The organism is Gilvimarinus xylanilyticus, from assembly GCF_024195295.1.
In the GTDB taxonomy this organism is placed as follows: Bacteria; Pseudomonadota; Gammaproteobacteria; order Pseudomonadales; family Cellvibrionaceae; genus Gilvimarinus; species Gilvimarinus xylanilyticus.
The window spans coordinates 1-56,540 of the sequence record NZ_JAMFTH010000007.1; the positions used below are offsets into that span (position 1 = coordinate 1).

At 55.3% G+C, this 56,540-nt stretch carries 58 protein-coding genes (1 of these 58 running past the window's edge); 42 read left to right on the forward strand and 16 right to left on the reverse strand.

Annotated features, from left to right (window positions below; genetic code table 11):
* Positions 1-181 precede the first annotated feature (181 nt).
* Positions 182-1,159: a CobW family GTP-binding protein gene (locus M6D89_RS15755; protein ID WP_253969058.1), complete on the forward strand. Its 978-nt coding sequence runs from the start codon at positions 182-184 to the stop codon at positions 1,157-1,159.
* Positions 1,160-1,243: 84 nt separating this feature from the next.
* Here M6D89_RS15755 and M6D89_RS15760 read toward each other — a convergent pair whose 3' ends face one another.
* Entirely contained in the window at positions 1,244-3,862 is a 2,619-nt protein-coding gene (locus M6D89_RS15760; RefSeq protein WP_253969059.1) for a CHASE domain-containing protein, read from the reverse strand.
* Positions 3,863-4,292: 430 nt separating this feature from the next.
* Here M6D89_RS15760 and M6D89_RS15765 point away from each other — a divergent pair, with 430 nt between their 5' ends.
* From M6D89_RS15765 to M6D89_RS15835, 15 genes are all read left to right on the forward strand, one after another.
* Positions 4,293-4,667, forward strand: coding sequence for a MerC domain-containing protein (locus tag M6D89_RS15765; protein WP_253969060.1), 375 nt, complete (start codon positions 4,293-4,295; stop codon positions 4,665-4,667).
* Positions 4,661-5,065 (forward strand): TraR/DksA C4-type zinc finger protein, encoded by a 405-nt coding sequence (locus M6D89_RS15770; protein WP_253969061.1) that lies wholly within the window; start codon positions 4,661-4,663, stop codon positions 5,063-5,065. Before M6D89_RS15765 ends, M6D89_RS15770 begins: the two co-directional genes overlap by 7 nt.
* A complete protein-coding gene (gene zigA, locus M6D89_RS15775; protein WP_253969062.1) occupies positions 5,055-6,260 on the forward strand; it encodes a zinc metallochaperone GTPase ZigA in 1,206 nt (401 codons plus the stop codon). Before M6D89_RS15770 ends, zigA begins: the two co-directional genes overlap by 11 nt.
* Positions 6,260-6,922, forward strand: coding sequence for a DUF1826 domain-containing protein (locus M6D89_RS15780; RefSeq protein ID WP_253969063.1), 663 nt, complete (start codon positions 6,260-6,262; stop codon positions 6,920-6,922). Before zigA ends, M6D89_RS15780 begins: the two co-directional genes overlap by 1 nt.
* Positions 6,919-7,557, forward strand: coding sequence for a DUF2796 domain-containing protein (locus M6D89_RS15785; RefSeq protein ID WP_253969064.1), 639 nt, complete (start codon positions 6,919-6,921; stop codon positions 7,555-7,557). Before M6D89_RS15780 ends, M6D89_RS15785 begins: the two co-directional genes overlap by 4 nt.
* A gap of 2 nt (positions 7,558-7,559) precedes the next feature.
* Entirely contained in the window at positions 7,560-8,102 is a 543-nt protein-coding gene (locus tag M6D89_RS15790; protein ID WP_253969065.1) for a Fur family transcriptional regulator, read from the forward strand.
* A 30-nt stretch (positions 8,103-8,132) separates the two neighbouring features.
* Entirely contained in the window at positions 8,133-8,561 is a 429-nt protein-coding gene (locus M6D89_RS15795) for a MerC domain-containing protein (RefSeq protein ID WP_253969066.1), read from the forward strand.
* Positions 8,558-8,971: a phosphoribosyl-AMP cyclohydrolase gene (gene hisI / locus M6D89_RS15800; RefSeq protein ID WP_253969067.1), complete on the forward strand. Its 414-nt coding sequence runs from the start codon at positions 8,558-8,560 to the stop codon at positions 8,969-8,971. The genes M6D89_RS15795 and hisI (M6D89_RS15800) overlap by 4 nt, the downstream gene beginning before the upstream one ends.
* A gap of 49 nt (positions 8,972-9,020) precedes the next feature.
* Positions 9,021-9,947, forward strand: a complete 927-nt coding sequence (folE2, locus tag M6D89_RS15805) for a GTP cyclohydrolase FolE2 (RefSeq protein ID WP_253969068.1) — start codon at positions 9,021-9,023, stop codon at positions 9,945-9,947.
* A complete protein-coding gene (locus M6D89_RS17310) occupies positions 9,944-10,126 on the forward strand; it encodes an SEC-C metal-binding domain-containing protein (RefSeq protein WP_272496045.1) in 183 nt (60 codons plus the stop codon). The genes folE2 and M6D89_RS17310 overlap by 4 nt, the downstream gene beginning before the upstream one ends.
* Before the next feature lie 44 nt (positions 10,127-10,170).
* Positions 10,171-10,395, forward strand: a complete 225-nt coding sequence (locus M6D89_RS15815; RefSeq protein ID WP_253969069.1) for a hypothetical protein — start codon at positions 10,171-10,173, stop codon at positions 10,393-10,395.
* 103 nt (positions 10,396-10,498) lie between these two features.
* Entirely contained in the window at positions 10,499-12,502 is a 2,004-nt protein-coding gene (gene thrS, locus M6D89_RS15820; protein WP_253969070.1) for a threonine--tRNA ligase, read from the forward strand.
* Positions 12,499-13,878, forward strand: a complete 1,380-nt coding sequence (locus M6D89_RS15825; protein WP_253969071.1) for a dihydroorotase — start codon at positions 12,499-12,501, stop codon at positions 13,876-13,878. The genes thrS and M6D89_RS15825 overlap by 4 nt, the downstream gene beginning before the upstream one ends.
* Before the next feature lie 34 nt (positions 13,879-13,912).
* The gene (locus M6D89_RS15830; RefSeq protein WP_253969072.1) at positions 13,913-14,302 is read left to right on the forward strand and encodes a nuclear transport factor 2 family protein; all 390 of its coding nucleotides are present in this window, start codon (positions 13,913-13,915) and stop codon (positions 14,300-14,302) included.
* A gap of 24 nt (positions 14,303-14,326) precedes the next feature.
* Positions 14,327-15,241: an aspartoacylase gene (locus M6D89_RS15835; RefSeq protein ID WP_253969073.1), complete on the forward strand. Its 915-nt coding sequence runs from the start codon at positions 14,327-14,329 to the stop codon at positions 15,239-15,241.
* Between the two features lie 80 nt (positions 15,242-15,321).
* On the opposite strand, the gene M6D89_RS15840 is transcribed toward M6D89_RS15835, so the two are convergent.
* Positions 15,322-17,022 (reverse strand): protein adenylyltransferase SelO family protein, encoded by a 1,701-nt coding sequence (locus tag M6D89_RS15840; protein WP_253969074.1) that lies wholly within the window; start codon positions 17,020-17,022, stop codon positions 15,322-15,324.
* Positions 17,023-17,245: 223 nt separating this feature from the next.
* On the opposite strand from M6D89_RS15840, the gene M6D89_RS15845 reads away from it, so the two are divergent.
* Together M6D89_RS15845 and M6D89_RS15850 are read left to right on the forward strand one after the other, a co-directional pair.
* Positions 17,246-17,662, forward strand: a complete 417-nt coding sequence (locus M6D89_RS15845; protein WP_253969075.1) for a DUF4174 domain-containing protein — start codon at positions 17,246-17,248, stop codon at positions 17,660-17,662.
* A gap of 625 nt (positions 17,663-18,287) precedes the next feature.
* Positions 18,288-18,641, forward strand: a complete 354-nt coding sequence (locus tag M6D89_RS15850) for a DUF1428 domain-containing protein (protein ID WP_253969076.1) — start codon at positions 18,288-18,290, stop codon at positions 18,639-18,641.
* A 255-nt stretch (positions 18,642-18,896) separates the two neighbouring features.
* On the opposite strand, the gene M6D89_RS15855 is transcribed toward M6D89_RS15850, so the two are convergent.
* The 5 genes from M6D89_RS15855 to M6D89_RS15875 all read right to left on the reverse strand — a co-directional run bounded on the left by M6D89_RS15855 (position 18,897) and on the right by M6D89_RS15875 (position 23,589).
* Positions 18,897-19,475, reverse strand: coding sequence for a CBS domain-containing protein (locus M6D89_RS15855; protein WP_253969077.1), 579 nt, complete (start codon positions 19,473-19,475; stop codon positions 18,897-18,899).
* A 57-nt stretch (positions 19,476-19,532) separates the two neighbouring features.
* Complete coding sequence (locus M6D89_RS15860; RefSeq protein ID WP_253969078.1) at positions 19,533-19,877, reverse strand: hypothetical protein; 345 nt, start codon at positions 19,875-19,877, stop codon at positions 19,533-19,535.
* A gap of 355 nt (positions 19,878-20,232) precedes the next feature.
* Positions 20,233-21,318 carry a GDSL-type esterase/lipase family protein gene (locus tag M6D89_RS15865; protein ID WP_253969079.1) on the reverse strand — a complete coding sequence of 362 codons (1,086 nt, stop codon included), beginning with the start codon at positions 21,316-21,318 and terminating at the stop codon, positions 20,233-20,235.
* A gap of 32 nt (positions 21,319-21,350) precedes the next feature.
* Positions 21,351-21,530: a hypothetical protein gene (locus M6D89_RS15870; RefSeq protein ID WP_253969080.1), complete on the reverse strand. Its 180-nt coding sequence runs from the start codon at positions 21,528-21,530 to the stop codon at positions 21,351-21,353.
* 319 nt (positions 21,531-21,849) lie between these two features.
* Positions 21,850-23,589, reverse strand: coding sequence for an NHL repeat-containing protein (locus M6D89_RS15875; protein WP_253969081.1), 1,740 nt, complete (start codon positions 23,587-23,589; stop codon positions 21,850-21,852).
* 152 nt (positions 23,590-23,741) lie between these two features.
* Here M6D89_RS15875 and M6D89_RS15880 point away from each other — a divergent pair, with 152 nt between their 5' ends.
* The 7 genes from M6D89_RS15880 to tatC are packed head-to-tail and all read left to right on the forward strand — an operon-like array spanning position 23,742 to position 27,896.
* Positions 23,742-24,935 (forward strand): NAD(P)/FAD-dependent oxidoreductase, encoded by a 1,194-nt coding sequence (locus M6D89_RS15880; RefSeq protein WP_253969082.1) that lies wholly within the window; start codon positions 23,742-23,744, stop codon positions 24,933-24,935.
* Positions 24,932-25,723 carry an aldo/keto reductase gene (locus M6D89_RS15885; protein WP_253969083.1) on the forward strand — a complete coding sequence of 264 codons (792 nt, stop codon included), beginning with the start codon at positions 24,932-24,934 and terminating at the stop codon, positions 25,721-25,723. The genes M6D89_RS15880 and M6D89_RS15885 overlap by 4 nt, the downstream gene beginning before the upstream one ends.
* A complete protein-coding gene (gene hisI / locus M6D89_RS15890; protein ID WP_253969084.1) occupies positions 25,720-26,115 on the forward strand; it encodes a phosphoribosyl-AMP cyclohydrolase in 396 nt (131 codons plus the stop codon). Before M6D89_RS15885 ends, hisI (M6D89_RS15890) begins: the two co-directional genes overlap by 4 nt.
* Positions 26,115-26,456 carry a phosphoribosyl-ATP diphosphatase gene (locus tag M6D89_RS15895; RefSeq protein ID WP_253969085.1) on the forward strand — a complete coding sequence of 114 codons (342 nt, stop codon included), beginning with the start codon at positions 26,115-26,117 and terminating at the stop codon, positions 26,454-26,456. Before hisI (M6D89_RS15890) ends, M6D89_RS15895 begins: the two co-directional genes overlap by 1 nt.
* A 34-nt stretch (positions 26,457-26,490) precedes the next feature.
* Positions 26,491-26,730, forward strand: a complete 240-nt coding sequence (gene tatA, locus M6D89_RS15900) for a twin-arginine translocase TatA/TatE family subunit (protein WP_418930364.1) — start codon at positions 26,491-26,493, stop codon at positions 26,728-26,730.
* A gap of 9 nt (positions 26,731-26,739) precedes the next feature.
* Positions 26,740-27,135, forward strand: coding sequence for a Sec-independent protein translocase protein TatB (gene tatB / locus M6D89_RS15905; protein WP_253969087.1), 396 nt, complete (start codon positions 26,740-26,742; stop codon positions 27,133-27,135).
* Positions 27,132-27,896, forward strand: coding sequence for a twin-arginine translocase subunit TatC (gene tatC / locus M6D89_RS15910; protein ID WP_253969088.1), 765 nt, complete (start codon positions 27,132-27,134; stop codon positions 27,894-27,896). Before tatB ends, tatC begins: the two co-directional genes overlap by 4 nt.
* Before the next feature lie 385 nt (positions 27,897-28,281).
* On the opposite strand, the gene M6D89_RS15915 is transcribed toward tatC, so the two are convergent.
* Positions 28,282-28,494 carry a DUF2061 domain-containing protein gene (locus M6D89_RS15915; RefSeq protein ID WP_253969089.1) on the reverse strand — a complete coding sequence of 71 codons (213 nt, stop codon included), beginning with the start codon at positions 28,492-28,494 and terminating at the stop codon, positions 28,282-28,284.
* A gap of 271 nt (positions 28,495-28,765) precedes the next feature.
* Between M6D89_RS15915 and M6D89_RS15920 the strand changes: the two genes are divergently transcribed.
* From M6D89_RS15920 to M6D89_RS15930, 3 genes are read left to right on the forward strand one after another with little or no spacing between them, the layout of a single operon-like run.
* Positions 28,766-30,370, forward strand: coding sequence for a methyl-accepting chemotaxis protein (locus tag M6D89_RS15920; RefSeq protein ID WP_253969090.1), 1,605 nt, complete (start codon positions 28,766-28,768; stop codon positions 30,368-30,370).
* Positions 30,371-30,395: 25 nt separating this feature from the next.
* Positions 30,396-31,613 carry a porin gene (locus tag M6D89_RS15925; protein ID WP_253969091.1) on the forward strand — a complete coding sequence of 406 codons (1,218 nt, stop codon included), beginning with the start codon at positions 30,396-30,398 and terminating at the stop codon, positions 31,611-31,613.
* Between the two features lie 14 nt (positions 31,614-31,627).
* Positions 31,628-32,032, forward strand: a complete 405-nt coding sequence (locus M6D89_RS15930) for a type 2 periplasmic-binding domain-containing protein (RefSeq protein WP_253969092.1) — start codon at positions 31,628-31,630, stop codon at positions 32,030-32,032.
* Between the two features lie 57 nt (positions 32,033-32,089).
* On the opposite strand, the gene M6D89_RS15935 is transcribed toward M6D89_RS15930, so the two are convergent.
* The 4 genes from M6D89_RS15935 to M6D89_RS15950 form a co-directional block, all read right to left on the reverse strand.
* A complete protein-coding gene (locus tag M6D89_RS15935; protein WP_253969093.1) occupies positions 32,090-33,811 on the reverse strand; it encodes a bifunctional protein-serine/threonine kinase/phosphatase in 1,722 nt (573 codons plus the stop codon).
* Between the two features lie 100 nt (positions 33,812-33,911).
* On the reverse strand, positions 33,912-34,727 hold the full coding sequence (locus M6D89_RS15940) for a formate/nitrite transporter family protein (RefSeq protein ID WP_253969094.1): 816 nt from the start codon (positions 34,725-34,727) through the stop codon (positions 33,912-33,914).
* Between the two features lie 262 nt (positions 34,728-34,989).
* Positions 34,990-38,523 carry a translocation/assembly module TamB domain-containing protein gene (locus M6D89_RS17420; RefSeq protein ID WP_253969095.1) on the reverse strand — a complete coding sequence of 1,178 codons (3,534 nt, stop codon included), beginning with the start codon at positions 38,521-38,523 and terminating at the stop codon, positions 34,990-34,992.
* On the reverse strand, positions 38,520-40,244 hold the full coding sequence (locus M6D89_RS15950; protein ID WP_253969096.1) for an autotransporter assembly complex protein TamA: 1,725 nt from the start codon (positions 40,242-40,244) through the stop codon (positions 38,520-38,522). The genes M6D89_RS17420 and M6D89_RS15950 overlap by 4 nt, the downstream gene beginning before the upstream one ends.
* 121 nt (positions 40,245-40,365) lie before the next feature.
* Between M6D89_RS15950 and M6D89_RS15955 the strand changes: the two genes are divergently transcribed.
* From M6D89_RS15955 to M6D89_RS16020, 14 genes are all read left to right on the forward strand, one after another.
* Entirely contained in the window at positions 40,366-41,199 is an 834-nt protein-coding gene (locus M6D89_RS15955; protein ID WP_253969097.1) for a 23S rRNA (adenine(2030)-N(6))-methyltransferase RlmJ, read from the forward strand.
* A gap of 82 nt (positions 41,200-41,281) precedes the next feature.
* Positions 41,282-41,707: an RDD family protein gene (locus M6D89_RS15960; RefSeq protein ID WP_253969098.1), complete on the forward strand. Its 426-nt coding sequence runs from the start codon at positions 41,282-41,284 to the stop codon at positions 41,705-41,707.
* A gap of 61 nt (positions 41,708-41,768) precedes the next feature.
* Positions 41,769-42,518: a bifunctional demethylmenaquinone methyltransferase/2-methoxy-6-polyprenyl-1,4-benzoquinol methylase UbiE gene (gene ubiE, locus M6D89_RS15965; protein ID WP_253969099.1), complete on the forward strand. Its 750-nt coding sequence runs from the start codon at positions 41,769-41,771 to the stop codon at positions 42,516-42,518.
* Entirely contained in the window at positions 42,518-43,147 is a 630-nt protein-coding gene (locus M6D89_RS15970; RefSeq protein ID WP_253969100.1) for a ubiquinone biosynthesis accessory factor UbiJ, read from the forward strand. The genes ubiE and M6D89_RS15970 overlap by 1 nt, the downstream gene beginning before the upstream one ends.
* On the forward strand, positions 43,144-44,790 hold the full coding sequence (gene ubiB / locus M6D89_RS15975) for a ubiquinone biosynthesis regulatory protein kinase UbiB (RefSeq protein WP_253969101.1): 1,647 nt from the start codon (positions 43,144-43,146) through the stop codon (positions 44,788-44,790). Before M6D89_RS15970 ends, ubiB begins: the two co-directional genes overlap by 4 nt.
* A gap of 71 nt (positions 44,791-44,861) precedes the next feature.
* Positions 44,862-46,577 (forward strand): S41 family peptidase, encoded by a 1,716-nt coding sequence (locus M6D89_RS15980; protein ID WP_253969102.1) that lies wholly within the window; start codon positions 44,862-44,864, stop codon positions 46,575-46,577.
* The gene (locus M6D89_RS15985) at positions 46,574-46,933 is read left to right on the forward strand and encodes a hypothetical protein (protein WP_253969103.1); all 360 of its coding nucleotides are present in this window, start codon (positions 46,574-46,576) and stop codon (positions 46,931-46,933) included. The genes M6D89_RS15980 and M6D89_RS15985 overlap by 4 nt, the downstream gene beginning before the upstream one ends.
* A gap of 37 nt (positions 46,934-46,970) precedes the next feature.
* Positions 46,971-47,282, forward strand: coding sequence for a hypothetical protein (locus tag M6D89_RS15990; protein ID WP_253969104.1), 312 nt, complete (start codon positions 46,971-46,973; stop codon positions 47,280-47,282).
* Between the two features lie 106 nt (positions 47,283-47,388).
* Complete coding sequence (gene mpl, locus M6D89_RS15995; protein WP_253969105.1) at positions 47,389-48,750, forward strand: UDP-N-acetylmuramate:L-alanyl-gamma-D-glutamyl-meso-diaminopimelate ligase; 1,362 nt, start codon at positions 47,389-47,391, stop codon at positions 48,748-48,750.
* A gap of 10 nt (positions 48,751-48,760) precedes the next feature.
* Positions 48,761-49,381: a flavin prenyltransferase UbiX gene (locus M6D89_RS16000; protein ID WP_253969106.1), complete on the forward strand. Its 621-nt coding sequence runs from the start codon at positions 48,761-48,763 to the stop codon at positions 49,379-49,381.
* Positions 49,381-50,286, forward strand: coding sequence for a hydroxymethylglutaryl-CoA lyase (locus tag M6D89_RS16005; RefSeq protein ID WP_253969185.1), 906 nt, complete (start codon positions 49,381-49,383; stop codon positions 50,284-50,286). Before M6D89_RS16000 ends, M6D89_RS16005 begins: the two co-directional genes overlap by 1 nt.
* Positions 50,283-50,597, forward strand: a complete 315-nt coding sequence (locus M6D89_RS16010) for a DUF2288 domain-containing protein (RefSeq protein ID WP_253969107.1) — start codon at positions 50,283-50,285, stop codon at positions 50,595-50,597. Before M6D89_RS16005 ends, M6D89_RS16010 begins: the two co-directional genes overlap by 4 nt.
* 210 nt (positions 50,598-50,807) lie before the next feature.
* On the forward strand, positions 50,808-53,036 hold the full coding sequence (locus M6D89_RS16015; RefSeq protein ID WP_253969108.1) for an NADP-dependent isocitrate dehydrogenase: 2,229 nt from the start codon (positions 50,808-50,810) through the stop codon (positions 53,034-53,036).
* 162 nt (positions 53,037-53,198) lie between these two features.
* Positions 53,199-54,170: a glutathione S-transferase family protein gene (locus M6D89_RS16020; RefSeq protein WP_253969109.1), complete on the forward strand. Its 972-nt coding sequence runs from the start codon at positions 53,199-53,201 to the stop codon at positions 54,168-54,170.
* Positions 54,171-54,230: 60 nt separating this feature from the next.
* On the opposite strand, the gene rplQ is transcribed toward M6D89_RS16020, so the two are convergent.
* The 4 genes from rplQ to rpsK all read right to left on the reverse strand — a co-directional run.
* A complete protein-coding gene (rplQ, locus tag M6D89_RS16025; protein WP_253969110.1) occupies positions 54,231-54,626 on the reverse strand; it encodes a 50S ribosomal protein L17 in 396 nt (131 codons plus the stop codon).
* Positions 54,627-54,699: 73 nt separating this feature from the next.
* Positions 54,700-55,689 carry a DNA-directed RNA polymerase subunit alpha gene (locus tag M6D89_RS16030; protein ID WP_253969111.1) on the reverse strand — a complete coding sequence of 330 codons (990 nt, stop codon included), beginning with the start codon at positions 55,687-55,689 and terminating at the stop codon, positions 54,700-54,702.
* A 26-nt stretch (positions 55,690-55,715) separates the two neighbouring features.
* Complete coding sequence (gene rpsD / locus M6D89_RS16035) at positions 55,716-56,336, reverse strand: 30S ribosomal protein S4 (RefSeq protein WP_253969112.1); 621 nt, start codon at positions 56,334-56,336, stop codon at positions 55,716-55,718.
* Between the two features lie 12 nt (positions 56,337-56,348).
* A protein-coding gene (gene rpsK, locus M6D89_RS16040; protein WP_253969113.1) for a 30S ribosomal protein S11 crosses the window boundary here: on the reverse strand, positions 56,349-56,540 show its end. Its footprint extends 204 nt past the window's final position; only the last 192 of its 396 coding nucleotides appear in the window; its start codon lies beyond the right edge, outside the window; it ends in the stop codon at positions 56,349-56,351.

The following is a 56,540-nucleotide window of genomic DNA, read 5'->3' on the forward strand; positions in this document are numbered from 1 at the left end:
GCTGGACGCTGGACGCTGGACGCTGGACGCTGGACGCTGGACGCTGGACGCTGGACGCTGGACGCTGGACGCTGGACAATTTTGTGTTTTACTGACGTTCTGTCAAAAAGTGGTTTTTAACGTTCCACATGCAGCCACATTTCCCGTAACCCGTAACCCGTAACCCGTAACCAGGACAAACATGAATCCAATTCCCACGAACATCATCACCGGCTTTTTAGGCGTGGGCAAAACCACCCTGATTCGTCACCTGTTAAGCCACAAACCTGATCATGAAAACTGGGCCATATTGGTTAACGAGTTTGGCGAGGTTGGTATAGACGGTGCGCTTTTGCGCGAGGGCGGTGCCGAGGTTAAAGAAATTCCCGGCGGTTGTATGTGCTGCGTGGCGGGGCTGCCCATGCAGATTGGATTGGCGCAACTGCTGCGCCGCCAGCGTTTTGATCGGCTGCTGATTGAGCCCACGGGGCTGGGCCACCCGCTGGAAGTACTAAAAACCCTGAGCGATCACTTTGAGGGAGTCATTGACCTTAAAGCATGCCTAACGCTCATAGACCCGCGCCACTTTGAAAGTGACAGGCATTTGGCCAACGAGATTTTTCGTCAGCAACTGGATGTCGCGGACGTACTGGTAGCGACAAAAACCGATTTGGCCGAACAAAATCATTTACTCGCCATGGAGACGATACTGCGCCAATGGCAATTAGCTGAGCGCCCCCTAACGACCGCCAATAACGGCGAACTGGATCAGCACTGGTTAAACCTGCCTCACAATCACCACATCCCCCTGCCCGATCACGCCCACCATCATCATGACAATTACCCCGCCGCCACCTTACCACCCCCCGATGAAGATCAGCCGATTGTTTGCAAGCACCACCAAGGCCAGGGCTATCACAGCTGCGGCTGGGCCATTCACCCCTCGCGCGTATTTACCCTGGCGGCACTATTTAACTGGATAAACGGCCTGACCTGCGACCGCCTTAAAGCGGTCGTGATTACCGATGAAGGCATAGTGGCACTGAACATGGCAGAAGGCGTGGTAAAAATGCTGGAGTTAGACGAGTGTGATGACAGCCGTCTGGAAATGATTCACAGTGATGCTCTGGATGGCGAAAGGCTGGAACAGGAGCTTGTGGCCTGTCTTATGGCTGAATAACAAGTCGGGTACAGTAGGACTGCCACCGCCTTCACAATCGCCCAACCTGAATTTGCGTGGTCGAAAGCGCCGGAGTCGACCGACTTATTCAGGTTGCTCGATCAACGGAAGGCGCACAAAAAACTCGCTGCCCTTGCCCAGCTCGGATTCAAAGTCGATGCTGCCATGCATTTTTTCGGTTAGAGCTTTAGCGATGTAAAGCCCAAGGCCTGTGCCCCCCTTTTCACGCTTATCCGTGGAGTCCGCCTGAGAGAATTTCTGGAATATTTGCTTGCGGAAGTAATCTGGCATACCGCGGCCAAAATCTTTTACCGTAATCTGAATCTGTCCCTCAAGTTTCGCAAGCGATACGATAACTGGTTCGCCAGAGTCAGAATACTTAATAGCATTCGATAACAGGTTAGACATTATTTGCATAACCCGATGAGGATCAGCCAAAACTTGATCGTATTCTGTTATGTCAGGCGACACGTTCAAAACCAGCTCCACCTCATAGCCATCCGCGTAGCCCTGCATTTGGCGAAGAGCCTGCTGCATGATGGCGGTGATAGGCACAGCCTCGAGGATGATTTTTAATTGGTCAAACTCCAGTTTTTCGACATCGAGAATGTCGTTAACAAGCACACTCAAGCGCTCGGTATTGTTACGCGCGATAGCCACCATATTTCGAGTTTTATCACTAATTTCCCCGGTCACCCCCGCCTGCACCAATTTTAACGACCCTAAAATTGAAGTGAGCGGTGTGCGTAATTCGTGGCTAACCGTACTGACAAACTCGCTTTTGAGCTTTTCCGCTTTTTTGCGCTCGGTAATGTCGTGCAGCATAATCACATAGTGGGGCACCTGCCCCAGCCATACTTGACTCACCCCCACCTCGACCGCTAGGCGCTGGCCACTCTGGGTAATTAACGTGGTTTCAATGGTGGCATTTAAATGGGCGGTCAGAATCGACTCAAGGGTTTCGCCCTGGCGATCTAAAAACTCTAACCACTGCTCGATACTCGATTGCTGCAACTGCTCTTTACTGGCCGCAAAAAGTGTTAAGGCGGCGGGGTTATAGCGATACACTTTGCCACTGCCATCCACCGTTAAAATGGCATCCGTCGCACTATTGAGAATCGATGAGAGCTCTTTGGTGCGCTCATTGACCAACTCTCGTATACGCTCAGCGCGCACGCTGAGTGACAGCAAAAAGCCCCCCAAGAGGGCGCAAAATAAAAACCCTCCGGCCAACACCGGCCAGGTGTGTGCGCTGTGATGCTCGGCCACGAAAGACTCGGTTGGCTCAAGCTTTAATCGCAGCGCCCCTCCGGCGAAAGGGTAAGTCTGCTCAAAGCGAATGAGCGAAGACAACCCAGAGGTTTTCACTTCGCCCACTTGCGCCAGGGGTTCTTCATTGCGGCCGACATAGTCCACCGCTACCGCAAAGGCGGGAGTTTGGCCGTAGTCGGCGATCATTTTCCGAATCAGCTCCTGAGTCACAATAACGGCGGTAGCAAATCCCTGAATACTTTGCCGACTCTGTTCCCGAGCACTTTTACGATACACCGGATAAAAAACCAACAGCGCCTTACTGTCTATGGTGTCCTGCACCAATTGAATCGGAGGAGTCATTTGCGCAGTTCCTGTACGGGCACTTCGGGCCAACGCCTCACGTCGGTTCGGCACCGACCCGACATCGAAGCTCTGCGCCTTTTCATTGCCTTGCTCAGGCACTATATATTTGACGAAAATATAGTCGTCGCGCTCGGCCGCAGGAATCAGGGCGCCATTAGCCGCACGCTCGGTAATGACACCGGGCAGCCCACGCTCGCGCAATAACCGCTCTTCGTGAACACGCTGACTTAGGGGAATGAGAGGGTTCCAGGAAATCGCATGAATCACCCGATTACCCTCCAGGGTATTGTCGTTAAACCGTCGAAAATCATCCGCCGAGACATTCTCCGACGCCTGGAACAGGCCGTCGATGCTTTTCAGAACACCGACGTGATCTTCAAGAGCGGACTGAAAATTGGCCGCAAAAGGAATACTCAACTGCTGAAAAGATTTATCCAGCCGGTCCAGGTCAGCGCTGTTGATACGAAAGAACACCACAATCATCAACGCGGTCGCGGCTGCAATCGGGCAGCCCACACTCGTCAGCCGTCCGCGCCAGACCGCTTGGGGCTCTGCAAAGGCTATGTACATAACCGGCAGCGCCAACATGACGCCGATACTGTCGCCAACCCACCAGGTCCACCAGCTGTAGGCCACACTCTGCGCACTGATGGCACCAAAACCGTAAAGCACGCCAACACCGCCACTGGCGCTGATCAAACAGGCAATGGGCCCGCTCAAAATGAGTAAGCTAGCAATATCGGCTTCACGTGTGAACGCCGGTCGCCCCTTCAGGATAAAAGCCGACAACTTTTTAGCCAGCAATACCGCTGCCGTGGTCGACAGGGCAATCCCACTGGCAATAAGAAGACTAAGAGCGGTTAGCTCGCCGCTGTTTTGCCAGCTCACTGAAATATTCAGCAGCAAGGACCCCAGAAACACCCCGGGCAGCAACCTCACCCCGAACAGCATAACGGCGCCCACAGCGATACCCACGGGCGGGAAGATAGCACTGGCAAAACCTGGCGGAATAGCGAGGGTGAGCGCCAAAAGCCCTACCCCCCAGTACGCAAACGCCAAAAGCGCTATTGAGACAAATGTTTTCAAAAAGGCCGGATCCGAGTAATGAGTTTATAAACCAGTGTCCCTCCCTGACACCGTCCCCCCAAGAGGGCACTTTAATTTATAGCCGAGCCACTCCAGATTTGCCTCAAAAAAAACAAGTTTATCGGCCCGTATTAGCCCGCTCAAGTTTTATATTGAACCCGAAGTGGCGCAGGATAACCGCCTCGTCTGCCAGAACGGTCAAGCGGCACCCCTTGGCGGAGGAGCCACTTTCAAGGCGGTTCCAGGCCTGCTGCTCTTGTGCTGAGAAGCTGAACTATCCACGCTTGCACCAACTGAAGACCTACCCAAACCTCCAGCCATAGCGCGACTCAAGGTCTTGGGCCAGCCTGCGCAGAGTGCAGCCACTATTGACCGGATGCACCCCTTGCCTTATTGTTATGTTATAACGTTTTATTTCTGAGAGAGCGCCATGAAAGACGAGACCGCCGCACTGTGCTCCGGCCTGTGCCTAATCCACTGTATTGCTACCCCTATTTTGCTATCCATTGGAAGCCTGGGCCTGATCGGCAGTTTGTTTACCTCGGAGTGGGTACACCTTGTACTGATCATCCCCATTGCCGCGCTGGCACTGGCCAGTTTCCCCAGCGGCAGAAAGCGGCACGGCCGCTGGTTACCCACGGCGTCGGGCTTTAGCGGCTTAGCTCTCTTGGTTACCGCCTTATTCGCCCCGCACGAGGCCGAAGCGGCGCTTTCAATCAGCGGCGGCCTGCTGCTGATAGCGGGACATTTAAGCAATCGCTTTCACTGCCGTCGCCTGCCGCAAGCGGGAGAGTCCACATGCTAACCGAGCAACAACTACGCAAGGCGCCCAAGCGCGATTACATGAACCCCGAACAACAGGCGTTTTTTAAGCATCACCTGCTAAGCCTGAAGCAAGAAACCCAAAACCACATTGAGCAGATAAAGCAGCAGCTTGCTCACCCCCCGGAGTGCAACGACGAAGCCGACCGTGCACAACTCGAGGACGACATGGCAATTAAGCTCAGACTGGCTGATCGGGAATACAAGCTGCTGCGCAAAATTGACGCTGCACTGCGCCGTTTACATGTGGGCGAATACGGCTACTGCCTGGAGACCGGCGAGCCGATTGGCATTGAACGTTTATTGATTAGACCGACCGCAGAGTTCGGTACCGACGTTAAAGTGATTAGCGAAGAGAAAGAGAAATTTTATGCAGACTGAACAAGCAAAGCTACCCGTTACCGTTCTGTCCGGTTTTCTGGGCGCGGGCAAAACCACGGTACTCAATCATATATTACACAACCGCGAAAACCGTCGCGTGGCGGTCATCGTCAATGATATGAGTGAAGTCAACATCGACGCCGATTCGGTGAAAAACGATGTCAGCCTGAATCGCAGCGAAGAGAAGCTAGTAGAGATGAGTAATGGCTGCATCTGTTGCACCCTGCGCGAAGATCTGTTGCTGGAGGTACGTGCGCTTGCCGAGTCCGGAAAATTTGATTATTTGCTGATTGAGTCCACCGGTATTTCCGAGCCCTTACCCGTCGCAGAAACTTTTACCTTTGCCGATGAGGACGGCACTAGCCTGTCGGACATTGCCCAGCTGGACACCATGGTCACGGTAGTCGATGCGGTCAACTTTATGGCCGAGTACCAGCAGGCCAAAGATCTGCGCGACTCGGATGAAAGCCTGGGCGAAGAAGACGAGCGCAGTGTCACCGACCTGCTGGTCGAGCAGGTGGAGTTTGCCGATGTCATACTCATCAGCAAAACCGATTTGGTGGACCAGCAACAGCTGCAAACCTTAGAAGGTTTATTGCGCGGGCTAAACCACGACGCACAATTGGTGCCGATCAAAAACGGCGAAGTGCCGCTGAATCGTGTACTGGGTACTGGTCTTTTCGACTTTGCCCGTGCCCAGCAATCGCCCCTGTGGCTAAAAGAAATGCGCGGCGAACACACCCCCGAAACCGAAGAGTACGGCATCAGCAGCTTTGTCTATCGCGCGCGCCGGCCCTTTCATCCGCGCAAGTTTTTCGACTTTATGCAAAGCCCTGCGCCCAATGGTCGGCTGATTCGCTCTAAAGGCTATTTCTGGCTGGCCTCGCGCCCCGAGTTTGCCGGCCAGTGGAGTCAGGCGGGCGGCATTGCCCGGCACGGGGCGGCCGGGATGTTCTGGCGCGCGGTGCCCGAGCAATACTGGCCCGAGGACGAGGACACACTCAGCTTCATTCAGGAAAAGTGGCAAGAACCCTTTGGTGATATGCGCCAGGAGCTGGTGTTTATCGGCCAGGGGTTAGACCAAGCCGGAATGACCGAAACCTTGGATGCCTGCCTGTTAAACGATGACGAAATGATTGCCGGTAAAGACTACTGGAAAAAACTACCCGACCCTTTCCCCAGCTGGAGTGAGTAATGCAACAAGCCGCTGAAATTATTGCTGCACCCGCGGGGCTCAGCCAGAGCACTGACCCAGCCGTGTTCACCGACTTGTATAACGCCGAAACTAATCTGTGTGTCTGGCAGCGGCACCTGCCAGCGCAGGTTGCGCAGTACAGCAAGTTTGTGCTGGAGCAGCAGCCACATGCCACCGAGATACGCCTGTCCAGCGATTTAAAATCGCTGGAACACGAACTGTGCAAACGCTTACCTGACCATGTGCTACGTCAGGCTTTTATTGACGATGTGATTATCTTGGCGGATATGGTGACCTGCCTGCTGGGTGCCAAGGCCGTAGGCCTGAGACTGTGCACCGCCAGCTCGGCTACCTGCCCGCGCTTTCACGTCGACAAACTGGGCTGTCGCCTGATTACTACTTATTGTGGCCCGGCGACCGAATGGCTCGACAACAGCGTGATTGATCGCGGCAAATTAGGGCGCGGCGCCGAAGGCAAAGCCGACAGAGAATCCGGGCTCTATTTAAACGCCTCATCTATTCGTAAGCTCAACACCGGCGATGTCGCGTTGTTAAAGGGTGAAGACTGGCCCGGCAATGAAGGCCACGGCATTGTGCACCGCTCGCCAGAGCTAATTGCTCCGCAACGACGCCTGTTTCTTACTATGGATGCCATCACATGAATACTATCCGCACTAAGTACAAGACTTCACCGTCCGCTCGCGCTTCAGTGCGAGCGCTGTTGATGGCCGCGATACTCAGCAGCGCGGCCGGGGTAATTGGCGCCGGCATGCCGGCTCACACACACGGAGAAGCCGAACTCACCATTGTCATGGCCAACAATACTCTGGACGTGGAGCTGTTATCCCCGGGCGTCAACCTGGTGGGATTTGAACACAAGGCCAACAGTGCCGTTGAAAAGGCCTTACTAAAAAATGCCCAACAGCAACTGCAACAGCCCGACACGTTTTTGGACTTTGCTGACCACCAGTGCGAACTGGCGAGCGCTTCTGTGAACGTATCCGCGCTGCAAGCCGAGGTGGAACACAGCGATCACAGCCACGAACACGAACACGAACACGAACACGAACACGAACACGAACACGAACACAGCGATCATAACCATAAAGGCGGGCACAGCGAAATCGGCGCCCGCTACCATTATCGCTGCGAGGCCGAGGCCTACCCCGAAGAGATTGAGGTAAAACTCTTCCAACACTACCCAAGCCTAAGCAAAATCAACCTGATGTGGATAAGCCCATCGGCGCAGGGCGGAGCCACCCTGACCCCCAAGAGCGCCACAGCCAGTTTTAAATAACCATGCGCACAAACGTTGAGAAACTTATCGCCCAGGCCGATAAAAACTGCAGTGCTCGCGGCACCCGCTTAACCGTCAAACGCAAGCAGGTTCTGGCGGGTCTTTTGAACTGCAAAAAAGCACTGTCAGCTTATGAATTAATCGACTATTGCGAACACGAGTTCGGCGAGACATTCTCGGCCATGTCGGTTTATCGAATTTTAGAGTTTCTGGAGCAAGAGCATCTGGCGCACCGGCTCAACCTGGCGAATAAGTACGTTGCCTGCGCGCACATTTGCGAACGCCACAGCCACGACGCGCCGCAGTTTTTAATCTGCCAAGTCTGCCATAAGGTAAGAGAAATTATTATTAAACCCGACACCATATCAACCCTGAAACAAACGGTGGCCGATGCCGGCTTCGAACTCAAAAGCCCTCAGTTGGAGATGAACTGTATTTGCAATGACTGCAAAGATACGAGCTCAAAGCCTCTCCACTGCACCGATGATTCGCCCGCTAACCGTGCGCGAACAGCTACTACCACCACCGCAGCGACCAGCAAATAGAAACCGTATCCACAACTGGAATTTAACACCATGAAATCCGCGCAAATATTAACCGACAAACTCGCCATCACCCTTTCCCTCGCCTGCGCCATCCACTGTCTGGCACTGCCATTATTACTGGCTTTATTACCCAGCCTTGCCGCACTGGCACTGGACCATGAATCCTTTCATTTTTGGATGGTGGTAGCTGTTATTCCCAGCAGTCTTTACGCCTTGACTTTGGGCTGCAAAAAGCACCGCCGCGTGCGCGTTCTACTGTTAGGCACGATCGGCTTAACTCTGTTAGTACTGGCGGTGGCACTGGGCGAAGCACGCATTGGCGAAGCTGGCGAGAAGCTACTGACGCTGGCGGGCGCAACCTGTGTCGCTCTGGGGCACTGGATGAACTTCCGGCTGTGCCGCACACACGAAAGCAAAGCCTGCCCTTGCCCCAGCCAAAACCCGGCCCAGGCTTCATGAAGCGCTCCTACTTTATCGCCCTTGAAAATGGGCACGAGCCATTGCCCTTAGACGAAGTGATCGATCAGCTGGCGTTTGATGCACAGGGATTGATACCTGTTATTACCCAAGATGCCGGCAGCAGCGAGGTGTTAATGTTCGCCTGGATGAATCGCACCGCACTGGAGCACACCATTACCCATCAGCGCATGACCTACTGGTCGCGCAGCCGTCAGCAACTGTGGTGCAAAGGAGAAACCAGCGGGCATGTACAAGAGCTTATTCAAATGTCCTTTGACTGCGATGGCGATGCCATTCTGTGCAAGGTGGAGCAACGCGGCGCGGCCTGTCATACGGGACGCCCTTCGTGCTTTTACTTAAAGGTCGATACGCAGGAAAAACGCGTGCGGGCAACCGCAAATCCATCTTAAGTTTAAGGCGACAACCGCCTTTTCCAAAACATCGATTAGTTAATTTTTTATGCAACAAAACAAACAACTGCCCGACATTGCCAATACCCGTACGCCTTCAGTCACCAACGGATTGCGCTGGGTGGGCATGGAGGCGATTGCCGTTCCTGTGACACTCTCCAGTGATACTGGCACTGAGCAAACCGTCGCGGCAAAGGGCAATCTTTATGTCAGTCTGGACGACCCCGGCGCCAAGGGCATACACATGTCGCGACTGCATCGGCGCCTGAACCAGTTGGCAGGCAAGCTATGCGACAAAGCGCAACTCGACGCACTACTGAACGACATGGTGTCGTCTCAGGGGCCTATCAGCAAAAGCGCCAAGTTCGATTTAAGTTTTGATCTCTGCCTGGCAAAACCCTCTCTACTAAGCAACGAGACGGGTTTTCAATCTTACAATGTGACAATTACCGGCGAGCATCATCAAGGCGTAAACAGCTACCGGCTGGCGCTCACTGTTCCCTATTCCAGTACCTGCCCTTGCTCGGCTGCGCTATCGCGACAACTGCTGGCGGGCGCCATTGACTCGCAGTTTTCAGGGGAGCAGATAGACAAACAAGATTTGCTGGCCTGGGTAGAGACCACCAGTGTCGCCACGCCCCATAGCCAGCGCTCGTACGCGTATTTGAATTTAGTATTGAGCGACCAAAACTGGCCCTCGCTGCTTTCACTGATCACGCAAATTGAAACCACTTTGGCCACGCCAGTGCAAACCATGGTCAAACGCAGTGACGAGCAGGAATTTGCAAGACTAAACGCCGAAAACCTAATGTTCTGCGAAGACGCCGCGCGTAAACTAAAAACCATGCTGGAGCAGTGCACCTGGGTTAAGGATTACACGTTTAAAGTCGAGCACCAGGAAAGTTTGCACGCCCATAATGCCGTGGTTATTGATACGAAATACAACCCAATTGCCGAGAGAGTTTTTGACTTATGAACACTGAACAATATTCCAACGACGAATCCACACAAGATTCGGGCTCTTGCTGCGCCAGCGCCAGCTGTTGCGCACCGCAGGCACCGATAAAACGCGATCAACCTAAAATAGGCCGAAACTCGCCCTGCCCCTGTGGCAATGGCAAAAAATACAAAAAGTGCTGCGGTCGCCAGGCGTAAAAGAGCGGACCTTTCCCCGGCCATTTTACTTTGGATTAATTACTATGACGGATTCAATCGTACCTCAAACCTACCAACAATGGCGCCACTGTATCACTGAGATTTGTCAGATACCGCTGACCGCCGAATACATTGAAAAGCGCCTGCAATCGCTGAACAACCCCAATGATCACACGACCACACAATTCGTGCGGCTTTACGGTGAGAAACAGCGAATACAAACCTTGCATTGGTTCGAGCAGGCGAAAACAGAGCTGCCAACGCCGTAAACAAAGGCCAAAAGAGAGCTGCACTTAGCCCGCGTGCTCTACCTACGTAATGAGCCCTCTGTGTAAGCCACCATCAGTACCATTTAACGAAGATTGCATCGCCATGACCCAAGCTACACCAACCTGCGCCCCTCAATTCATTACTCTCACCCTGCCCGATGGATCGCAGCGGACATTCCCCACGGGCACCACAGTTCTGGATGTGGCCAGCGCCATCGGCCCCGGGCTTGCAAAAAGCACCCTCGCCGGCAAGGTGGACGGCAAACTCGTGGATGCCTGCGACCCGATTGATCACAACGCTTCGCTACAGATTATCACCCCCAAAGACGATGAAGGACTGGAGATTATCCGCCACTCCTGCGCGCACTTGATCGGCCATGCGGTTAAACAGCTCTACCCCGAGGCAAAAATGGTTATCGGCCCGGTGATCGACGATGGCTTTTATTACGACATCGCTTACGAGCGGCCCTTTACCCCGGAGGATTTAGCGGCGATTGAAACTCGTATGCGTGAGTTGATCAACTCAGACTACGACGTGATCAAACGCGTACTGCCGCGTGATGAGGTCATCGATACTTTCAGCCAGCGCGATGAAACCTATAAGTTACGTTTGGTGGAAGATATGCCCAACGAACAGCAAATGGGTCTGTATTTTCACCAAGAGTACGTCGACATGTGTCGCGGCCCGCACGTGCCCAATACACGCTTTCTCAAACACTTTAAACTCACCAAACTCTCTGGCGCCTATTGGCGAGGCGATGCCCAAAATGAGCAGCTGCAACGTATATACGGCACCGCCTGGGCGGATAAAAAGGCCCTCAAGGCTTATTTGCAACGCATTGAAGAGGCGCAGAAGCGCGACCACCGCAAGCTGGGGCGCGAGTTGGACCTGTTTCATTTTCACGACGACGCCCCCGGCGCGGTATTCTGGCACCCACACGGCTGGACCTTGTTTCAAGAACTGATCAGCTATATGCGACGTCGGCAACAAGACGCGGGTTATGTAGAGGTTAATTCTCCCGATGCCATGGACCGCAGCTTATGGGAAGTTTCCGGCCATTGGCAAAATTACCGCGACAATATGTTCACCACCGAGACAGAAGACGGTCGCGTGCTGGCACTCAAGCCCATGAGCTGCCCAGGCAGCGTATTGCTTTATCGTCACGGTTTAAAAAGTTATCGCGACCTGCCCATTCGCATGGCCGAGTTTGGCAAGGTACACCGCTACGAACCCTCGGGCGCGTTGCACGGACTATTGCGTGTGCGCCACTTTACCCAAGACGATGCCCACATTTACTGCACGCCAGAGCAAATGGACAGCGAGTGCCGCGAGATTGTCACGCTAGTGTTGGATATTTACCGTGAGTTTGGCTTTGACGATATCCACCTCAAGCTCTCTACCCGCCCGGACAACCGCATGGGCGATGACGCAACTTGGGATCTGCTCGAAGGCGCATTGGTTAAGTCATTGGAAGACATGAACCTGAGCTACCAGCTCAACCCAGGCGAAGGTGCGTTTTACGGCCCCAAATTGGAATTTGTACTGCGCGATGCCATTGGCCGCGACTGGCAATGCGGCACTTTGCAGGTGGACATGAACCTGCCCGAGCGCTTCGGCATTGAGTATGTCGCCGAAGACGGCGAGCGCAAACGTCCGGTGCTTTTGCACCGCGCTCTGTTCGGATCGCTGGAGCGCTTTACCGGTATTCTGATCGAACACTTTGCCGGCAAATTGCCCGCCTGGCTGGCGCCGGTGCAAGTGGCCGTGCTGTCGATTACCGATGACCACGCCGCCTACGCACAAGACGTAGCCCAATTGCTGCGCGGTGCCGGCCTCCGCGCCGAAGCAGATACCCGCAACGAAAAAATTGGCTACAAAATTCGCGAACAAACTTTGGCGCGGGTGCCCTTCTTGCTGGTCGCCGGCGGCCGAGAGCGCGACGCGGGCACCGTAGCAGTGCGCACCCGCGATGGCGAAGACTTGGGTATTCTGCCAATAGAGCAGGCACTTGAGAGATTGCTGGATGAAGTCAAAGCGCCGGATCAAAACACTCGCGCTGACGGGCTTCGGGCTTTGTGGCAACGCCTGGGGAGCCACTCGGTATGAGTCACACACGGGAGTTATCGCAAAGGCTAGACACCCGCCACGCCGACTTGCTGGTCCATGGCGGCACCGCTATTACCCCCAATGGCGCCGAGCGTATCGACCTGGCGTGCATCGACGGCCAGATTGTCGCGTTGGGTGAATTACACCGCACCTGGACGGCAGAAGATCGCATCGACGCCACTGGCCTGTATATTCTTCCGGGAGTTATCGACAGCCAGGTGCATTTTCGCGAGCCAGGCTTAACCCACAAAGAAGATTTAGAAGCCGGCACCCGAGGCGCCGTTCTCGGTGGCGTGACCGGGATATTTGAAATGCCCAATACCAACCCGCTCACCCTGTGGGAGTCCGACTTAAAAGCCAAACTGGATGCGGCCGACGGACGCGCCTGGTGCGACTATGCGTTTTACATTGGCGGCTCGGCTACCAATGCCGAGCATTTACACACGCTTGAAACTTTGCCCGGCTGCGCGGGCGTCAAAGTATTTATGGGCAGCTCGTTTGGCGACTTACTGACCGATGAAGACGAAGTGCTGCGTCGCATTTTAAAAAACGGCAAGCGTCGTATGTCCGTACACGCCGAAGACGAGGCGCGGTTGATCGAGCGCAAAATGCTTGCCGAAGCCAGTGGCGACGTCTGCGATCACCCCTATTGGCGCGATGTGGAAAGCGCGTTTAAAGCGACGCGCCGCGTGGTGGCAATTGCCGAGGAAACCGGTCGCCGCCTGCATGTACTGCACGTCACCACGGCCGAAGAAATGGCGTTTCTGGCGCAGCATAAACGACGCGTCACCGTGGAGACCACGCCGCATCATCTCACTATGCACGCACCCGAATGCTACGAGCGCTTGGGCAGCTTGGCTCAAATGAACCCACCGGTGCGCGAGCGGCACCATCAGCAAGCACTTTGGCAAGCCATCCAAGATGGCGTAGTAGACGTGATCGGCAGTGACCACGCCCCCCATACACAGGAAGAAAAAGCCAAGCCCTATCCGCAAAGCCCCAGCGGCATGACCGGGGTGCAAACCCTGCTGCCCACCATGCTCAATCATGTTAACGCCGGTCGACTAAGCCTGCAGCGCTTGGTCGACCTGACCAGTGCGGGGCCAGCACGGATTTTCGGCATCGAGGGCAAGGGGCGTATCGCACTGGGCTATGATGCGGATTTAACTCTGGTGGACATGAAGGCCGAGCGGATTATCCGTAACGACTGGATTGCCAGCAAAAGTGGCTGGACACCTTACGACGGCATGCCCATAACAGGCTGGCCGATTCATACGGTAATACGCGGCAAAGCCGTCGTGCGCGACGAACAGTTAACCGAAACCCCACAGGGTAAAAGAATTCGATTTTTGGAAACCAACACAAACCACACTTAACCGATATTTTTCGCCTTTAAGACGAGGAAAAACAATGACTCAGCCAACTCCCCGAGAAATTTTGGATCAGTGGATGCAAGCGGTGAACAACGCCGACGTAGAAACTCTGCTCAACCTGTACGATGCCAACGCGGTTTTGATTCCCACCTTTTCCAACCGCACCCGCAACACACCGGAAAAACTGCGCGAGTACTTTGAACAGTTGGGCAGCCGGCCGGAGCTGAGTATTGCGCTGCATGAAAAAACCTTGATCGTTCAGGATTTATCAAACCAGCTCTATACCCTGGGCGGCATTTACAACTGGCGCTTTGCCGTCGACGGTGAAGTTCTGAATTTTGAGGCGCGCTTTAGCTATGTAATGGATCTGTCCAAACCCAACCCCATTGTGCACCATCACTCATCACAAATCCCCCGCACCCTTTAATCTCACTCCGAGGCCCATTACGGTATGAACGACATCATTACGCAAGTTGCAGTCACCGGCGGCACACACGGCAACGAGTCTACCGGTGTCTATCTGGTGAAACACTGGCAATCGCATCCCGAGGAAGTTAAGCGCGATAGCTTTGCCACCGAGCTTCACCTGACCAACCCGGCGGCCATCAAGACTATGCGGCGCTATATCGATCAGGACCTGAACCGCCAGTTCAACCTCAAAGATTTGCAAAACCCGGCGCTGCAGGGCAGTGAACAACAACAAGCCAAGATGATCAACGAGCAATTGGGCCCCAAAGAAAACCCGCGGGTGGATTTTGTGATCGATATGCACACCACCACCGCCAATATGGGCATGACCGTGGTGTTTAACTCCGATCACCCGCTGGTGATCGGAACCGCCTTTTACATCAAGCAAAAAATGCCAGACGCGCATTTATTTTTTCAACCCAGCGACCGGCTGGAAGACAATTTTTTGCGCTCCATGGGACGTTATGGCGGATTGGTTATCGAAGTGGGGCCCATTCCTCAGGGGCTCTTAAGGCACCAGGTGTCTGCCGATACGCACAGAGCGGTTATGCACGCGCTGGATTACCTTGAGCAATACAACCAAGGCCACAAACCCGAGATACCCGCCGAAACAACCGGCTACCGGTTTATCGAAAAAATCCCCTTCCCGGTCGATGAACACGGCGAAATCGCCGGTATGATTCACCCCGATCTACAAGATCGAGATTATCAACCCATTGCCCCCGGCGACCCGCTGTTTATCACCCTGGCCGGCGAGACAATTACCTACCAGGGCGAGCAAACCGTGTACGGGGCGTTTATCAATGAGGCGGCCTACTACGACCGCAAAATCGGCCTGAGCCTGATGGAAAAAGTGCGTATCGCCTACCCCCATAGCAAAGGGAACGATTTGAGTTAGAGCCAGGATTTTCGGGCGTCACTCAGCGGCATTGCCCGAGCACCCGCATGCAGTGCAATCGTTTGCGACCTGTTGCGGGCTCAAGACGAACAACTGTAGTGGGATACCCCGCCGGCCAGAAAAAACTCCGGCGGCTTGAGCCTGTAGTACTTTTCCTCGACTTGCGGCGATTGCTCATCATAGGGCCGGGTGAGTACCTCCTGCAGCTCTCTTACCAGGGTGTAATCGCCCTGCTTGGCCCGCTCGTATGCCGGCACTACCAACCACTCGCGCCAGGTGTACTTAGGATTGATCTGCAACATTGTCTGCGACAATTCGGCCGTATTATCCGGACCAATCAACGAACGCCATTTTTCCAGCCAGCTCGACCATTGTGCCTCAAGCGTGGCGGACGGCGCTTGATAAAAGCTCTGGCGCAAAGGCTCCAGGCTCTCAGGTATATAGGAGAGCTCGCGGAAGAAGATGGTGTAATCCACCGGCGTTTTCATCATTAGCGCCAGCAGCTCGTTAAGCAGCTCGGCGTTATGAGATTCTAGCCCCAGCTTGGCGGCAAACATACTCTCAAGCTTTTGCTGCATGACAACGCCAAACCCCTTTTGGAGCTCGTCGAATGTCTGTAGCTGTTCGGGGTGAGATAACAGTAAAGGACGCAGTGCGCTGCAAAAGGAAAGAAAATTCTGCTCCGCCGCCGCCGGCTGATTAAAAAACGAAAAGTGCTGTCCGCCGCCGGTCCAGGGTTGAAAGTAGGGATCAAACCGCTCGCAAAAACCGAAAGGACCATAGTCCAACGTATAACCCCCGCCCGCGCAGTTGTCACTGTTAAAGTTGCCCTGGCAATAACCTACCCGCAGCCAGTTGGCAATCAGCGAAGTCAGCCGCTCGCGAAAGTCTGAGGTCAGTGCCACCAGTTTTTCGGGTAGCGACAAATCGGAATCAATGTCGCTTGCGTATTCTCGGTCAATTAAATGCAGAACAATTTTTTCCAATTCTTCCAATGAATCGGCATGGGCCTGGGCGCGCACCCGGCGGGCAAACAGCTCTAGCTGCCCCACCCGCAAAAACGAGGGTGCCACCCGTGTGGAAATAGCCACAGGTTCTGATACCAGCGTATCCGGATCGGTATTGGACGAGCCTTGCGAATACCAGGGCCGCTGGACCGTCTCGGTTTTAGAAACATACAAACACAGCGAGCGGGAGGTAGGCACACCCAGCGCGTGCATATGCTCCTGCGCCAGAAACTCGCGCACACTGGAGCGCAAGACTGCGCGACCATCGGCGCCGCGGCAGTAAGGCGTGCGACCACCCCCTTTTAATTGCATCTCCCAGCGCTGGCCGTTGATAACCGCTTCGAGCACCGATACAGCGCGGCCATCGCCATAGCCATTGCCCGTCTGAAACGGACACTGCTGAGTGTACTCGGTGCCATAAATAGACAGCGCATAACCCGTAGCCCAACCGACTTTACGCAGTGGCGCGGGAAGGTCAGACATATCCCCGGAGAAGAGGCGGCGAAATCCCTCTGTGTGCGCAAGATTGTCGTCAAAACTAAGCTCGCGAAAAAAATCACTGCTGTGGGCAACATACTCAGGCTCGGGAATAGGTGTGGGTTTAACGGGCACATAGTGGCCCGAAAAAACCTCCCGTGGACGATAATCCTCGCCATCATCCGTCGCGTCCGGGTCGCGGGTCAAAGAATCCAGCAGCGAATAGTCGGCCAACTCCGCAAGCGCCTTAAGGCTGGTCACGCGAAGCGCTACTTCTTTACCCTTTTGCTCATTCATACAAAGTGCCAATACTGTTTGTTACTGCTTAGCAGGTGTAAGTGCTTAACAAGATGTTATTCAAACTCACTGTACCACAGAGGCGCCACCGCCATTAGCGCCGAACTTAATAGCAGGAGTGATCGCGCTACACATTTCACCGTATATCCAAAGTGAAAACACGGGGTGAGGCTTACCCGCCTTCGCTCCGATGTCACTGTCACACTGATTCACGGTAGATGCTATGAAACCCTGGCGACTATGGCTGCTCAGCCTACTCCCGCTCGCGACGACAGGTTACGCGGCGCCGCTCAACGACCTGGCGCCTCTGCAATGGGAGAATCGGATTATTCTGGCCTGGACAGACAAACCGCAAGCCCTGGTAAAGGCATTAAGACGTGAGAGTGCGGCCGTGCAAGAGCGCGATATCGTCTGGTTTGTTTTCTCTGGTGGCGCCACGCAATCGAACTATTCAGGTAAGCTCGGCGACGACTTTGCCGCTGTAATGACTGAAAAATACCACCGCTCTACACCCCAGGTACTGCTGATTGGCAAGGATGGCGGCGTCAAAGACGACGAAAGCGAACTTTTGTTAAAGTCTCTGTTTCAACAAATTGACGCCATGCCCATGCGACAGCGCGAAGTGCAAAATGGCAGCTGACGCCGCAAGCGCGGTTTGTTATCTTTGCAGCCTTAATATCGGGGTAGGATTATCAAATTCGCGTGCTGCTCGAGTTTACTCTCTGTATTATGGGTTGAACTCCTTGCCAAAGCTCGTTCGGCAGGCCCCAAGATGGCACTTTTTTTTGACTTAGCGCACGCAAAACGCGACACTCCGGCAACAAAATAGAAATAACAGGGACTTGTTATGCGATACATCCCGGTACCACCTCCAACCGAAGTAAAGACTTGCTCGCGCTGTAGCCTGCAATCCCCTGCCGACGCCGAACAGTGCATTCACTGTGCCCAGCTCTCAGACCGCGAGTTACATCAGTATTTACAGCAACACCAGCGCAGGCTTCGGGCAGGCGCCAATCTGGGGCGCTACTTTGCGCTCGTTGCCGCAGTCATTCTAGTGTTAATGGCTATGCTGTTGCTCAAAGGATAACGAGCACTAACTCGCCCCTCCGACTTTATTTCTCATTTTCTTGCACACAGCTGTCGATTCACGTTTGTGGCAACCGACTATGCTGTAACAGTCGTCCTTTATCAGGCGACCGAGGGTTTGCGGCGCACAAGCTGTGCAGGCTGCATTTTTGATATAACAGGCATAACAGGAGATTGAAATGAGCTATATCGATGGATTTGTAGCCGCCGTACCCACGGCGCATAAAGCAAAATATCTAGAGCATGCAAAAATCGCCGCCAAGTGCTTCAAAGAGCATGGCGCGATCAAAGTTACCGAATGCTGGGGTGAAGACATACCCGAGGGAGAAATCACATCTTTTCCTATGGCGGTTAAATGTAAGCCGGACGAAACTGTGGTGTTTGGCTTGATTGAATGGCCGTCAAAAGACGCGCGCAACGCCGGTATGCAAAAGGTGATGGAAGACGAGCGCATGAGCAGTGAGAGCAACCCCATGCCCTTTGACGGTAAACGGCTCGTGTACGGCGGTTTTGAGGTTATGTTTGACGAATAATCCGTTCGTCTCTAAATAGGCATGGCTTTAGCCACACTCACGGTAATAGTCAGTTTATCTAGCCCAAGCCGTTCTTACGCCATTGGGGCTACCGCGGACCTAGCGATTACATCCAACAAAGACGGCTAACGGATACGAATTGCAGCAGACAGAAACGTACAAGTCTGGCGCGTACCACCCCAACAAGAGAAAAGTGACTCACCTACGCCGCGAAGCGGTCAAATAAAAAAAGCCCGCTTGCGCGGGCCAAGCTCACTAATGATTGCTCACTTTAAGGGCACTAAACACATCGTTAAAGCTGTGCGCTACGGGCTCGATATCCAGATAGCGGTCCAGACGGTGGGAGATTTCATCGGCGCTGATCAGGCCGCAGATTTGCTCGCTATCGTCCAGCACCAACAGGTAGCTGGCGCCTTCAAATTCCAGCACTTCCACCAAGTCCGAGATACGCGAGCGCTCCATGGTCTTGCGGGTAATACCCTGCAGGCGCACGGTGGGGGTCATGATGTCTTTAACCGTCAGGTCGGCGCGGGCCACGCCCATGGCCGAAGCGGTGGCGAGCACTTTAACGCTTTCGATATCGCGCACGCTGATAATGCCCAGCAACTCATTTTTGCGCCCCACCACCAATTTAACTTTAGAGTGGGTAATGCGCATTAAATAGCCAGCATCTTCAACGCTCACATCCTGATCGATCACCATGGGTTGGTGAGTATCAAAATCGATAAACACCTTGTCCGCTGGACTGCTCAGGGTCAGTTGCGGGGTTTCTATATTGGATAACAACAGTTTGTGATTTAAACGACAAACAGGAATGCTAGGTACGGGTTTCATAAACTTCTCCACTCGCAGCCCACAGGCTACGATTTCTAAACACAATTTAGGTAAGGGTTAAACGCTGAAAATGTGTTTAGCAGGAGGCGCACGAGCGCTAAAGGCAAGGCTGGGAGAGGCACTGAAGTCGCCGCCGTACAGGCCAACGCTCAGTGATAGGTAGTTATCTTGTGGAACTGGTTCGCCACCGAAGGCAAGCTCGTGATCTGGCTCGTCGAGGGTTTCGGGGGTGTGGCCGATATCGACCTGCAGCAGATCGAGCGCCAGGGCGTCGGCCACCACCGAGGCGCCGGCGCCCTGGGACTGTCCGCCCAGGGTGAACAGCAGCAGTAAAACAGGCAAGCACCACCAGCCGGAGAACCGGCGCGGCGTTGTTGCTTGAGTGGTTGCGCTTGCTGTCATGTCGTTGCCTAAAACTATGGAGCCTTTTACGGCCTATGACTTATATATAAAGGCTCCAAGCTCATATTTCAATAGGCTAAGGGCACCTCTATTAATCCAGAGTTGCCTCTGGCTTTCAGGGCTTTCCGAGATCAGGCGGCTTTGCGACGTCGGGCTGGTTGCCCGCCGAGTAAAGCCAACACAGAAATCGGGAAGCCCTGAAAGCCCCGAAGGGCGCGGCCAAAACGCCCATCCGCTGTGTTGCTCTTCTTGCTAAGGGCTACGGCCATTAGCGGCGAAGAGCGCCGTGCGGAGTGAACGTTTTGGACTCGCGCAGAGACAATTCTGGATTAATAGAGGTGCCCTTAACGCTTCTTTACCAGTCCATTTTCTCTTTGATTAGCGCCGTCAGAAGCTCGGCATTGGCCCGATTGTGCACCACCCGAGGGTGCTGGCCATAACCGGTAAATGGGAAAAACACGGTTTCAAACCGGCCGTCGGGATACTGCTCGCGCATTTGCTGCACGGCCTTTTCGATATATTCCGGCCAGGGCGAGCCCTCTTTGGTGGCATCCATACTGCCCAGTGCGGCCACCATCAGCGCATTCGGGTAGCGGCTGTGAATAGACTGCAGAAAATCCACATAGGCGGCAATGCGCTCGGCCTCGGTGGGCACGGGGTCGAGCCGGTCTTCGACCAGCCAACTGTCGTTTTGCATTAAGTTGACGACCACCACCTGAGGCGCCCACTGACTGAAATCCCACTGGCTGTCGTTATCGCCATCGGCGGTTAGCTGGTCGTAAAAATCGGGCATAATAAAATCAAACCAGCTGATCATCACCCCGATACCACTTTGGGAAATCGCGCGGTAGTCGGCCCCCAGCGCGCGGGCCGTTATAGCGCCATAGGACATAAAGGCATTTTTGTCCGCCAGGTCGCCATCACCCGCTGTTAGCGGGGCCATCACCCCCATACCGCTGGTGATTGAGTCGCCGTAAATTTCCATGCGTCGCTCTGGTAGCTCTGGTGCCGGCAAGGCTTTAGCCCCCTCGCCTAAATCTACCCCCCCAAAGCGGGTCAGCCCCTCTTCGCCCTCGGTACGCTTAACCAGGGTTAACTGATGCTCACCCGCGGGCAGGTTATCGGCCACGCCATAGCGATGCTTGCCGGGCAACAAGTCCAGCAAAATGGGGTGACTCCAATCGCGGTCGATGTAGGCACTGTAAAAGTTATTACCGGTGTTATCGTCCAGTAGCACCGCAATCTCAGTGCCTTCAAAGCGCATATCGATGCGAGTGGCGGGCCAGCTGAGCACGGGCGCGGCCGGATCGCTAAAATCAATACGCCCCTGATAGCTAAAGTGCTGGGTTTGATCGGGGGTGATCAGCGTTTGCGCGCTCGCACCCCAGGCGCCGCAAAAGGCGAACACCACAACCAGCAGACGGGCCGATACATATTTCATGGGCTGTTCCTTATGATTCAGTTTGCACGCCATTATAACGACTCATCCGTCTCGTCCCTATCGACACACACAATTTCTGCGCCCGAGGGCAGACGAATACGGGTGACACGCACCCCGGTATCGTGTTGCAACCGCTCGGGCAGCTCCGCCAGCTCCCGCCGCCTTTTGCGCCTCTTAAGCGCCCGTTTTATTTTTTTAATAATCGCTAACATCCCCAACACTCCTTGTGTCAGGGCCGGACTATCGCGGGCAAAAGTAGAATTTTAACGAAAGGTCTAACCAGGCCGCGAATTCGTCGCGGCCCCTGTTATTTTCAGATAAGTTCCAAGCACCGCTAATTAACCGTACGCATACACATAACCCAGCGGATAACCGCTGTGATCTGGCAATACATTGTGGGGATAAAGCTACCCATGGTTAACTCACTTTTGTGTTGTGTTTGGACTGCCCAACGGACAGGCATTTGATATTACGCAGATGCGCCGACTTGTTCAATAAGCAACCAGACATTTCTCGTGGCTTAACAGCCTGTCAAGCCAAAAAGTACTCAATAAACACATACAGCCCCAACACGGCGGCCAGCAACACAGCAGAATAGACAATTTGCGGGTGGCGCAAACGCCACAAATATTGAGTCGGCTGCCAGGCCGACAACTTTTGCGCTTGCCGCAGGCGCGGATAGACCCACTTTTTTAACTCGATCTCGGTAAAAAAACGCATTTGCGGATTGCCCAGCACCACTGCCACATGATCGGCGAATATAAAATGCGGGCTGTAGGCCAATTCAGCGCCACTGGCAATTGTGCGCTGACCGCGGCCATCCACTAAAACCAACGACTCGCCGATTACCCCCAGCCGAGAGGCGGATAAAAAACCAAACAAGCGCTGGACCGCCCCACAGACTATGCCTAAAAAAATTGCCATGCCCGCCCCCAGCTGCAAAATACTCGCAGAGGCCTCTTCCACTGAAAAATACAACCCCAGTAAAACCAGCAAAATCAGCGCCCACATCAGCCAAATAATTTTAGCCAGCCAGTGGTGCCAAGGCTTAAGCGCTGAACTCAGCCAGAGAATATCCCGGGTACCTGTGGGGGTCATTTCACCATCGACGCTAAAGGCTGTTCCTCGGCCGGCCGAGCGAATCACCTGGCGAGTTTGTTCTTTCTCCAGCACCCAGGCGGCAATAACGCCGCCCACTATCACCAGCACAAATAACCCAATGGCCAGAGCTTCTAAATGCCGGTAGTGATTCGCCTTGCGAGTGTAGGCCTGCTCCAGCGACTGCAAACGGGGCGAGTCTATGGTCTGCACATCGCCAGTGGTCGGGTTAACCCGACGCAGCTTAGGCTGGGTAAAATCATTAATCCACAATGCGCCCAGCCAGTACTTAATAGCCAAAGGGTCGTTTAATCCGGCGGAGCGCAATACCTCAGGGGCCAGCGGTTGGGTGACGTCATTGTCGCGATCGATAAACGCCAGCCTGGCATTGGCCACCGAGCTGTCGCCCACCAAAACCCACAACCCCTGCGGCGCTGTGGCCAATTGCAAAGGCCAGCGATACTTATGATCCAGGGTGACTTTGCGATGACTTCGCTCGCGGGCAAAACCCTCTGCATGAGTGTCCAGTACCACTACCCGGTGGTGGTTGGTATCGGCAAGCCATAAGGCGCCGTCGCGCAACAATAACTGATTGGGAAATTTAAAGCCCTCGCGGCGCGAGGCTAGCACCTCGCCATCGCCGCTGAGCTTATACACGCTGTGGTCGGATGTATCAGCCAAGTAAATAACGTCTGTCGCCGAGTCAATGACCAACCGGAAACTGCGCGCGGGTAGGATATTCGCATTAGGCAACAAGTCGCAGCGCAGTACCGAGAGGCGGCAGCGATAAAAGCCGTCGGCTCGCTGTCCGTCATGGCCCGCCGAGCTGTGAGCTGGCGCCTGCCGCAACCGCAAAAACGCCTTCAGGTTTTGCCCAACACTCAAAGCCGCCTGGCGATGATAGATCAGCAAATCGCCGTTGGCGAAAAAATCAAAGTCTCCCACCGGGCGCAAATTCTCTGATTCTAAATCCAGGGTCCGACGCTCGCGACCGGTTTGGCTTAACCACACCCACGAGCGGTCAAAGTTGACCACCAGCTCGCCTTCGTTTACGCGCATAAAACCATAGCCTTGTAACCCCGCGCGCTGGCTACCCGCCCAAAGATACAACCCCAAGGTGCTCACGACGCAGCTGACGATGATAATAGCGGCCGCTTTGGACTTTCCCTGCATACCTTGTTTTCCCTACGATATTTTTAGGCGACGCCATGGTAACCAACTTGCTGAACCCTGTCAGCGGTACTTATCCGGCAAAAAACATTAAGAGAAGATATACTAGCCTCCGCAGAACACACCCCAATTAAGAGATTTACCCCAAAAGAGCCATGCCAACCACCGCGCCCGACACTCCCATCGATATAGATATTGCCGTTATCGGTGGCGGTGTAGCCGGTTTATGGTTGCTAGATCGGCTGAGAACTACCGGTTACCAGGCCGCACTGCTCACCCAGGCGCCGCTCGGCAGCGAGCAGACTCTGGCGTCCCAAGGCATGATTCACGGCGGAGTTAAATACACCCTGGCCGGGACTCTATCCGGCGCCTCAGAGGCGATTGCCGATATGCCCAAGCACTGGCGCGCCTGTTTAAACGGCGAGGGCGATGTCGATCTGCGCGAGACCCGGGTGCTGTCGGATCACTTTTATATGTGGTCCACCTCTACCCTGGGCAAGCTTACCGGCTTTTTCGCCAGCCGGGCGCTGCGCGGCCGAGTGGAAAAAGTAGCTGCCAACCAGCGCCCGCCGCTGTTTCAAAACCCCGCGTTTAAAGGCAGTTTATACAAGCTAGTGGATATGGTGTTGGATGTGCCCTCACTGTTGGCCAATCTCAAGCGCAATAACGCCGAACAGATCTTCGCCCTGCCCGCCTCTCACCAGTGGCGCAAAAACGGCACCCGGGCCGAACTGGTGTTGGATGACGGCACCGTTGTTCGCGCCCGCCAGTTTGTATTTACCGCCGGGCGCGGCAACCAGGCATTACTTAACAGCTTAGATATCAGCCAGCCCGAGCAACAGCTGCGACCGCTCAAACAGCTGGTGGTGCGCCACCGCCACCCCTATGCCTTTTACGGCCACTGCCTGGGCGCCGACAAAACCCCGCGTTTAACCATTTCCAGCCATCCGTCACACGACGGCAGCCTGGTCTGGTATTTGGGCGGCAGCCTGGCCGAGGAGGGGGCAAATCTAAGCGATGACGAACTGATTGCCCGCGGCCGAAACGAGCTGAAACAACTCTTCCCCTGGTTGGATTTCAGCGATGCCCAATTCAGCACTTTGTTTATCGAGCGCGCCGAGCCCAAACAGCCGGGATTGGTGCGGCCCGATCAGGCCTTTGCCGAACCCGCCAACGGCCTAGACAATGTGATTGTCGCCTGGCCCACCAAACTCACCCTGACGCCCAATATGGCGCAGCAGGTGCTGGCCCAACTGGATGGCCCCATGAATACCAACGCGGGCCTCGCGCAGCTGGCCCAACGCCTTAACACGCCCGATGTGGCGGCCCTACCCTGGGAGCAACAATGAACACCTTTAGCCAGCGCCCGCTGGGTCAAACCGGACTAACCGTCAGTGCGCTTGGTCTGGGCACAGTCAAACTGGGGCGCAATCAGGGGGTCAAATACCCCAGCGCCTTCGAACTGCCCAGCGACGCCGAAGCCCAGACGCTGCTGGGCACCGCACTCGAGTGCGGCATTAATTTCTTCGACACCGCCCCGGCCTACGGCATCAGCGAAGCGCGTCTGGGCCAACTGCTGGGCAAAAGTGCCCACGACTGGGTCATTGGCAGTAAAACCGGTGAAGAGTTTATTAATGGCGAAAGTCACTTTGATTTTAGCGCCGAGCACACCCGCCTGAGCGTAAAGCGCTCACTCAAACGCTTAAACCGCGACTGGCTGGATCTGGTGCTGGTGCACTCGGACGGCAATGATGTAGACATTATCGAAAACTCCGGCGCCTTCGAGGCCCTGGCCGCCCTTAAACAGGCGGGTACGATTCGCGCCTTTGGCATGTCCAGCAAAACCGTGGCGGGCGGTATTTTGGCGGCACGCGAATCAGACTGCGTGATGGTCACCTACAACCCGGGCCACACAGGCGAAAAGGCGGTTATTGACGAGTGCCTGCGCCTCAATAAGGGCGTGCTACTTAAAAAAGCACTGGCCAGCGGCCACCTAAACAGCGATGATGCCGACCCGGTGCAACACTGCCTGGATTTTGCCTTTGCGCACCCAGGTGTTAGCAGTGCCATTATCGGCACCATTAACCCGCAGCATTTACGTGATAACATCGCCAAAGCAAAACGGAGTCTGACATGACACAAGCGGGCGAGAGCGACTGGCTCGACGCAGTAAAATGGGACGCCGACGGCCTGGTACCGGCCATCGCCCAAGACCACCAAACCGGCCGCATTTTAATGATGGCCTGGATGAACCGCGAAGCCCTGGCACTGACCGCTGCCGAGGGCCGCGCCATTTACTGGTCGCGCTCGCGCGGTAAACTGTGGCGCAAGGGCGAGTCGTCGGGACATGTGCAAAATTTGCACGAAATGCGCCTGGACTGCGACGCCGATGTGATTGTGCTGCAGGTGGAACAACTGGGCGGCATTGCCTGTCACACCGGGCGCGAAAGCTGTTTTTATCGCAGCTACAAAGACGGCGGCTGGCACACGGTAGACGCGGTATTAAAAGACCCCAGCGAGATTTACTAATGAGCGACAAGCAAGATATTCTGGCCGAGCTGACCCGTATACTCGAATCGCGCAAAAGCGCCGCCGACGGCGAAAAGTCTTACGTGGCCAGTTTGCACCAAAAAGGTCTGAATAAGATCTTAGAAAAAATCGGCGAGGAAGCCACAGAAACCATTCTGGCGGCCAAAGACGCCCAGGTAAGCGGCGACAAAAGCGAGCTTATTGCCGAGACCGCCGATTTGTGGTTTCACTCGCTGGTGATGCTGTCGCACCTGGATGAGTCCGCCGACAGCGTATTAAACGAACTGGCCCGCCGCTTCGGCGTATCCGGGCACGACGAAAAAGCCGCGCGCCAGTCTTAATTGAGCGCGCTGGCACCATTGCTAATTTGAGGAAATCACTATGGCCGGCATCAGTATCTGGCAACTGTTAATCGTACTCGCCATTGTCATTATGCTGTTTGGTACCAAACGCCTGCGCGGCATGGGCTCGGACTTGGGTGAAGCCATTAAAGGCTTTAAAAAATCCGTCAGCGACGACGATAAAGATCAAGACCCCAAGCAGATCGACGCCGACGCCCCCGAGTCCGAAAGCGCCGACACCGCCAAAAGCGACGACAAAACCAAAAGCCACTAAGACCTAAACGTGTTTGATATCGGCTTTTTTGAGCTGCTGGTCATCGCCATTGTGTCACTGGTGATTATCGGCCCCGAGCGCCTGCCCGAAACCGTGCGCAGCGTCAGTCTTTGGATTGGCCGACTCAAGCGCAGCCTGCGTGAAACCCGCAGTGAAATCGAAAAGCAAATTGGCGCCGACGATATTCGTCGCCAACTGCACAACGAAGAAATTATGCGCAACCTCGAGGCCACCCGCCGAGATATTGAAGAGGCGGTAGACCCCGAGCGTACCAAGCGCATGCACGGCCACTATGGCCCACCGCCCGAAGAGCCCATGCACGCCCACGGCGAACAAACGGGTGCTAGCAGCGCGCCGGAACAACGCAACGAGCCCGCGCGCCCACACGATTCCGACAAATCATGAGCGACTCCCAGGATCAAGAACTGCCATTAGTGCAGCATTTAATCGAGCTGCGCAATCGTTTGCTGCGCGCGATTTTAGTCACCGGCATTGTCTGCGCCTGCCTGCTGCCCTTCTCGGCAGAAATCTACGATTTCGCCTCCAAGCCTTTGCAGGTGTACTTACCCGAAAACAGCCAGATGATCGCCACCGAAGTGGCCTCGCCGTTTTTAACCCCGTTTAAGCTCACTCTGTTTCTGGCGTTCGTGATCAGTGTGCCCTTTATTTTGTATCAGGCCTGGGCCTTTATTGCGCCGGGTTTATACAAGCACGAAAAACGCCTGGCAGTGCCCATTCTGGGCTCATCGGTGCTGCTGTTTTACGCGGGTATGGCCTTCGCCTACTTTGTGGTGTTTCCCCTGGTGTTTGGTTTTTTCACGTCGGTGGGACCGGCCAATGTCGCTATCATGACCGACATCAGCCGCTATCTGGATTTTGTCCTCAAGCTGTTTTTCGCCTTTGGGGTGGCCTTCGAAATCCCCATTGCTGCGGTTCTGCTGATTTTGGCCGGGGTGGTAACCCCCGAAGGGCTGGCCAAAAAACGCCCCTATGTGATTGTGGGCTGTTTTATTATCGGCATGTTGCTAACCCCACCCGATGTGGTCTCGCAAACCCTGCTGGCGCTACCCATGTGGCTGCTGTTTGAGGCCGGGGTGTTTTTCGGCCGTATTCTGCATCGCAAGCACGGTAGCGACGACTCAAGCGAGCATAACAGCGCCGACTAAACTTGCACCCGGCGCTTGTGGGCGCCGCGCAGCGGGTTAGGGCCTGTTCACGCTAATTAAATGCAGACTGTTGTGACTAAAAATTCGTCAATCAAGGCGCGAGGGCCGAAGGCGCCGCGAAGACCTGGAGTGGCTGGACGAGTGGTTTGGTTACTCCAAATGAACGACGAGCAACGCAGGGTGGCGGATTTTTAGCCGCAACCCGAATACTTACATGGACGTAAGGTATTAGAGCAATGCAGGAGCAATTGCCGAGGGCTGGAGCCAGTTTTGTCCCCAGCGTTGTTGCCGATCGCTTATTTGGAGTAACCAAACTTCGCTCACGGCGCCTAGCTGGAAACAAAACTGGCTTCCAGCAGGCGCACTTAATTAGCGTGAACAGGCCCTAGGCTACTCGCTGGGCAAACACCTCCGTCATCGACTCTTTGTGCTCGCCCCAGCGGTTCCAGCCCATCTCGTGGAAGTAAAAAGCCACGGTGTTTATCGCGGGTTCTATCAACGCTACAGCGCTACCAATGACTATATCGCCAGTTAATAAGTAGGTCACCGTGAACGCGACGGTGAAGTGCAACAGTGCAAAGGTTATTGTCTTAATCATGACCGCCTCCGGTTAAGTGTTTGAATGAATAATCAACCTTGAGTTAATAATAGTCATTCTCACTAAAGGTGTCTAAGCAAACAATTCTATCAATTCAATTGCCTGACCTAATCACAATAAAAATGTTGACTTTTGCGCCACCAGACATTAATTTGCGCGCCTGACGGGGCGGTGCTATACACAATAAAGACACATGATTCCTCACCCCGGACTTTATTGTGTACAGCTTCAGCCGATAACTAAGCGCTATCGCAACCGTCAAGGACCGCCCGTGTTGAAATTAAAGATATCTCATAAGCTTTTATTGATTGTCGCCATCGCCCTCATTGCCTTTGTCGTCAGTCAGGGCTATGCCCTGTTGGTAGAAAAAGACAATGCCTCACGCCTGCGGGATGTACAAACTCGCCTGTACCCCGGTCTGGAGCTCACCACCGCTAACCTCGGCAACCTATTGTTAATGGAGCAATACATTAACTCGGCGGTAACCACTGGCGATACCGAACCTCTGTCCGAGGCGGAAAAGCAGTTCCAGCTCATTACCCGCAATCTCGATCAGCTGGCTCAATTGAATTCCGACGACCAGGCCACCGAGGCGAAAGCCCTGCTAACACGCTGGTACAACACCGCCATTGAGATCGCCCGCAGTTTTATAGACGGCACCGTAGATTTTTCTAAGGTAGCGGATACCGCCCGCATCAATGCCGAGAGATTAGAGCAGCTGAGAGGCATGCTGGAACAAATGAAGCAGGCGAACGAACGGGCCTTTACCAATTCCATAAGCACGACTGTCGACAGCTCGGCCCAGGCCAATCGCATATCACTCGGCATTGCCCTGGCTGCCGTTATTGCGCTGCTTGTGCTGAGCCTTATTATTGGGCGCTCCATTACCCGCAATTTACAGCAGGTTTCCGATTCGCTGCGCGAAATGGCTACAGGCGAAGGCGATCTGAGCTCGCGCATTGAATACCGGGGGCACGACGAAATCCGCGAACTGGTCAATAACTTCAACACTTTTGTAGAAAAACTCCACAGCTCTTTTGCTGAAGTTCTGCAAGATGTGGGATCCTTGAGCGCAGTATCCACCCGCCTGACCGCTACCAGCGATAATAACGTGTCTGAAATTAGCGCTCAGGCGCAAGCCATTTCAGCCACCCGCAACGCCATTGAAGAGCTAATGACCAGCGTGGACGAAGTGGCTAATTTCGCCCGCAGCGCCTCCACTCAGGCGGGAGAAATTAATCAGACAGCGGCACAGAGCCAAATTACCCTGAACACTAATGTGCAAACCATTACCGAATTGGCAGGAGATGTAAAAAGCTCGGCCGAGGTAGTCAATAAATTCGATGGCTTCAGCAGTGACGTGGGCCAACTGCTTAACACCATTCAAAATGTCGCTGAGCAAACCAACCTGCTGGCTTTAAATGCAGCGATTGAAGCGGCGCGGGCGGGCGAGCACGGTCGGGGCTTCGCTGTGGTAGCGGACGAAGTGCGCGAGCTGGCGGTGCGCACCCGTCAGGCGACGGAAGAGATTCACACGGTTATCAGCGAGCTGCAACAGGTTTCGCAAAGCGCGGTAAGCGCCATGGAAGCTAGCGTTGAGCGGGCCAACACCGGGGTCGAGGCCACCCGCGAATCGGAGCAATCTCTGCAAAGCATTCTCGCCAGTGTCAAAGAAATCAGCACGTTTAACGAGCAGATCGCCGGCGCCACCCAGGAACAAAGCCACACCTTTAATCAAGTTCTGGAGCATGTCACCAACATTCACCAAAACACCGAAACAGTGACCAGCAGTACCAGCGCTATGAACGAGATTTGTCAGGACATTGACGACATTTCCCGGCGCCTGGGGAAGGTCGCATCACAGTTCAAAGTGTAAGTCACACTTCGAGGGAGAGTATTCAATGCAAACCATTCACCACACAAAAAAGGCGCTGCCTTTGGCGCTGTGTGCCCTGTTTTTCAGCTACGGCACTAGCGCACAAACCAGTGACGAGCGTATTGCCCAGCTGGAGCAACAAGTCCAAAGCCTACAAACACAAGTTAATAAACCAGATGACAACCGTCTACGCTTTAACGGCTTTCTAAGTGTTGGCTATGGCATGGCAAGTAACGATGGTGGCTACGCCGGCTACAACGAAGAAGGCAGCTTTAATCCTGAGAGCTTGTTTGGGTTACAGGGTGCTTTCACTCTGACTGACAAAACCGAAGTTACCATGCAGCTGGTGGGACGCGGCAACGAAGATTGGGACCCGAGCATTGAGTGGGCGTATATCAGCCACCGATTTACCCCGGCGTTTAAAATGCGAGCCGGCAAAATGCGGTTGCCATTATTTATGTATTCCGACTCGCTGGAAGTGGGCTATGCCCAACCCTGGATTCGCCCGCCCGAGGAAGTTTACGGCAATGTGCCAGTTACCAGCTATACCGGCATCGACGGTCTGTACGACATTAACTTTGACATGTCGACACTTACCTTCCAGGCTTTTATGGGTGAGTCGGAAGAAGACATTACCAACCTGGGGCAAACGGTTCGCCTTGAGGTAAACGACTTATTCGGCGGTTCTGCCACCTGGACCGACTTTATCTGGACGCTGCGCGGCAACCTCGCCACCTCTGAAATCACCATTGGCGGCGACGATCTAAAAACCGACTTTTACGGCTTGGGCGCTAGCTATAACAACGGCAGCCTGCAGGTTATATCCGAGTGGACACGTCTGGAGATTGAAGGCCCCACAGCGGATACCGACTCGGGCTACATCACACTGGCTTACACCCTGGGTAGTTTTGCGCCCTACGCGACCTACTCCATGCAAGAATCTACCGATGATGACGAGCGCCCTTATACACGCGAATTTATCTACACCGCGATTAGCACACCGGGTAGTCCTCTGTACGGCAATGTTGCTGCGGTGGCGCTGTCCGATGTGCAAAACTCTGAGCGCACCACCTACAGTGTCGGCGTGCGCTGGGATGCCACCAGCAATGTAGCGGTTAAATTTGATGTGACCCGCGCCACCGACTTTGGTGATACCGGCGGTGATTTACCCGGCAATATGGGGCCCACTATTGCCTACGACGATATTGATGTCTACTCCATCAAAATTGATTCAGCGTTTTAACAGGAGAAAAGACGATGCGTAAATTGTTGTTAGCTTTATCTTTTCTCGCGCCTTTTACCTGCGCCGATGTGGTGGTTATCACCAACCCCTCGGGCCCAGACGCGATGGACGCCAACCAGGTGCGGGATTTATTTATTGGCCGCAGTAAATCACTCCCCAACGGTCAGGCTGCTGACCCGATTGACCTGGAATCAGGTCAGGCGCTGCGTGAGGAATTCCACACCAAGGTCACCGGCCGGTCACAGGCGCAGCTCAACGCCTTTTGGTCCAAGCAAGTGTTTACCGGCAAGGGCCAGCCTCCTCGTACCCTCAGCTCTACTGGGGCAGTAAAGTCAGCGGTTGCCAGTACGCCGGGCGCCATTGGTTATATTGATTCGAGCGAAGTGGATGATTCGGTTAAGGTGGTATTAACCCCTTAACCTGCAAGCATGACCTGCAAAACCCATGAGAAAAAGCCGACTTGATGTCGGCTTTTTTTATAAGTCTTTCACCAAACTCCAAAGCAGTATAACAAACAGTACGAACGACACTCCCTGCCAAAATTTAACCGGGTTGCGCTCTATCAGCGGAGGCTTGGTTTGGTTCAGAAACTGCCGGTTGGGCTGGCGCAAGTCCATCATAAACTCGCTCAACTCGCGATAACGCTTCGCGGGTTTAATCTGCACAGCCTTAGCGATAGCGGCATCTACCCAAGGGGGAATGTCCTTGCGTTTATGAGCAATGGATTGATACTGCAAATTCTGCCGCGCTCGTCCGCTGCTGGCCTTGGCCATCGAGGTGCCATAGGGTAAATCGCCACTCAGCATCTGATAGACAATCACCCCTAAAGAAAATATGTCCGAATAAGCACCGGCATCTTCGCCACTAAAATATTCGGGAGCGGAAAATTGCGCGGTGCCGGGTATAGCAATATCTGCCGGCAGAGCTTCAGCCACCCCAGCCACCCGGGTGGCGCCAAAGTCGATAATTTTAACCGTGCCCCCAGCATCAATCATAACGTTATTGGGGCGCAAATCCTGATGAATCATTTCCTGGCGGTGGAACGCCTGCAGCCCCCGCGCAATTTGCTCGACGATATCGCGCACCACTTCAAGCCTGGGCTGGGGATTATCGCGCATCCACTGCACCAGAGTTTGCCCCTCGATGTACTCAGTGGTCAGGTACAAATAGCGCCGGGGACGAGACTGCTCGGCCGCTTTTAGCACATGCACATTGTCGATGCGCCTGGCGATCCAGTCCTCCATTAAAAAGTGCTCTAAATATTCTGGCTGACCGCGCTTTTCCACCGAAGGTGTTTTAATGACGACCTTTTTTCCGCTTTGCCGGTCTTCAGCCAAAAACACATGGCTGCGGCTGGAAATATAAATCTCGCGCACGATGTTATAGCCGTCGAACTCCATGCGCGGTTGCAACCTGGGCGGCAGAGGCAAGCTGTGCAATTGTTGCTGCACTTCGTGCACGCCGCGTGGGGGTAACTGCTCTATTTCCAAGAGCTGCACGCTCAGGTTATCGTCGCTGCCATTAGCCAGCGCCGTTTCTATTAATACCTTTGCGGCGCGATTTAAATCTTCGCCATGGTCGTACCACACCTGCTGTATTTGTGCATCGGTGATAAATTCATAAACCCCATCGGTAGCGAGCAAGAAGCGATCGCCCACCTGTAGATTTAACGTCTGATAGTCCACCTCAAGCGCGTGTTTCACCCCCAGCGCGCGAGTTAAATAACTGGTTTCGGCATCCACCCGACGGCGGTGATCTTCGGTTAGGGGTTCGAGGGCCGAGCCCGACACACGATAAATGCGGCTGTCGCCCGAGTGAAAAAGATGCGCGGTATTGGATTTAATAATCAATGCGCAAAAGGTACAGATATAACCTTTGTCGCGCTCAAAGCGGTAGGGACTGTTGCGGGTTTGGGAGTAGAGCCAGCTATTAGTTGCCTGCAAAACCTTGCGTGCAGCGTTTTTGACTGACCAGGCATCCGAGGTGCAGTAGTAGTCATCGAGAAAACTGGTTACCGCGGTTTCGCTGGCGATTTGGCTGACATTGCTGCTACTGATACCGTCGGCCAGCGCCAAAGCCACACCCTTCCCGCTGAGCAAAGGCTCGGTGGGAATACAGGCCGCCACCGCGTCCTGATTAATCTTTTTACGGCCTTTATCGGTGCATTGTCCCAGGCGGACTTTTAGGGTGTCGGTCATTGCGGGTCCGTTCTTTTCACGCGCAAACATTGCGAGACTTAAGACACAAAAGCTCCGCCCGCGAACGGACGGAGCCTAGCTCTATAATACTGCGCCCGTATTAGCGACTGATGCTGCGCTCGGGACTGGTGCGCACATGAGTGTAATACAAGGGCAAGCCCACCAGTAGGAAACCACCCACCAGGTTACCCAAAGCCGTGGGCAACTCGTTCCAAAGCAGGTAGTCGGACACGGTAAAGTCACCCCCCATAATCATTGAGAAGGGGAACAAAAACATATTCACAATGGAGTGCTCAAAACCCATAAAGAAGAAGAGCATGACCGGCATCCACATAGCCGCCATTTTGCCGGTGGCCGAGGTGGAAATCATTGCCCCGACGACACCCATGGAAACCATCCAGTTACACAGCATGCCGCGGATAAAAATGGTTAACCAACCGTCCAGACCATGGGCCTGATAACCCACGGTACGGGATTCGCCAATCTCGCCCACTTTGGCCGCCAGGGCGCCGCCATCCACGTTGTAGCCATAAGTCAGAATAAACGACATAAAAAAGGCAACGGTTAACGCGCCGGCAAAGTTGCCGCAAAATACCAGGCCCCAATTGCGCATCACCTGACCGACAGTCACCCCCGGGCGTTTGTCCAGCAGTGCCAGTGGCACCAGGGTAAACACCCCGGTCAGCAGGTCAAACTTCATCAGGTACAGCATGATAAAGCCCACGGGGAACAGAATAGAGCCGAGGATCGGGCTGCCGGTTTTTACGATAACGGTAATCGCAAACATAGCCGCCAAACCCAAAATAGCGCCCGCCATAAAGGCGCGAATGAGGGTGTCCTTAGTGGACATGTAAACTTTTTGCTCGCCCGAGTCCACCATTTTGGTGACAAACTCGGAGGGTTCGATATAGGCCATAAGTTTTCCTTAATAGAGATTGAGAGAGTCAAACCTCTAATGGCAAACCTCGTGCCAAGCAAAATAAAAACTGTAAGCCTCTGATTTTAAAAGATAATATAAAAACCGAAAAAGGCATCGAGTAAAACCCGGCGTCACAATGCACCAATACAGTGCCACATCGGGGATTTTCCGCCCCAGCAATCGGCAAAAACCATGCACCCCGGCGGGTCAAATACAAAAACAAATGGTGCAGGCGCACCAACTTAAGGCAAAACGATAACTATCGCTCCATACGGAAAATCAAATCGGCACTCTGCACCTGGCCCGATTCGGCCTCGAGGCGAAGGTTATCGCTGATGAAGTAGGTCAGCCCCACGGTAGAAATGCTGTCAAATAAGCCGATGGCGTAGTGCACATACAAGTCTTCGGTTAGGTACTTACCCAGCCAAAGGCTGCTGTCTTTTACATCGTCGTCGGATTTAATCGTCAGCTCGTCCAAGCCAAAGCGCCCGGCAATATCGTCCGCCAAAAACTGCCCGCGCTTGATGCCCAGTTTGGCCACGGCGTTAACCAGCATTGAGGCCTCGCCCGACGAGGCGCCACTAATGGGCTTACCGGTAAAGAGCATACTCATGGCATCGCTTTCGGTCTGCTGAGGGCGCGAGTAGATTTCGCTGGTGGGGCTTTGCAGCGTGCCGCCGATAATCAACCCCACCTGAATATCGTCCACCTCGCGGGTGGCGGTCACGTTCAGGCCCGGATTATCCATGGGGCCCTGGAACGACAAGGTGCCTTTTTCGATGGTCAGGTCTTGACCATAGGCCTGAAAGCGACCGTTGATAATATTGATATTCCCCAACGCATAGAGCGCCCGTTCGGGCGATTTGTCGATGCTGAGCTCACCCCCCAAGCGCGCCTTAAAGCCCGCCGCGTTAAAGCTGACCTCATCCCCCAGGGCGATGTCCACATCCATATAAATGGGAATGGCGTTGCCACCGGCATCATCCGTTTCGGCATCCACCACCACGACATCGTCCGACACCTTGGTGGCCGAGGTGGGCAGCGTGCTAATCACCGCATGCGCCTTGGGCACCCGCGCGCTGCCCTGAACCCGCACCTGCTCGGGGCTGGCCTCAAGGATAATATCGGGGGTCAGGTATAAATCCAGCAGCTGGCTGTTCATAACATGGGCGGCCTCGCCCTTGAGCTCGGCAGTTACCTGCCAGGCCTGCGTCAGGAAATCCTGCGCCTCGGCCGTCAAGGATAGCTGCCCGTCACCGGCCTGAGTGCGCACCTCCACATTCAGTGTCTGCTGATCGCCCTGCACCCGGGCATTGAAGTCGTGGTAACTCACCCCGAAAGACGGCATTTCAAAGCCCACCTGGGAAAGCTCGGCATCCACCTTGAGCTGCGGCTGACCGAAACTGCCCGAGATATCCGCGCGGGCATCCAGGCGTCCGTCGATATTGCGTACCGCGGGTAATAGCGCCTCGAAGGGCGACAGGCTGTCCATAGCCGCGGTCAACTCGCCCTGCAGGCTTTGGGTATCCATTTGCGCTTGCAACTGGGCCTGTATCTGGCCGTAACCGGGAAAGGTCAAATCCGCCGTGGCATCCATCTCACTGCCCGCTTGCTGCACCAGCAAGGAGAAGTCGTCGATGGGGTAGCTGTCACTTTCTTCGTCGTTAACGTGGTAAATCAGCTCGGCCCCGGTAGCGCGAAAGTCCGCATTTAACTGGGGGACACCCTGGGCCTCCCAGCTAAACTGGCCGGTGCCATGCAAAAAGCCATTGACATCGACTTCGTCTTTTAACCAGCGCCGCAACAGCGACAAGGGCAAACGCTCGAGCGCCAATTGCCCGCGCGCGCCCTGATTTTGCTGCCAACTACCCGAAGCGCAGGCAGCGGAGTGCACCTCGTCCGTGTCCTGACGACTGCGGGCATACAGGCACAGCTGCTCGACACTGGCCTGACTGGCCGCGGCGCTAATAAGCGCTGGCTGCTGCAGGCGCAAGGTGCGCATATAAGCCGAGCGAATCTCCAACTGCTGCAATTGGCCACTCCAGGTTTCGCCATCCCAGGCGCCACCCAAAGAGGCCGCCAGGCCGGTCATGTCGTCCTGCTTGAGCTCGGCGCTCAGCTGGTGCGCCTCTGGGGTTCCGGCAAACACCAGGTTGGCCGAGGAAAACTCGGTACCGGCCAGATTCAATCCCGAGGCCTCGGCGTTTAAACGCAAGCGCTGCCCTTTCACACTTTCAACTTCAGAGTCCACCGCCAAACTCTCAATCCAGTAGTCCTGCCAGTGGAGCTCAACCGCGGTGAGCCCCCCTTCCACTTTGGGTTGGGCGAGGTCGCCATACACCCGGCCCGAGGCATCCAGTTGCCCCCCCACCGCCGGATCTATCTGCTCAAGCAACGGCGCTTTAATCTCCCAATCCAGCGCCAGAGTCTCGCCAATATGACCATTGGCCTGGACCAGGTTCCCGCCCAGCGACACCTGCAGGGCGTCGAGCTGCAAACGCTCTTTATCCCACTGGGCACCGCCCGAGCCCTGCACCGCCAAACCGCGCAAGGAGCCGTTTAAGCTGTCAACATCGGCCTCAAGTTCGAGATTATCGCCCTGCACCCGTCCGGCGGTGGAGAATTCGGCATCAATAGCACCCGGCCAGTCGGGCACAAGGGCGCCCGGATTGATCGCCTTGGCCACCGCATCCGCCGACCAAACAAAGCCCTCGCTCCAGTTCAGGGCCGCCTCGCCATTCAGGCTGCCCTCGGCGGTATGCAGGTCGACCTCAGGCAGTTTCAGCTGCTGCAAGTCCCCCTCGCCCACTAACTGCAAGGTTACCTCGGGGTAATCGTCCCACTGGTACTCACCGCTAAAATCTGCCCGGTAGCTATCCAACCAGCCTTCCACGTTCAGCTCGCCGCCCATCTGCATTCCCTGTACAGCGGCATAATCCAGCCAGAACTGGCTGAGTGTTTGGCGAGGTGCGCGCAGCTGGGCCTGCAAGTGAGCCGACTCTTCTACGCCGGTCACCCAGTGGCCGGTAGCGTTTATCTGGGCGGGCTGGGCGGTGCGCAGATCAAAATCAAGCTCGGTAATATTGCCGCTGGCGACAAGTTCGGCCTGTAGCTGGTTGCGGTATAACATCTCGGGAATAAACCGGGTTATATCGCTCGCGGGAACAGACTCGGGGCCTGTTTGCAGCTGGGCATCGGCCTCAAGCTCAAGGGCGTAGGGGTAGGTCAAACTGGCCGTACCCTGCAGATGCAAGCGCTGCCCGGCGCTAGTCAGGGTTAAGCCATCCAGAGTCAGTGAGCGCGGCCCGTAACTAAGCTCAGCCTGCAAACCATCCAGGGCATAGGTATCGCCCCCCAACTGCAAACTAAAATCCTGCACGCTGACATCGGACGCCACCAGAGCAAAGGGGACCCCCAAATCCGGCCAACTAAAGGGCTGCTCGCCGGCCTGATCAGTCTCGTCCGAGGGAGCCACGCTAACGCGCAACCCGCTTACCTCCAGCTGATCGACCAATAATACACCCCACAACACCCCCGCCGGGTGCCAGCGCAGCTCGGCGTTTGCCAGGGCGACCTGGGTGCCAGCGTTTTGATAGCGCACATCCTGCAACACCACCCCGCGCAGCAGAGCGCCGCTTTGGTGGGTGAACTCAGCGCCTGTGGCCTCGCGCACTTTGGTGAGTAACCAGCGGGTGCCCGGCTCGGTGGCCACCAGCAAGGTCAGGGCGCACAACAGCGACATAACCAGCACTACTACAAACAGTAGTCCGCGCAGTAAGAGTCTTTTAATCACAGATCGGGCCCCACACTTAAATGCAGGCGCCAGCCCTCGTCACCATCCAAAGCTTTGGCGATGTCGGCGCGCACCGGCCCTACCGGCGAAATCCAGCGCACCCCCACCCCGACACCACGGTAGGGGTCCAGGTAGCCTTTATTGAAGGAGGTGCCCTCATCGTAAAACGCCGCCAGGGAAAAATCGCCGTAAACTTTTTGATCGTACTCGACACTGGCGGTCAACAGCCGCGAACCGCCAATCACAATACCGTCGGCGTTTTTAGGGCCCAGGGTTTTATAATCGTAGCCGCGCACACTGGCATCACCACCGGCAAAAAAGCGCTGGGAAATGGGCAGCTTGCTAAAGTCATCTACCTCGGTCACCCCGCCCTCGGCGCGCAGCAACAAGCGTCCCTCGCCCAAAGGCAAAATCATTTTGACCCGCGAATAAATTTGCGCGAAATCGGTACTGGACACCACCGCATCACTGGCGCCTTTAAGCCGCACCAATAGATTCCAGCCACGCCGGGGGTATTTCACATCTCGCGAGCTGGTGTAGGAGGTGCTGTACATGGGGATCACCAACTCGGAAGTGGTGGCCGGGGCATCGCCAAAGCGAAACTCTTCTTCCTCGTAACTTAAACCAAAGTTATTCAACCATTCGCTGCTCTCCCAGCTGGAATAATTCATACCGGTGGCCAGGCGATTGCTAACCGAGTCATTAATATCTTCCTGGGTATAGCCAGTATAAAGGCGCAATACCTCGTAGGCGGGGCGCGCCATAGGGATGGAATAACCCACTTGGTAAGTAGTAATCACCTCGGATGCGTTGACGGTGGCATCCAGGCTGTGACCGCGACTGTTAAGGTAGCGATTTTCGTAACCCAGCAAAATTCGCGGCCCGATGTCCGACGCGTAGCCCGCACCCACTGAGTAGCTGTGCTTGGGGCCACCCAAAAGCTCGATATTAACCGGCACCTGATCTTCATTTAAGGCGTTAAGCTGGGGTTCAACGCTAACCGAGCCAAAGTAGTTGCTCGATTGCAACTCGCTTTTAAGTTTGACCAAATCCTCAGATTCATACACCTGCCCCGTCTCTAAGGTGACGTAGCGATCAATTAAATCATCGCTGAGAATATCGTGCTCAATGCGAATGTCGCCGATGCGATAGCGCGCCCCGGTATCCAGAATTAGATTGACCCGCGCGGTGTTGCGCTCTTGCGAAACCAGTACCTCGGCCACCCGGTAGCGGGCATCGAAATAACCCTGAGCGTCGGCAGCTTGCAACAGGCGGCTTTTATAACTTTCATAGCGACCGTGATTCAGCGTGTCGCCCTCGCGCAAGATCCCGTTACCCCGGGCGCGCCCCAGGTCACGATTATTGGCGCCCTCGCCCTCCAGCAGCACGGTCACCTGCTCGTAAGCGACCTGGGGGCCGGGGGTTAAATCCACCTGCAGACGCCAGCAGTCTTCGGTGCGGGTAAAGTTTTTTTCGCTCTGTAAGTGGTAATACCCCAGCGCGCGGGCCGCCTCTTCCATTTTGCGGTCCAGCTCTTGCCCCAGGGCGCGCACATGCCAGCGGGCCAGGCGACACGATTGGCTGCCCACATCCAGATACGCCTGGATATTATCGCGCAGGGCATCGGAACCGCCGCGCAACTCCAGCGAAGGGGCAGCGTTGACACCGGCAGCAAGAGCAAAAAAGGGGATCAGTAAAAGGCGCACAACACCCTGTGACATAGTTATTCGACACGAAGACAGCAAGAACACGAATAGTAACATCGCAAAAACCTAACCACCTATAACGGCGAGCCAACAAAACGCTATATAATCGCGCCGACTCCCCTGTTCGAGACATTCCATGCTTAGTTATCGCCACAGCTTCCACGCCGGTAACCACGCCGATGTGCTTAAACACTGCGTGTGGCTATACTGCCTGCGCTATTTGCAACGTAAAGAAACCGGGCTGCGCATCATCGACACCCACAGTGGTGCCGGGCTTTATTCTCTGACCGCCAAACGGCATGAAAATCGCGAATTCTGCGCAGGGATTGGAAAAATTTACAATCGCGACGATCTACCGGCACCGCTGCAAAGCTATGTGGAGACGGTCAGAGCGTTCAATCAAACTAATCTGTGCTTTTACCCGGGTTCGCCATTACTGACTACCCGGCTGCTGCGCCCTCAGGACGAACTCTGGCTACACGAACTGCACGGCCGTGATTTTCAATTATTGTGCGACAACGTCGCCACCGCCAAGCGAACCCGAGTGATTCAAGGGGATGGTTTTAACGGACTAAAGCAACTTCTGCCTCCACCCACGAGGCGCGCCCTGGTGCTTATGGACCCCTCTTACGAAATCAAAAGCGATTACCAAAAAGTAAGCGATGCTCTGTGCCAGGCTCATCGGCGCTTGGCATCCGGATGCTATTTGCTCTGGTACCCCGTGGTTGAGCGCGCCCGTATTAACCGCTTAGAGCAACAGCTGCGCGACAGCGGTATCGGCCGAATTCAAATTTACGAGCTGGGCGTTAGAGCCGATGCCGAGCACTCGGGTATGAGCGCCAGCGGCATGGTAACAATCAACGCTCCCTACACACTCATGGAAGACATGCAGGACGCCCTGCCCTGGCTCGCCACACAGCTGGGCGACAAGGGCCCGGGCCACTATCGCGCCGAAACCCTCAGCGAATAACGGGTATTCTGGCCACCTTACAGACACCCTGCAGACACTCTGGGTGTGTTAATTTATCGCCTGATAAAAAAGAGGAAAGCCTATGCAACCGCCTGTTTATGTCGGATTTTGGCGAAGATTTATCGCCTTTTTATTGGATTCACTGGTCATTTTGCCGGTTTTGATCGCCCTTACATTGCAACTTCACAACCGCAGCGGCGACTGGTTTTCGGCGCTGATCGCGGGCAGCGAGAATTTTTGGCTCAACTACGGGCTCCCCGCCGCCTTTACGCTGTTGTTCTGGCTGATCAAATCCGCCACGCCGGGCAAAATGATTGTTAACGCCGTTATCGTCGATGCCGACACCTTGGATCCTCCTTCCAGCTGGCAGCTGGTGGTGCGCTATCTGGCCTACTACCTATCCACCCTGGTGCTGTTTTTAGGGTTTATCTGGATTGCCCTGGATCGGCGCAAGCAGGGCTGGCATGACAAGCTCGCCGGTACCTTAGTAATCGAGCGGCAGCGCTGACGCACCCGGCGCATCAATGTACAATGGCGGACCTTCCAGTCGCGGCAAACACAGGTTTCGTATGAGCGAGAAAAAAACCACCCACTTTGGTTTTGAGCAGGTCGACATAGAGAAAAAAGCCGAGCGGGTCGCCGGGGTGTTTCACTCAGTGGCCGGTAAGTACGACTTAATGAACGACCTGATGTCCGGTGGTGTGCACCGCCTATGGAAAAGACTGACCATTGAAAAAGCCGCTGTACGACCGGGGCACAAAGTCTTGGATATTGCCGGCGGCACCGGCGACTTGTCGTTTCAGTTTGCCCGCCAGGTGGGCGCCGAGGGCCAGGTGATACTGGCCGACATTAACGACTCGATGCTCAAGGTCGGGCGCGACAAATTACTGGATAAAGGCGTGGCGGGAAATCTGAATGTCACCCAGGCGGATGCCCAATACCTGCCCTTTGCCGACAATTCCTTCGATTGCATTACCATCGCTTTTGGTTTGCGCAATGTCACCGATAAGGACCTGGCGTTGCGCTCTATGCTGCGAGTCCTGAAACCCGGCGGTAAACTGCTGGTGCTGGAGTTCTCCAAACCGACCAACCCGCTGCTGGAAAAGTTCTACGACGCCTACTCGTTTAAACTGCTGCCTCAGATGGGCAAATGGGTCACCGGCGACGCCGACAGCTATCGCTATCTGGCCGAATCCATTCGTATGCACCCGGATCAACCCACTTTGCAGGGCATGATGGACAGCGCGGGCTTTAGCCTGACCGACTACCAGAACATGACCGGTGGCGTGGTCGCATTGCACAGCGGAATTAAGCCCTGATGCTGGACGCCACCGCTATCGCCGCTCTGGCCGCCGTATTGGAAACGACCGCCGAGCGCGCTCTTACCTACGACCCGGGCACCGCCGCCAAACTGCAAACCCTTGAGGACAAGGTGATAGCGATCGACTGCACAGCGCCGCGGGTGACTGTGTATATCCTCTTGGGCAACCCACCGCGATTGCAACAGCACTACGAGGACCCGGTCGATTGTCGCCTGAGCGGCAAGGCGACCGACCTGGCCAAACTCATGGCGAGCGATGCCACCAGCTTGCACGGTACGGGAGTGCATCTTGAAGGCTCACCCCACTTGCTGGCCGAACTTAAAGCGATATTGGCCGGGCTGGATATCGATTGGGAGATGGCACTGGCCGAGGCCATAGGCCCCTTGCCCGCACACTTTATCGCCGCACAAATTCGCAAAGCCACAGGTTGGGCGCATGACCGACGCACCAATGCCCGCGACCTGTCGAGCCAATACCTCAGTGAGGAGGGCGCTCAGGCCGTGGGCCGGGACGAGTTCGAGCTATTTTGCGAGGATGTTCACACCACCGGCCAGGCCCTCGACCGCCTAGAGGCCCGGATCGACCGGCTGCGAGCCCGCCAGAGTAAGGACCCATCCCACCCATGACCAGTGTGCTGCGCCTGTTAACCATTCTGGCCACCTTTGCCCGTTACCGCCTTGATTTACTCCTGCCGCGTCAAAGCCTGCCCTGGTGGCTGCGTTTTTTCCTCGCGCCTCTGGCGCTTATTCCGGCGGGCAAGCTAACCCGGGGCGAGCGTATGCGCCTGGCACTGGAGTCGCTGGGGCCCATTTTCATCAAATTCGGCCAACTGCTATCCACCCGCCCTGACTTAATGCCACCGGATATCATCGCCGAGCTCAGCGCCCTGCAAGACCGGGTACCCCCCTTTGCCAAAGAAAAGTTCAGCGCCCTGGTGGAAGAATCGCTGGGCGATAGCGTCGACACCCTGTTTAAACACTTCGACCGCGAGCCTCTGGCCTCGGCATCGGTGGCGCAGGTACACGCCGCCGTGTTGCACGACGGCCGCGAAGTGGTGATTAAAGCGGTGCGCCCGGGCATTGAAAAAACCATTGCCCAAGACACGCGGCTACTGACACTGATTGCGCGTATCGTCGAAAAATACAGTGTCGACGGCAAACGCCTACGCCCGGTCGAGGTGGTAGAAGACTACCGCACCACCATTTTTGACGAGCTGGACTTGCAGCGCGAAGCGGCCAATGCCTCGCAACTGCGGCGCAACTTTTTGCACTCTCCGCTGTTGTATATTCCCGAGGTGATATGGGATTACAGCCGTCGCAAGGTGCTGGTACTGGAGCGAATTTCAGGCATCCCAGTCACGCAACTGGACGCACTAAACGCCCAGAACACCGACATGAAAAAACTCGCCGAACGCGGTGTGGAAATTTTCTTTACCCAGGTGTTTGAACACAACTTTTTCCACGCCGATATGCATCCGGGCAATATCTTTGTCTCCCGCGAGCACCCGGACCAACCCCAGTACATCGCCGTGGATATGGCGATTGTGGGCTCACTCAACCGCGCCGACCAATACTATTTAGCGCGCAATATGCTGGCGATGTTCCGCCGCGACTACCGCCAAGTGGCCGAGCTGCATGTGCAAAGCGGTTGGGTACCCGAGTCCACCCGCATCGAAGAGCTAGAAGCGGCGGTACGCACCGTATGCGAGCCCATTTTTGAAAAGCCACTTAAAGATATTTCTTTTGGCCAGGTGCTGCTTAATCTGTTCCGCACCGCACGGCGTTTCAATATGGAAGTGCAACCACAACTGGTGTTGTTGCAGAAAACCTTACTCAATATTGAAGGCCTGGGACGCCAGTTGTACCCCGACCTAAATCTGTGGGCTACGGCTCATCCGTTTTTAGAGCGCTGGTTAAAAAACCGCTTTCACCCCAAAACTCTATGGCAGGATTTAAAGCGCTACGGACCCGAGTGGATGGAGAAATTCCCCGAGGTTCCCCATCTGGTGTTCAACGGCTTACAGCAGATACAACAGCTGGATAAGCTGCGCGGCGAGCTAACCGAATACCGCCAGCTGCGCCAGCGCGAAGCGCGCCGGGCGAGCATCCGCAAACGCCTAACCCTTGCGGCTGTGCTCTCGCTGGGCGGTGCGTTCAGCTTACTCTGGCCCGTGCGCGACACCTTGCTCGCTGGCAACTGGGAAAGCATTCCCACTGCGACCTGGGTATTAGCCACTTTGGGCACGACTTTACTTGCACTGCGTCGCTGACCCGATACAGAAGCTTCTGTTATGATCGGACTATCGTATAAATTTAATAATTCAGCAAGGAGAGCGCTGACATGACAAGCTCACTGGCAAAACACGCATTGCTCGCCACTACTATCACCTTGGCCGCCTGCGGCGGTAACGGCGGCGACACCACCTTAGAGCGGGTACAGGACTACTACGGCATTAATGACCCCGATCCCTATACCCCACCACCGCGCTCGTCAGCCAGTAGCGCCGCCAGCAGCTCGGTGGCCAGCAGTAGCAGCTCTGTCTCCAGCCGCTCTTCATCCAGTACCAGCAGTGTCGGCGACGGCTACACGTGGGTAGAGGGCGTATACCCACCGCAGGAAAACTTCTGGGACAAGTGCGAAAACCCACGCCAGGGCATTGCCCCCTACACCGGCGAACCCTACCCGGACACGGCCGGCAGTTATGTGGATGAAAATGTGTTTTTGCGCAGCTTCAGCAATAACTACTACCTGTGGTATGACGAGATCACCGACCGCAACCCGGCCAGTTTTGATACCACCGATTATTTCGATCTGCTGAAAACCGACGCCCTCACCCCTTCCGGCAATTTAAAGGATCAATTCCACTGGTACGCCGAAACCGACAGCTACCGCGAGCGCACCGAGTCGGGTGTGTCGGTAGGCTATGGGGTGCAATGGGCATTAACCTCAAGCCTCCCGCCGCGCGAAGCGGTGGTGGTTTACTCCGAGCCCGACTCATCCGCAGGGCAAGCGAACCTTACTCGCGGTGCCCGGGTGCTGGAAATTGACGGGGTGGATTTGGTTAACGACAACACCGAAGCCGGGGTAAACACACTCAACGCCGGGCTTTTCCCCACCGAGAGCGGCGAAAGCCACACCTTTGTGGTGCAGGATTTAGACAGCGACACCACCCGCGAAATCACCCTGACCGCAGGCCCTGTCAGCATTGCCGCGGTCAACCAGACGGACATTATCGACACCCCCACGGGTCTTGTGGGCTATATGTTGTTTAACTCGCACATTGCGACCGCCGAGGCGGAACTAGTCGAGGCGGTAAGCGATATGCGCGATGCCGGGGTGAGCGATCTGGTGCTGGATTTACGCTACAACGGCGGCGGCTATCTGGACATTGCCAGCCAGCTGTCCTACATGATTGCGGGCAGCAACAGCGCCGGAAAAACCTTTGCCAATACCGAGTTTAACGACAAACATCCCACCCACGATCCATTTACCGGCCAACCGCTGGACCCCATCGAGTTTCACGCCACCACGCGGGACTTTTCCCTGGCGCCAGGCCAGGCGCTGCCAAGCCTGGATCTGAACCGGGTGTTTGTACTGGGCGGCGGCAACACCTGCTCGGCCTCAGAGGCAATCATTAACGGTCTGCGCGGCATTGATGTCGAGGTGGTACTGGTGGGCGGCGCCACCTGCGGTAAACCCTACGGCGCCTATGTCATCGACAACTGCGGCCTGTCCTACTTTACCACCCAGTTTAAAAGTACCAATGCCAAAGGCTTTGGCGACTATGCCGACGGCTTTTTCCCGGGCGCCGCCGCCAGCACCAACCAAGCCGAGCTACCCGGCTGCAGCGTAGAGGACGACCTGAACCACGCCCTGGGCGACCCGGACGAGGCGCGCCTGGCCGCTGCCCTGCACTATCGCAACACGGGTCAGTGCCCTGTTGCCAGCAGTAAACCCGCCCTCGAAGGCGCGCAAAAAACCGGCACCCACAAACGTGATGCCCGCATTGTGCAGCCGCCGGGCATGGGCGATATGCTGCTGCGGCACCCGCTGTGATCGCGCGGCTGGTGGTACTCTGCGCGGCCCTGTGCGCCTGCCAGAACCTGCCCGGCGCCCGCCAGCCGGCGGTGCTGCTGGCACCCAGCGCCCAGACCCAACAGGAACTTACCCAAGCCGTGTCAAACGCGCTGAACACCCGAGTGCGCCTGTCTCCCCAGGCGCTGGTAAAAACCAGCGACCTGACCATTGACGCTCCGGCGCCCAAACGCCTGGAAAACCAGGGCGGCGCCGGACTGATACTGGGCCGCCCCGATCACTTTAGCCTGTGGCTACAAAACGGGCAGTGTATTTTGCAACACCAAGAATCCGGCCAAGAGTGGATACTAAAAACCGCGCGCTGTGCCGAGCTTTAACTATACTTCTTGCAGTCCCACCATAAAGGATACTGCCATGAAAGCGCTTCTTGGATGTATTATTTTCGCGGCCATAAACAGCCACGCCCTGGCCGATCTAAAACCCGACATTCTCGACTGCAATGCCCAAAAAGCCGCACGCAATGCGGCGCTGGATTCCACCGTGGGCGTCAGTGGTCATTGCGATGCTGAAAAGCTAGCGGATAAGGCCAAAGACAACGCCAAGGATTCGGTTAAAGAGGCCAAGAAAGAGGTGGGGGAAACCATCGACAATACCAAAAAGGACGTCGCCGACGCTCTACCCGGCGATAAGCACAAACACGACAACCTCCCACACAAGCGCGATTAAACCAACCCGAACTGATTAATACCGGCCGGCCACTGCTCCGGCCGTACCCCACCCCCAACCATTATGCTAAGCTCGCCCACAGAGTTTTCCGGACGCGCAAACACTTATGCATATACATATTCTCGGCATTTGCGGCACCTTTATGGGGTCGCTGGCTTGTCTGGCCAAAGAGTTGGGCCACCGGGTGACCGGCTCAGACCAGAACGTTTACCCTCCTATGAGCACCCAGCTGGAACAAGCGGGGATTGAACTGATTACCGGCTTCGATCCGGCGCAATTAGACCCGGCCCCCGATCTGGTGATAATCGGCAACGCCCTAAGTCGCGGTAACCCTGCGGTAGAGGCAGTACTAAAACGCGGCATTCCCTATACCTCGGGCCCCGAATGGCTGCGCCTGCATGTGTTGCCGGGCAAATGGGTGTTGGCAGTCTCGGGCACCCACGGTAAAACCACCACGGCCAGCCTGTTAGCCTGGATTTTAGAATACGCGGGGATGAGTCCCGGATTTTTAATCGGCGGGGTGACGCAAAACTTTCCGGTCTCGGCGCGGTTGGGTGAAACACCGTTTTTTGTCATTGAGGCAGACGAATACGACAGCGCCTTTTTTGATAAGCGCTCTAAGTTTGTTCACTATTTACCGCGCACTTTAATTATCAACAATCTGGAATTCGATCACGCGGATATTTTCGACTCGCTCGCGGATATTCAGCGCCAGTTTCACCACTTAATGCGCACTCTGCCCGGCAATGGGCGGGTTATTTATCCGGCCGCGCAAGAGGCTATCGACGGGGTCATCGCCCAGGGCTGCTGGAGCGAATCGGAAACCATGGGCGAGCTGGGCGATTGGAGCACTCGCAATATTAACCCCGACGGCTCACGCTTTCAGGTATTGTGCGGCGCCAATCTCGAAGCCGAAGTACACTGGGCCCTAAACGGCGAGCACAATGTCAGCAATGCGCTCGCCGCTATGCTCGCCGCGCGCCATGTGGGCGTTACCCCAGAGATTAGTGCGCGAGCCCTGCAAGCCTTTAAGGGCGTTAAGAGACGCCTGGAGTGCATCGCCGATATTCACAACATAAAGGTGTACGACGACTTTGCCCATCACCCCACCGCCATCAAAACCACCCTGGCGGGTTTGCGAGCAAAAGTGGGCGACAGCAAAATTATCGCTATTATCGAGCCGCGCTCGAACACCATGCGCATGGGTGTACACAAAAAAGCCCTGGCACCGGCCTGTGTCGACGCCGATGATGTGCTCTGGTATCAACCGCCCGACGCCGACTGGGATTTGACCGAGGTGGTGAATCACTCACCCGTGCCCGCGAAACTCTACCGCGAACTGGACGGCTTGATTCACGACGCCCTGGCACTCGCCGAGGCGGACAGCCATATTGTGATAATGAGTAACGGCGGCTTTGGTGGCCTGCACCAGAAGCTGGTCGCGCAATTGAATAAACACGCCCTGTAACGGAGTGGCTATGACCAACCCGAGCGACAATCGCACCATCACCCTGGCGATGACTGGCGCATCCGGCGCCCAGTACGGCTTGCGCCTGCTGCAGTGTTTGCTGGCCGCTGACTGCAATGTCTATTTGCTGCTATCCAGCGCCGCCGAGGTGGTGATTCGCACCGAAACGGATTTGGATTTACCCACCGACCTGGAAGAGCAGCAGCTGTTTTTAAGTCAGCGCTATGGCGCGGGCGACGACCAGCTTACCCTGTTTGGCCGCGACGACTGGTTTTCACCGGTGGCGTCGGGCTCTAGCTCGCCCGCGTCTATGGTGATCTGCCCCGCTAGCGGCGGCACCCTGTCTTCCATTGCCAGCGGCGCCAGCAACAATCTGGTGGAGCGAGCGGCGGATGTCGCCCTCAAAGAGCGCCGGCAATTAATTGTGGTACCGCGCGAGACCCCCTACTCGGCGGTACACCTGGAAAATATGCTTAAACTGACCCAGCTGGGCGCCATCGTACTGCCCGCGAGCCCCGGGTTTTATATGCAACCGGCCAGCATAGAAGAGCTGATCGACTTCGTCGTGGCCCGCATTCTGGACCAGCTGGGCTTGGAGCAAGACCTGATGCCGCGCTGGGGCGAAGAGTAATTGTGCTGCCCTCGCGTGTATCCATTGTCGAAGTCGGCCCCCGCGACGGACTGCAAAACGAGCCGGGCAAGATCGCGCTGGCCGATAAACTCACGCTTATTCATCAACTGGCCGACGCGGGCCTGACCCGGATAGAGGCCGGCGCCTTTGTAAACCCCAAGTGGGTGCCGCAAATGGCCGACAGCGAGGCCGTTTTTACCGGTATTAACCGCCGCCCAGGCGTGCGCTACAGCGCCCTTACCCCCAACTTAAAAGGCTTTGAGCGCGCCCGGGCCTGCGGCGCCGACGAGGTAGCCATTTTTGCCGCCGCCAGCGAAGCCTTTAGCCAGAAGAACTTAAACTGCAGTATTGAGCAGAGCCTGGAAAAATTTGCCGAGGTCGCCCGCGCGGCGCGCGAGCACCAGATTCCTCTGCGCGGCTATATTTCCTGCGTGCTGGGCTGCCCCTACAGCGGCAGAGTCGAACCCGAATTGTGCCGCGATGTCGCTCAGGCTCTACTAGAGATGGGCTGCTACGAAATTTCCCTGGGCGATACCATTGGCACCGGCACTGTCGCCAGTACCCATGCGCTGTTGGATAACTTACTTGCCGACATCAAAGCCGATAAGCTGGCGGTGCATATGCACGACACCTACGGCCAGGCACTGGCCAATATCTACCAATCCTTACAAATGGGCATTGCCACCATCGACACCTCGGTAGCGGGGCTCGGAGGCTGTCCCTATGCGCGCGGCGCCAGCGGGAACGTCGCTACCGAGGACGTGCTATACCTCTTAAACGGGCTTAACATAGCCCACGGCGTGGAACTCGACAAAGTCGCCCGCGCCGGAGCCGCTATCTGCAAAACCCTGAATAAAACCAACCCCAGCCGCGCGGCGGTTGCGCTATTGAACCAAACACCATGAATCACGACGACGAAATTTTACAGGCCAAGGTCAATCTGGAAACCGCGCAAATTCCCTGGCGCGATCTGCAGCGTTTTTTTGCCGGCGGGCGCGCGGTTTATGTCGCCCCCGAGCTGGACTTAACCCGGGTGGCCACCGAAATGGCCCGCGACAATGCCGCGCAAATTCAGCACTGGATGCAGGCCCAGCAGCTAGCCCCGGTGAGAGACCAACAGGCCCAGACCTGGTTTGAGGCGAATACACTGCTTTGGGCGGTAGTCATCAAGCCCTGGGTTATGGTGCAAGAAACGCCTAACCCATCACCGGGGTAAGCGCGCAGAGTGCGAACCCGCCTGGGTGCTGCTATAATGCCGCCTCCTCCAATGCAGAGGCTTGTTGTCGAGTATTGGCCGCCAAAAGTGGCCATGTGAGGATGATCAGCCTGCGCGGGATTGCGCACTCTTAGTGCCCGGTACACTCACCGGCCCGCCTGGAATCGTCCAGCCTCTGAAGATACCCTCTTTTCAACTACAGGTAGAAGAATGGCTACATCAGATTCCAAGATTATCTACACCAAAACCGACGAAGCTCCGGCACTGGCCACCCAGTCGCTCCTCCCGATCATCGAGGCCTACTCCCAAGTGTCAGGCATTGGAGTTGAGCTTAAAGACATTTCGCTGGCCGCTCGTATTATTTCCCAGTTTCCCGAATATTTAACCGAACAACAGCGCCAGAGCGACGCCCTGGCAGAGCTGGGTGAGCTGGCCAAGCAACCCGAAGCCAATATTATTAAACTGCCTAACATCAGCGCCTCTATCCCCCAGCTGAAAGAAGCCATTAAAGAACTGCAGGACAAGGGCTACAAGCTCCCGGATTACCCTTCGGACCCGCAAACCGACGAAGAAAAGTCTGTTGCCGCCCGCTACGACAAAGTCAAAGGCTCGGCAGTAAACCCGGTTTTGCGCGAGGGCAACTCCGACCGCCGCGCGCCGGCCTCGGTAAAAGCCTATGCCCGCAAAAACCCGCACTCTATGGGCGAGTGGTCTAAAGATTCCAAATCCAACGTCGCCCACATGAGCGAGGGCGACTTCTTCGGCAGTGAAAAGTCTGTAACCCTGCCCGCCGCGACTACCGCCAAAATTGAATTTGAAAAAGCCGACGGCAGCAAAGAAATCCTAAAAGACGGCCTGGCTCTGCAAGCCGGCGAGATTCTGGACGCAGCGGTGATGAGCGCCAAGTCTCTGCGCTCGTTTCTGGCTCAGGCCATCAGCGATGCCAAAGAAGAAGGCGTGCTTTTCTCTTTGCACATGAAAGCCACCATGATGAAGGTCTCGGACCCCATCATCTTTGGCCATGCCGTAAGCGTTTTCTTTAAAGACCTGTTCGAAAAATACAGCGCCGAATTTAAAGAGCTGGGTGTCGACCCAACCTATGGCTTTGCCGATGTGCTGAGCAATATTCAAAAGCTGCCCGCCGATAAGCGCGAAGCCATTGAAGCCGACATCAAAGCGATCTACGCCGCCGGCCCGGAAATGGCCATGGTTAACTCGGACAAAGGCATTACCAACCTGCACGTGCCCAACGATGTGATTATCGATGCCTCTATGCCCGCAGCGATTCGCTCGTCAGGCAAAATGTGGGGCCCGGAAGGTAACCTGCAAGACACCAAATACACCATTCCCGATCGCTGCTATGCGGGCGTGTATGCCGAAACCATCGAGTTCTGTAAAGAAAACGGCGCCTTTGACCCCACCACCATGGGCAGTGTGCCCAACGTTGGCCTGATGGCGCAGAAGGCCGAAGAATACGGCTCCCACGACAAAACTTTTGAAATGCCCACTGCCGGTACCGTCCGTATTATCGACGCCGACGGCAACACCCTGCTGGAGCAATCGGTAGAACAAGGCGATATATTCCGCGCTTGCCAGGTTAAAGACGCCCCCATCAAAGACTGGGTTAAGCTGGCAGTGAACCGCGCCCGCGCCACTGGCAGCCCCGCGATCTTCTGGCTGAAGAGCGAACGCGCCCACGACGCCGAGCTGATTAAAAAGGTTAACGCCTACCTGCCCGAGCACGACACCAACGGCCTGGACATTCGCATCCTAGCTCCGGTCGAAGCAACTCGCGTGACCCTGCAGCGCGCCAAAGACGGCGAGGACACTATTTCGGTCACCGGTAACGTACTGCGCGATTACCTGACCGACCTGTTCCCCATCCTGGAGTTGGGCACCAGCGCGAAAATGCTGTCTATTGTCCCACTGATGAACGGTGGTGGCCTGTTTGAAACCGGTGCTGGCGGTTCGGCCCCCAAACACGTGGACCAGCTGACCGAAGAAGGCCACCTGCGCTGGGATTCACTGGGTGAGTTTTTAGCCCTGGCTGCGTCACTGGAGCACTACAGCCAGGTCACCGGCAATACCAAGGCGAGCGTATTGGGCGCGGCACTGGATAAAGCCACCGGCAAATTCCTGGACGAAAACAAATCACCCAGCCGTAAGGTCGGTGAAATCGACAACCGTGGTAGTCATTTTTATCTGGCGATGTACTGGGCCGAAGCTCTGGCAGCGCAAAACGATGACGCGGACCTTGCTGAACGCTTTAAGCAAGTAGCCGCCGACATGGCCGCCAACGAAGCCAAGATCATGGAAGAGTTAAACGGAGCCCAAGGCAAGCCGGTGGATATCGGTGGTTATTACAAAACCGACGACGCCAAAACCTCGGCCGCCATGCGCGCCAGTGCGACACTGAACGCCATTGTCGATGCGCTGTAATTAATAACGTTAATTACTGCATAAAAAGCCGGAGTTCGCTCCGGCTTTTTTGTGGATGATCGCTTTTTTCAATCATTCGCCGCTAGAGTTTCGGTGTTATTACTGATAGCGGCTGGTTATGCTATTCCAGATTAATGAATATTCCGCACCGAGGAGATTTCTATGGGACTGCTAGTCGATGGCCAGTGGCATGATAAGTGGTATGACACCAAGAGCAATGGCGGCAAGTTTATTCGCAGCGAATCTCAGTTTCGCCACTGGGTAACGCCGGACGGCTCACCGGGACCCTCGGGCGAGGGCGGCTTTAAGGCCGAAAAAGGCCGCTATCACCTGTATGTATCCCTCGCCTGCCCCTGGGCTCATCGCGCGCTCATAATGCGTAAACTCAAAGGGCTTGAGGACTATATTAGCCTGTCAGTGGTCAACCCACTGATGCTGGATAATGGTTGGACCTTTGAGGCGTCCGAGGGTGTGGTAGCCGACCCCATCCACGACGCTCAATTTCTTCATCAAGTCTATACCGCCGACACCCCCGACTATTCGGGTCGCGTTACCGTTCCTGTTCTCTGGGACAAACAAACCGGGCGTATCGTGAATAATGAATCCGCCGAAATTATTCGTATGCTGGGCAGCGCGTTTGACAGCATTGGGGCAAAACCTGGCAACTACTACCCAAACCATCTAAAGAGCGATATTGATGCGGTCAATGAAAAGGTTTACCACGAGGTCAATAATGGCGTGTATAAATCGGGGTTTGCTACCACCCAAGAGGCCTATGAAGAAGCGGTAGAGACTCTATTTAAACGCCTGGACTGGTTGGAAGAAAAGCTAGAGAGGAACCGTTATTTGACCGGCGATAAGATTACCGAGGCAGACTGGCGCCTGTTCACCACGTTAATACGATTTGATGCGGTTTATCACGGCCACTTTAAGTGCAACCACAAACGCATTGTGGATTACCCTAACTTATGGGGCTTTACCAAAGAGCTGTACCAGTGGCCGGGCGTCGCAGATACCGTGTGTTTTGCTCATATTAAAGAGCACTACTATCGCAGCCATACCATGATTAATCCCACGGGCATTGTGCCCACAGGACCTAGCCTATCGTTAGACGAACCTCACGGCCGGAATTAATCTGCCAGAACGCAAAAAAGCCGGCAAGCCGGCTTTTTTACTGCATGACGAAAACCGGGTTTATTCGGTTTCAGCCACTTCTTCCGCAACTGCATCTGCAGGACGACCGACCAGCTCAACATAAGCCATGGTGGCTTTGTCGCCGGCACGCAGGCCACACTTCAGAACACGCAGGTAACCACCAGGGCGAGCTTCGTAGCGCGGACCCAGCTCGGCAAACAACTTACCAACAGCTTGAGCATTGCGCAGACGAGCAAAAGCCAGACGGCGATTGGCTACGTTGTCGTTTTTAGCCAAAGTGATCAAAGGCTCGGCGTAACGACGAAGCTCTTTGGCTTTGGGCAGAGTTGTCTTAATCAGTTCATGCTCAACCAATGAAATGGTCATGTTGCGGAACATCGCTTTACGATGCGAACTGTTACGATTCAGTTTACGGCCACTATGACGATGACGCATGACGCTAAATCCTTCACTTATGATTGCTTCACAGCAATCTCGTTAACCCCCGCTGTAAGCGGGGCTTTATGAATTAATCTTCGTTGCGCAGGCTGGCCGGGGGCCAGTTTTCCAGGCGCATACCGAGAGACAGACCGCGCGAGGCGAGTACGTCTTTGATCTCGGTCAGAGACTTTTTACCCAAGTTCGGAGTCTTCAACAGCTCAACTTCAGTGCGCTGAATCAGATCGCCGATGTAGTAGATGTTTTCCGCTTTCAGGCAGTTGGCCGAACGAACGGTCAGCTCCAGATCATCGACCGGACGCAGAAGAACAGGATCAATCGCCTCTTCTTTCTCTTCCGGCTGAGATTGTGCTTCGCTTTCTAGGTCAACAAACACGGCCAGCTGCTGCTGCAGGATGGTCGCGGCGCGACGGATGGCTTCTTCGGGATCAATGGTACCGTTGGTTTCCAGATCCAGAATCAGCTTATCCAGGTCGGTGCGCTGCTCAACACGGGCGCTGTCTACACTGTAGGCAACGCGACGAACTGGGCTGTAAGACGCATCCAACTGCAGACGACCGATTGCACGATTTTCGTCTTCTTCCTGGCGACGGGCATCAGCGGGCTGATAACCACGGCCGCGAGCGACAGTCAGGCGCATGTTCAGGGTAATATCACCGGTGATATTGGCAATAACATGCTCGGGGTTTTTCACCTCGATGTCGTGATCGCCTTGAATATCGCCCGCGGTTACCACACCCGGACCTTTTTTGGTCAGAGTCAAAACCGCCTGATCTTTGCCGTGCATAACAACGGCTACGCCCTTGAGGTTAAGAAGGATCTCAATGACATCCTCACGAACACCCTCAATGTCGCTATACTCGTGCAAAACACCATCGATCTCGGCTTCGATAACGGCACAGCCAGCCATCGAAGACAGCAAGATACGACGCAGCGCATTGCCCAGTGTATGTCCGAAACCACGCTCCAGCGGCTCCAGCACGACCTTTGCGTGGGTCGGGCTGTTTTCGGTTACGTCGATATGACGCGGAGTCAAAAATTCGTTTACTGCAGTCTGCATAGCCACACCTGTTAACGGTTAATCCCTTACTTGGAGTAAAGCTCTACGATAAGGTTTTCGTTGATTTCAGCCGGCAAGTCGCTGCGATCGGGAACGCGCTTGAAAGAGCCTTCCTTCTTGTCAGCGTTTACTTCAACCCACTCGACATCAGCGCGCTGGCCCGACAGGGTCAGAGCGTTCTGAATACGCAGTTGGTTTTTAGCCTTCTCACGAACGGCTACAACGTCACCTTCAGCTACCTGGAAAGACGCGATGTTAACAGTCTGACCGTTAACCGTGATCGCCTTATGAGATACCAGCTGGCGTGCTTCAGCGCGCGTTGAGCCGAAGCCCATGCGGTAAACCACGTTATCCAAACGGCACTCCAGCAGCTTTAACAGGTTCTCACCGGTAGCGCCTTTGCGACGAGCAGCTTCTTTATAATAGCCGCGGAATTGCTTTTCCAACACACCGTAGGTGCGACGCACTTTTTGCTTCTCACGTAACTGAATACCATAGTCAGACAGGCGACCACGGCGTTGGCCGTGCATACCTGGAGCGGTTTCCAGTTTACATTTTGAGTCCAGCGCGCGTGCACCACTTTTAAGGAACAGGTCAGTGCCTTCGCGACGGGACAGCTTACAAGTTGGTCCAATATAACGTGCCATTAGTTTGCCCCCTTACACTCGACGTTTCTTCGGCGGACGGCATCCATTGTGCGGGATGGGCGTCACGTCTGTGATGTTGGTAATTTTATAACCAACGTTATTCAGGGCGCGGACGGCAGACTCACGGCCTGGCCCCGGGCCTTTCACTTCTACGTCAAGGTTTTTCAAGCCGTAATCTTTAGCGGCTTCACCGGCACGCTCTGC

Bases quoted from the DNA above. Each gene is read 5' to 3' on its own strand.
- M6D89_RS15755 (WP_253969058.1), top strand. From the start codon at position 182: ATGAATCCAATTCCCACGAACATCATCACCGGCTTTTTAGGCGTGGGC.
- M6D89_RS15765 (WP_253969060.1), top strand. From the start codon at position 4,293: ATGAAAGACGAGACCGCCGCACTGTGCTCCGGCCTGTGCCTAATCCAC.
- M6D89_RS15770 (WP_253969061.1), top strand. From the start codon at position 4,661: ATGCTAACCGAGCAACAACTACGCAAGGCGCCCAAGCGCGATTACATG.
- zigA (WP_253969062.1), top strand. From the start codon at position 5,055: ATGCAGACTGAACAAGCAAAGCTACCCGTTACCGTTCTGTCCGGTTTT.
- M6D89_RS15780 (WP_253969063.1), top strand. From the start codon at position 6,260: ATGCAACAAGCCGCTGAAATTATTGCTGCACCCGCGGGGCTCAGCCAG.
- M6D89_RS15785 (WP_253969064.1), top strand. From the start codon at position 6,919: ATGAATACTATCCGCACTAAGTACAAGACTTCACCGTCCGCTCGCGCT.
- M6D89_RS15790 (WP_253969065.1), top strand. From the start codon at position 7,560: ATGCGCACAAACGTTGAGAAACTTATCGCCCAGGCCGATAAAAACTGC.
- M6D89_RS15795 (WP_253969066.1), top strand. From the start codon at position 8,133: ATGAAATCCGCGCAAATATTAACCGACAAACTCGCCATCACCCTTTCC.
- hisI (WP_253969067.1), top strand. From the start codon at position 8,558: ATGAAGCGCTCCTACTTTATCGCCCTTGAAAATGGGCACGAGCCATTG.
- folE2 (WP_253969068.1), top strand. From the start codon at position 9,021: ATGCAACAAAACAAACAACTGCCCGACATTGCCAATACCCGTACGCCT.
- M6D89_RS17310 (WP_272496045.1), top strand. From the start codon at position 9,944: ATGAACACTGAACAATATTCCAACGACGAATCCACACAAGATTCGGGC.
- M6D89_RS15815 (WP_253969069.1), top strand. From the start codon at position 10,171: ATGACGGATTCAATCGTACCTCAAACCTACCAACAATGGCGCCACTGT.
- thrS (WP_253969070.1), top strand. From the start codon at position 10,499: ATGACCCAAGCTACACCAACCTGCGCCCCTCAATTCATTACTCTCACC.
- M6D89_RS15825 (WP_253969071.1), top strand. From the start codon at position 12,499: ATGAGTCACACACGGGAGTTATCGCAAAGGCTAGACACCCGCCACGCC.
- M6D89_RS15830 (WP_253969072.1), top strand. From the start codon at position 13,913: ATGACTCAGCCAACTCCCCGAGAAATTTTGGATCAGTGGATGCAAGCG.
- M6D89_RS15835 (WP_253969073.1), top strand. From the start codon at position 14,327: ATGAACGACATCATTACGCAAGTTGCAGTCACCGGCGGCACACACGGC.
- M6D89_RS15840 (WP_253969074.1), bottom strand. From the start codon at position 17,022: ATGAATGAGCAAAAGGGTAAAGAAGTAGCGCTTCGCGTGACCAGCCTT.
- M6D89_RS15845 (WP_253969075.1), top strand. From the start codon at position 17,246: ATGAAACCCTGGCGACTATGGCTGCTCAGCCTACTCCCGCTCGCGACG.
- M6D89_RS15850 (WP_253969076.1), top strand. From the start codon at position 18,288: ATGAGCTATATCGATGGATTTGTAGCCGCCGTACCCACGGCGCATAAA.
- M6D89_RS15855 (WP_253969077.1), bottom strand. From the start codon at position 19,475: ATGAAACCCGTACCTAGCATTCCTGTTTGTCGTTTAAATCACAAACTG.
- M6D89_RS15860 (WP_253969078.1), bottom strand. From the start codon at position 19,877: ATGACAGCAAGCGCAACCACTCAAGCAACAACGCCGCGCCGGTTCTCC.
- M6D89_RS15865 (WP_253969079.1), bottom strand. From the start codon at position 21,318: ATGAAATATGTATCGGCCCGTCTGCTGGTTGTGGTGTTCGCCTTTTGC.
- M6D89_RS15870 (WP_253969080.1), bottom strand. From the start codon at position 21,530: ATGTTAGCGATTATTAAAAAAATAAAACGGGCGCTTAAGAGGCGCAAA.
- M6D89_RS15875 (WP_253969081.1), bottom strand. From the start codon at position 23,589: ATGCAGGGAAAGTCCAAAGCGGCCGCTATTATCATCGTCAGCTGCGTC.
- M6D89_RS15880 (WP_253969082.1), top strand. From the start codon at position 23,742: ATGCCAACCACCGCGCCCGACACTCCCATCGATATAGATATTGCCGTT.
- M6D89_RS15885 (WP_253969083.1), top strand. From the start codon at position 24,932: ATGAACACCTTTAGCCAGCGCCCGCTGGGTCAAACCGGACTAACCGTC.
- hisI (WP_253969084.1), top strand. From the start codon at position 25,720: ATGACACAAGCGGGCGAGAGCGACTGGCTCGACGCAGTAAAATGGGAC.
- M6D89_RS15895 (WP_253969085.1), top strand. From the start codon at position 26,115: ATGAGCGACAAGCAAGATATTCTGGCCGAGCTGACCCGTATACTCGAA.
- tatC (WP_253969088.1), top strand. From the start codon at position 27,132: ATGAGCGACTCCCAGGATCAAGAACTGCCATTAGTGCAGCATTTAATC.
- M6D89_RS15915 (WP_253969089.1), bottom strand. From the start codon at position 28,494: ATGATTAAGACAATAACCTTTGCACTGTTGCACTTCACCGTCGCGTTC.
- M6D89_RS15925 (WP_253969091.1), top strand. From the start codon at position 30,396: ATGCAAACCATTCACCACACAAAAAAGGCGCTGCCTTTGGCGCTGTGT.
- M6D89_RS15930 (WP_253969092.1), top strand. From the start codon at position 31,628: ATGCGTAAATTGTTGTTAGCTTTATCTTTTCTCGCGCCTTTTACCTGC.
- M6D89_RS15935 (WP_253969093.1), bottom strand. From the start codon at position 33,811: ATGACCGACACCCTAAAAGTCCGCCTGGGACAATGCACCGATAAAGGC.
- M6D89_RS15940 (WP_253969094.1), bottom strand. From the start codon at position 34,727: ATGGCCTATATCGAACCCTCCGAGTTTGTCACCAAAATGGTGGACTCG.
- M6D89_RS15950 (WP_253969096.1), bottom strand. From the start codon at position 40,244: ATGTCACAGGGTGTTGTGCGCCTTTTACTGATCCCCTTTTTTGCTCTT.
- M6D89_RS15955 (WP_253969097.1), top strand. From the start codon at position 40,366: ATGCTTAGTTATCGCCACAGCTTCCACGCCGGTAACCACGCCGATGTG.
- M6D89_RS15960 (WP_253969098.1), top strand. From the start codon at position 41,282: ATGCAACCGCCTGTTTATGTCGGATTTTGGCGAAGATTTATCGCCTTT.
- ubiE (WP_253969099.1), top strand. From the start codon at position 41,769: ATGAGCGAGAAAAAAACCACCCACTTTGGTTTTGAGCAGGTCGACATA.
- M6D89_RS15970 (WP_253969100.1), top strand. From the start codon at position 42,518: ATGCTGGACGCCACCGCTATCGCCGCTCTGGCCGCCGTATTGGAAACG.
- ubiB (WP_253969101.1), top strand. From the start codon at position 43,144: ATGACCAGTGTGCTGCGCCTGTTAACCATTCTGGCCACCTTTGCCCGT.
- M6D89_RS15980 (WP_253969102.1), top strand. From the start codon at position 44,862: ATGACAAGCTCACTGGCAAAACACGCATTGCTCGCCACTACTATCACC.
- M6D89_RS15990 (WP_253969104.1), top strand. From the start codon at position 46,971: ATGAAAGCGCTTCTTGGATGTATTATTTTCGCGGCCATAAACAGCCAC.
- mpl (WP_253969105.1), top strand. From the start codon at position 47,389: ATGCATATACATATTCTCGGCATTTGCGGCACCTTTATGGGGTCGCTG.
- M6D89_RS16000 (WP_253969106.1), top strand. From the start codon at position 48,761: ATGACCAACCCGAGCGACAATCGCACCATCACCCTGGCGATGACTGGC.
- M6D89_RS16010 (WP_253969107.1), top strand. From the start codon at position 50,283: ATGAATCACGACGACGAAATTTTACAGGCCAAGGTCAATCTGGAAACC.
- M6D89_RS16015 (WP_253969108.1), top strand. From the start codon at position 50,808: ATGGCTACATCAGATTCCAAGATTATCTACACCAAAACCGACGAAGCT.
- M6D89_RS16020 (WP_253969109.1), top strand. From the start codon at position 53,199: ATGGGACTGCTAGTCGATGGCCAGTGGCATGATAAGTGGTATGACACC.
- rplQ (WP_253969110.1), bottom strand. From the start codon at position 54,626: ATGCGTCATCGTCATAGTGGCCGTAAACTGAATCGTAACAGTTCGCAT.
- M6D89_RS16030 (WP_253969111.1), bottom strand. From the start codon at position 55,689: ATGCAGACTGCAGTAAACGAATTTTTGACTCCGCGTCATATCGACGTA.
- rpsD (WP_253969112.1), bottom strand. From the start codon at position 56,336: ATGGCACGTTATATTGGACCAACTTGTAAGCTGTCCCGTCGCGAAGGC.